Annotated in this window: 51 protein-coding genes (2 of these 51 cut by a window edge); 15 read left to right on the top strand and 36 right to left on the bottom strand. The window is 66.3% G+C overall.

Annotated features, from left to right (window positions below):
- Positions 1–23 carry the final stretch of a sulfurtransferase TusA gene (gene tusA, locus RS899_RS15005; protein WP_015477744.1) on the top strand. It extends 217 nt beyond the left edge of the window, so only the last 23 of its 240 coding nucleotides appear in the window; its start codon lies off the left edge, out of view; its stop codon occupies positions 21–23.
- Positions 24–249: 226 nt separating this feature from the next.
- On the opposite strand, the gene RS899_RS15000 is transcribed toward tusA, so the two are convergent.
- The 8 genes from RS899_RS15000 to RS899_RS14965 all read right to left on the bottom strand — a co-directional run bounded on the left by RS899_RS15000 (position 250) and on the right by RS899_RS14965 (position 9147).
- Positions 250–1065, bottom strand: a complete 816-nt coding sequence (locus RS899_RS15000; RefSeq protein ID WP_024763543.1) for an ABC transporter permease — start codon at positions 1063–1065, stop codon at positions 250–252.
- A gap of 18 nt (positions 1066–1083) precedes the next feature.
- Positions 1084–1920: an ABC transporter permease gene (locus RS899_RS14995; protein ID WP_045209150.1), complete on the bottom strand. Its 837-nt coding sequence runs from the start codon at positions 1918–1920 to the stop codon at positions 1084–1086.
- Positions 1921–1935: 15 nt separating this feature from the next.
- Positions 1936–3066, bottom strand: a complete 1131-nt coding sequence (locus RS899_RS14990; RefSeq protein WP_065348205.1) for an ABC transporter substrate-binding protein — start codon at positions 3064–3066, stop codon at positions 1936–1938.
- A 56-nt stretch (positions 3067–3122) separates the two neighbouring features.
- A complete protein-coding gene (locus RS899_RS14985; RefSeq protein ID WP_054909910.1) occupies positions 3123–4208 on the bottom strand; it encodes an ABC transporter ATP-binding protein in 1086 nt (361 codons plus the stop codon).
- Positions 4209–4347: 139 nt separating this feature from the next.
- A complete protein-coding gene (locus RS899_RS14980; RefSeq protein ID WP_037018793.1) occupies positions 4348–5271 on the bottom strand; it encodes a LysR substrate-binding domain-containing protein in 924 nt (307 codons plus the stop codon).
- Positions 5272–5880: 609 nt separating this feature from the next.
- Complete coding sequence (locus RS899_RS14975; protein ID WP_315807428.1) at positions 5881–7194, bottom strand: FAD-binding oxidoreductase; 1314 nt, start codon at positions 7192–7194, stop codon at positions 5881–5883.
- Positions 7195–7403: 209 nt separating this feature from the next.
- A complete protein-coding gene (locus RS899_RS14970; RefSeq protein ID WP_315807427.1) occupies positions 7404–8783 on the bottom strand; it encodes a glutamine synthetase family protein in 1380 nt (459 codons plus the stop codon).
- Positions 8784–8958: 175 nt separating this feature from the next.
- Positions 8959–9147, bottom strand: coding sequence for a hypothetical protein (locus tag RS899_RS14965; RefSeq protein WP_024763537.1), 189 nt, complete (start codon positions 9145–9147; stop codon positions 8959–8961).
- Positions 9148–9379: 232 nt separating this feature from the next.
- Between RS899_RS14965 and RS899_RS14960 the strand changes: the two genes are divergently transcribed.
- The gene (locus RS899_RS14960) at positions 9380–9649 is read left to right on the top strand and encodes a MoaD/ThiS family protein (RefSeq protein WP_054909907.1); all 270 of its coding nucleotides are present in this window, start codon (positions 9380–9382) and stop codon (positions 9647–9649) included.
- Between the two features lie 27 nt (positions 9650–9676).
- Positions 9677–10780, top strand: coding sequence for an exo-alpha-sialidase (locus tag RS899_RS14955; RefSeq protein ID WP_315807426.1), 1104 nt, complete (start codon positions 9677–9679; stop codon positions 10778–10780).
- Here the strand turns inward: RS899_RS14955 and RS899_RS14950 are convergent.
- Together RS899_RS14950 and RS899_RS14945 are read right to left on the bottom strand one after the other, a co-directional pair.
- Entirely contained in the window at positions 10759–10902 is a 144-nt protein-coding gene (locus RS899_RS14950) for a hypothetical protein (protein ID WP_156160346.1), read from the bottom strand. The genes RS899_RS14955 and RS899_RS14950 overlap by 22 nt on opposite strands.
- Positions 10903–10925: 23 nt before the next feature.
- Positions 10926–12458: a RimK family protein gene (locus RS899_RS14945; protein WP_409978084.1), complete on the bottom strand. Its 1533-nt coding sequence runs from the start codon at positions 12456–12458 to the stop codon at positions 10926–10928.
- A 141-nt stretch (positions 12459–12599) separates the two neighbouring features.
- On the opposite strand from RS899_RS14945, the gene RS899_RS14940 reads away from it, so the two are divergent.
- The gene (locus tag RS899_RS14940) at positions 12600–13079 is read left to right on the top strand and encodes a GNAT family N-acetyltransferase (protein WP_233297864.1); all 480 of its coding nucleotides are present in this window, start codon (positions 12600–12602) and stop codon (positions 13077–13079) included.
- Positions 13076–13939 carry an MBL fold metallo-hydrolase gene (locus RS899_RS14935; protein ID WP_315807424.1) on the top strand — a complete coding sequence of 288 codons (864 nt, stop codon included), beginning with the start codon at positions 13076–13078 and terminating at the stop codon, positions 13937–13939. The genes RS899_RS14940 and RS899_RS14935 overlap by 4 nt, the downstream gene beginning before the upstream one ends.
- A 140-nt stretch (positions 13940–14079) precedes the next feature.
- Here the strand turns inward: RS899_RS14935 and aceF are convergent, their stop codons facing one another.
- From aceF to RS899_RS14920, 3 genes are all read right to left on the bottom strand, one after another.
- On the bottom strand, positions 14080–15981 hold the full coding sequence (gene aceF / locus RS899_RS14930; protein WP_315807423.1) for a dihydrolipoyllysine-residue acetyltransferase: 1902 nt from the start codon (positions 15979–15981) through the stop codon (positions 14080–14082).
- A gap of 154 nt (positions 15982–16135) precedes the next feature.
- Complete coding sequence (gene aceE, locus RS899_RS14925) at positions 16136–18784, bottom strand: pyruvate dehydrogenase (acetyl-transferring), homodimeric type (RefSeq protein ID WP_315807422.1); 2649 nt, start codon at positions 18782–18784, stop codon at positions 16136–16138.
- Between the two features lie 195 nt (positions 18785–18979).
- On the bottom strand, positions 18980–19951 hold the full coding sequence (locus RS899_RS14920) for a sensor domain-containing diguanylate cyclase (protein WP_315807421.1): 972 nt from the start codon (positions 19949–19951) through the stop codon (positions 18980–18982).
- Positions 19952–20269: 318 nt separating this feature from the next.
- On the opposite strand from RS899_RS14920, the gene RS899_RS14915 reads away from it, so the two are divergent.
- Positions 20270–20887 carry a histidine phosphatase family protein gene (locus RS899_RS14915; protein ID WP_063831012.1) on the top strand — a complete coding sequence of 206 codons (618 nt, stop codon included), beginning with the start codon at positions 20270–20272 and terminating at the stop codon, positions 20885–20887.
- Here RS899_RS14915 and RS899_RS14910 read toward each other — a convergent pair.
- From RS899_RS14910 to RS899_RS14900, 3 genes are all read right to left on the bottom strand, one after another.
- Positions 20874–21446 (bottom strand): hypothetical protein, encoded by a 573-nt coding sequence (locus RS899_RS14910; RefSeq protein WP_054909898.1) that lies wholly within the window; start codon positions 21444–21446, stop codon positions 20874–20876. The genes RS899_RS14915 and RS899_RS14910 overlap by 14 nt on opposite strands.
- An 82-nt stretch (positions 21447–21528) precedes the next feature.
- The gene (locus tag RS899_RS14905; protein WP_315807420.1) at positions 21529–22125 is read right to left on the bottom strand and encodes an NAD(P)H-dependent oxidoreductase; all 597 of its coding nucleotides are present in this window, start codon (positions 22123–22125) and stop codon (positions 21529–21531) included.
- Positions 22122–22979 (bottom strand): sterol desaturase family protein, encoded by an 858-nt coding sequence (locus RS899_RS14900; protein ID WP_233331061.1) that lies wholly within the window; start codon positions 22977–22979, stop codon positions 22122–22124. The genes RS899_RS14905 and RS899_RS14900 overlap by 4 nt, the downstream gene beginning before the upstream one ends.
- 67 nt (positions 22980–23046) lie before the next feature.
- On the opposite strand from RS899_RS14900, the gene RS899_RS14895 reads away from it, so the two are divergent.
- Positions 23047–24000: an AraC family transcriptional regulator ligand-binding domain-containing protein gene (locus RS899_RS14895; RefSeq protein WP_315807419.1), complete on the top strand. Its 954-nt coding sequence runs from the start codon at positions 23047–23049 to the stop codon at positions 23998–24000.
- 214 nt (positions 24001–24214) lie between these two features.
- On the opposite strand, the gene RS899_RS14890 is transcribed toward RS899_RS14895, so the two are convergent.
- Positions 24215–24595, bottom strand: a complete 381-nt coding sequence (locus RS899_RS14890; RefSeq protein WP_054909894.1) for an NUDIX hydrolase — start codon at positions 24593–24595, stop codon at positions 24215–24217.
- 361 nt (positions 24596–24956) lie between these two features.
- On the opposite strand from RS899_RS14890, the gene ycaC reads away from it, so the two are divergent.
- Positions 24957–25583 (top strand): isochorismate family cysteine hydrolase YcaC, encoded by a 627-nt coding sequence (ycaC, locus tag RS899_RS14885; protein ID WP_054909893.1) that lies wholly within the window; start codon positions 24957–24959, stop codon positions 25581–25583.
- 44 nt (positions 25584–25627) lie between these two features.
- Here ycaC and RS899_RS14880 read toward each other — a convergent pair whose 3' ends face one another.
- The 3 genes from RS899_RS14880 to RS899_RS14870 form a co-directional block, all read right to left on the bottom strand.
- Positions 25628–26119 carry a hypothetical protein gene (locus tag RS899_RS14880; RefSeq protein ID WP_233297858.1) on the bottom strand — a complete coding sequence of 164 codons (492 nt, stop codon included), beginning with the start codon at positions 26117–26119 and terminating at the stop codon, positions 25628–25630.
- Positions 26116–26397 carry a hypothetical protein gene (locus RS899_RS14875; protein ID WP_054909891.1) on the bottom strand — a complete coding sequence of 94 codons (282 nt, stop codon included), beginning with the start codon at positions 26395–26397 and terminating at the stop codon, positions 26116–26118. Before RS899_RS14875 ends, RS899_RS14880 begins: the two co-directional genes overlap by 4 nt.
- A 523-nt stretch (positions 26398–26920) precedes the next feature.
- Complete coding sequence (locus RS899_RS14870) at positions 26921–27514, bottom strand: hypothetical protein (protein ID WP_315807418.1); 594 nt, start codon at positions 27512–27514, stop codon at positions 26921–26923.
- A gap of 163 nt (positions 27515–27677) precedes the next feature.
- On the opposite strand from RS899_RS14870, the gene RS899_RS14865 reads away from it, so the two are divergent.
- Positions 27678–28715 carry a hypothetical protein gene (locus tag RS899_RS14865; protein ID WP_233297855.1) on the top strand — a complete coding sequence of 346 codons (1038 nt, stop codon included), beginning with the start codon at positions 27678–27680 and terminating at the stop codon, positions 28713–28715.
- A gap of 19 nt (positions 28716–28734) precedes the next feature.
- Here RS899_RS14865 and RS899_RS14860 read toward each other — a convergent pair whose 3' ends face one another.
- On the bottom strand, positions 28735–30021 hold the full coding sequence (locus tag RS899_RS14860) for an OprD family porin (protein ID WP_315807417.1): 1287 nt from the start codon (positions 30019–30021) through the stop codon (positions 28735–28737).
- Positions 30022–30215: 194 nt separating this feature from the next.
- On the opposite strand from RS899_RS14860, the gene RS899_RS14855 reads away from it, so the two are divergent.
- On the top strand, positions 30216–30467 hold the full coding sequence (locus tag RS899_RS14855; RefSeq protein ID WP_024763517.1) for a DUF6021 family protein: 252 nt from the start codon (positions 30216–30218) through the stop codon (positions 30465–30467).
- A gap of 9 nt (positions 30468–30476) precedes the next feature.
- Here the strand turns inward: RS899_RS14855 and RS899_RS14850 are convergent, their stop codons facing one another.
- The 12 genes from RS899_RS14850 to phnD form a co-directional block, all read right to left on the bottom strand.
- Entirely contained in the window at positions 30477–31043 is a 567-nt protein-coding gene (locus RS899_RS14850; protein ID WP_233297854.1) for a hypothetical protein, read from the bottom strand.
- A gap of 14 nt (positions 31044–31057) precedes the next feature.
- Positions 31058–31684 carry a hypothetical protein gene (locus RS899_RS14845; protein WP_315810387.1) on the bottom strand — a complete coding sequence of 209 codons (627 nt, stop codon included), beginning with the start codon at positions 31682–31684 and terminating at the stop codon, positions 31058–31060.
- A 10-nt stretch (positions 31685–31694) separates the two neighbouring features.
- Entirely contained in the window at positions 31695–39944 is an 8250-nt protein-coding gene (locus tag RS899_RS14840; RefSeq protein WP_315810386.1) for a hemagglutinin repeat-containing protein, read from the bottom strand.
- Between the two features lie 43 nt (positions 39945–39987).
- Entirely contained in the window at positions 39988–40506 is a 519-nt protein-coding gene (locus RS899_RS14835; protein ID WP_315810385.1) for a toxin-activating lysine-acyltransferase, read from the bottom strand.
- Between the two features lie 10 nt (positions 40507–40516).
- Positions 40517–42238 carry a ShlB/FhaC/HecB family hemolysin secretion/activation protein gene (locus tag RS899_RS14830; RefSeq protein WP_315810384.1) on the bottom strand — a complete coding sequence of 574 codons (1722 nt, stop codon included), beginning with the start codon at positions 42236–42238 and terminating at the stop codon, positions 40517–40519.
- Between the two features lie 429 nt (positions 42239–42667).
- Complete coding sequence (gene phnX / locus RS899_RS14825) at positions 42668–43495, bottom strand: phosphonoacetaldehyde hydrolase (protein WP_315810383.1); 828 nt, start codon at positions 43493–43495, stop codon at positions 42668–42670.
- 102 nt (positions 43496–43597) lie between these two features.
- Positions 43598–44458, bottom strand: a complete 861-nt coding sequence (locus RS899_RS14820; protein WP_315810382.1) for a LysR substrate-binding domain-containing protein — start codon at positions 44456–44458, stop codon at positions 43598–43600.
- 41 nt (positions 44459–44499) lie between these two features.
- Entirely contained in the window at positions 44500–45795 is a 1296-nt protein-coding gene (locus RS899_RS14815; protein ID WP_315810381.1) for an MFS transporter, read from the bottom strand.
- A 127-nt stretch (positions 45796–45922) separates the two neighbouring features.
- A complete protein-coding gene (gene psrA, locus RS899_RS14810; RefSeq protein WP_233297849.1) occupies positions 45923–47011 on the bottom strand; it encodes an iron-containing alcohol dehydrogenase PsrA in 1089 nt (362 codons plus the stop codon).
- Between the two features lie 195 nt (positions 47012–47206).
- Complete coding sequence (gene phnE, locus RS899_RS14805; RefSeq protein WP_233297848.1) at positions 47207–48025, bottom strand: phosphonate ABC transporter, permease protein PhnE; 819 nt, start codon at positions 48023–48025, stop codon at positions 47207–47209.
- A complete protein-coding gene (gene phnC / locus RS899_RS14800) occupies positions 48022–48822 on the bottom strand; it encodes a phosphonate ABC transporter ATP-binding protein (RefSeq protein WP_315810380.1) in 801 nt (266 codons plus the stop codon). The genes phnE and phnC overlap by 4 nt, the downstream gene beginning before the upstream one ends.
- Positions 48819–49691, bottom strand: a complete 873-nt coding sequence (gene phnD / locus RS899_RS14795) for a phosphonate ABC transporter substrate-binding protein (protein WP_315810379.1) — start codon at positions 49689–49691, stop codon at positions 48819–48821. The genes phnC and phnD overlap by 4 nt, the downstream gene beginning before the upstream one ends.
- Before the next feature lie 111 nt (positions 49692–49802).
- Between phnD and RS899_RS14790 the strand changes: the two genes are divergently transcribed.
- The 4 genes from RS899_RS14790 to RS899_RS14775 all read left to right on the top strand — a co-directional run bounded on the left by RS899_RS14790 (position 49803) and on the right by RS899_RS14775 (position 53313).
- Entirely contained in the window at positions 49803–50660 is an 858-nt protein-coding gene (locus RS899_RS14790) for a LysR substrate-binding domain-containing protein (RefSeq protein ID WP_037015629.1), read from the top strand.
- Between the two features lie 86 nt (positions 50661–50746).
- Complete coding sequence (locus RS899_RS14785) at positions 50747–51877, top strand: MFS transporter (RefSeq protein ID WP_054909879.1); 1131 nt, start codon at positions 50747–50749, stop codon at positions 51875–51877.
- 98 nt (positions 51878–51975) lie between these two features.
- Complete coding sequence (locus RS899_RS14780; protein WP_409978083.1) at positions 51976–52305, top strand: c-type cytochrome; 330 nt, start codon at positions 51976–51978, stop codon at positions 52303–52305.
- 120 nt (positions 52306–52425) lie between these two features.
- A complete protein-coding gene (locus RS899_RS14775) occupies positions 52426–53313 on the top strand; it encodes a sterol desaturase family protein (protein ID WP_315810377.1) in 888 nt (295 codons plus the stop codon).
- Here RS899_RS14775 and RS899_RS14770 read toward each other — a convergent pair.
- Together RS899_RS14770 and RS899_RS14765 are read right to left on the bottom strand one after the other, a co-directional pair.
- Entirely contained in the window at positions 53302–53985 is a 684-nt protein-coding gene (locus RS899_RS14770) for a helix-turn-helix domain-containing protein (protein ID WP_037015627.1), read from the bottom strand. The genes RS899_RS14775 and RS899_RS14770 overlap by 12 nt on opposite strands.
- Complete coding sequence (locus tag RS899_RS14765) at positions 53972–54526, bottom strand: GNAT family N-acetyltransferase (protein WP_233297844.1); 555 nt, start codon at positions 54524–54526, stop codon at positions 53972–53974. Before RS899_RS14765 ends, RS899_RS14770 begins: the two co-directional genes overlap by 14 nt.
- A 160-nt stretch (positions 54527–54686) precedes the next feature.
- Here RS899_RS14765 and RS899_RS14760 point away from each other — a divergent pair, with 160 nt between their 5' ends.
- Positions 54687–55676, top strand: coding sequence for a zinc-dependent alcohol dehydrogenase family protein (locus RS899_RS14760; RefSeq protein ID WP_315810376.1), 990 nt, complete (start codon positions 54687–54689; stop codon positions 55674–55676).
- A 53-nt stretch (positions 55677–55729) separates the two neighbouring features.
- Here RS899_RS14760 and RS899_RS14755 read toward each other — a convergent pair whose 3' ends face one another.
- Positions 55730–56097: the final stretch of an SDR family NAD(P)-dependent oxidoreductase gene (locus tag RS899_RS14755; RefSeq protein ID WP_233297842.1), read on the bottom strand. 406 nt of this gene lie beyond the right edge of the window; 368 of the gene's 774 nt are visible here — the last part of the coding sequence; the start codon falls outside the window, past its right edge; it ends in the stop codon at positions 55730–55732.

Genomic DNA, 56097 nt, shown 5'->3' with positions numbered 1-56097 from the left:
GGATTCGCAAGAAGGCGGAGTGATCGCGCTGCCGATAGCCTGTCGCGCGTGGGAGCGGACTTCGTCCGCGATATCTTTACGCCGCTCGGTCGTAGCAGGGAGTGGCCGCTGCGCCCCACGTTGAATTTCAGCCGCAGAGTCACCGGCGATAGCGCTTTTCTGTAGGAGCGAGCTTGCTCGCGAACCGCCCAGCGCCGGAGCTGCCGGGGGATTTGTTCGCGAGCAAGCTCGCTCCTACAGGGAAAGGCTTCAGCTTCCTACCGGGCGTGCGGCAATCTTCTGGGCGATCATCCGCCCGATCAGCGCGACGAAGGTCAGTGCGATCAGCACCACCGAAATCGCCGCCACCGCCGGGTCGATGTTGTCGCGCAGGCCGGACCAGATCTGCCGCGGCAACGTGTTCACCTCGGTACTGGTGACGAACAGCGTCACCGCGATCTCCTCCCAGCTCAGCGCAAAGCACAGCAGCGCCGTGCTTGCCACGCCCAGCTTGAGGTTCGGCAGCACCACCATGAAGGTGGTCTGGCCCAGGCTTGCGCCGAGGTTGCGCGCTGCCAGTTCGATGCGCCGGTCCAGTTGGCTGAGCGCCACCAGCATGGTCACCACGCCGTAGGGCACCACCATCACGATGTGCGCGATGGTCAGCCCGAACAGGGTGTCGTAGCCCAGGCCGGGGGCGAACTGGCTGACCTTGGTTTCCATGAAGTACAGCACCATCGCCGAGATCATCGGCGGGATCGCCATCGGCAACAGCACCAGGCCGATCAGCAGGGTCGCCAGGCGCGAGCGCAGGTACCAGATGCCGAGGCTGAAGCTCACCGCCAGTGCGGTCGCAATGATGCAGGTGGCGGTGGCGACGATCAGGCTCTGGCTGATCGCCGAGAGCCATTCCGGGCTGTCCAGCAGCGCGTGGTAATGCCGCAGCGACCAGTTGCCGTTGGGCATCGACAGGAAGCGCTTGCTGGTGAAGGACACCGGGATCACCGCCAGCAGCGGGAAGATCATGAAGATCATCGCCATGGTTGCCAGCAGGCGGCTGGGGGCTTTGGTTTCGTGTGCGTTCATCAATGAGTACCTCGCTCCTCAGCCGACCAGCTTGTCGACGCGGGTCATGCGCAGCAGCGCCCAGATCATCCCGCTCACCAGCGCCAGCAGCACCACCGAAAGCGCCGCGCCCAGGCCCCAGTTGCTGGTCTGGAACATCTGCAGGTAGACGTACTCGGCCACCATTACCGTCTGCCCACCGCCGAGGATCGCCGGGGTGATGAAGAAGCCCAGGCAGAACACGAAGACGATGATGAACGCGCCGAGGATGCCGGGAATGGTCTGCGGCACGAAGATGCTCCAGAAGGTGCGCATCTGCCCGGCGCCCAGGCCGCGCGCGGCGAGCAGCACGCGCGGGTCGAGGCGGCGCATGGTCGAGACCAGCGGGAACAGCGCGAAGGGCACCATGAAGTGGACCATGCCGATCACCACGCCCAGTTCGTTGCGCGTGAGCTGCAAGGGCTCGTTGGTGATGCCCAGATACTGCAGCCAGTCGTTGAGCAGACCGTTGCTGCGCAGGGCGATCAGCCAGCCGAAGGCACGCACCAGCACCGACAGCCAGAACGGGATGAACACACAGATTTCCACCACGCGCTGCCAGAACGGCGGGCTGTAGACCCAGCAGTAGGCCATCAGGTAGGCGATCACCAGGGAGATCACGCTGACCGTGGTGCACAGGCGGAAGGTCCGCCAGAGCACGTCGTGGATCGCCGGGTCCGTCATGATCCGCTGGTACTGCTCGATCCCGGGCTCCGGCAGGGTCACGCTCCAGCCGAGCACGCCGAGGAAGGGCAGTACGTAGAACACGAACAGGACAATCGGCAGCGGCAGCAGCAGGGCGCCCAGCTTTAGCCGCGAGGGGGCGTTATCGGCCATGACCTGCGCTCCGCGTCACTTGGAAATGTGGGTCAGGTACTGCTCCAGGGTCGCCGCGTAGTGGTCGGTGTACCACTCGTGGCTGAGCATGATCTGCTTGGGCAGGTTTGCCGGATCGGTGCAGTTGAGGTGCTTGCGGTCCTCGGGGATCAGCGCGGCGGCGGCGGGGTTGGCCGGGCCGTTGCCGAACATCTTGAACAGCTCGACCTGGGACTGCGGGTCCTGGGCGTAGGCGATGAACTTCATCGCGGCCTCGGTGCCGGCCGGGTTGCCCTTGAGCACGCCCCAGTTGCTGCAGCCCAGCAGGGCATTGTCGAAAGTCCACTTGATGCGGTCTTCGCTGTCCTCGGTGATCACCTGGGCGCGGGTGTTCCAGATCGCGCCCATGGAGACTTCGCCCTCGATCAGCAATTGCTGGGTTTCCGCGCCCGAGCCCCAGAAGGCCAGTACGTGGGGCTTCAGCTCCTCGATCTTCTTCATGGCGCGCGGCACGTCCAGCGGGTAGAGCTTGTCCGGTGCCACGCCGTCGGCCAGCAACGCGGCTTCGAGCATGCCGTTCATCCACTTGTAGAGCGTGCGCTTGCCGGGGAAGGTCTTCACGTCCCAGAAGTCCGCCCAGGTCTTCGGCGCCTTGTCGCCGAAACGCTCGCTGTCATAGGCGATCACGTAGCTGAGCATGTAATCGGCGATGCCGTATTCGTAGGCGAAGCCCGGCAGCACCTTGTCCTTGGACACGACGTTGTAGTCGATCGGCTGCACCAGGCCTTCCTTGCCGAGGTTCTGCAGGATCGAGCTTTCCGCGTCGACCACGTCCCAGCTCACCCGGCCGCTGGACAGCTGGGTGCGGATGGCGCCCTCGGTGGGGCCGCTGCCGTCGATCTTGGTCGGGATGCCTGTGGCCTTGGAGAAGCCCTCGGTCCAGGCCTTGCCGAACGCCTTGATGGCGTCGCCGCCCCAGTTCACTACCACCAGCGGCTTGTCGCCGGCGGCGAAGCTCACGCCGTTGCGCAGGGCCAGCGGCAGGGCGGCCATCAGGCCCATGCCCTTGAGGAAGGTACGGCGGTCGATCTGGCCGCGACGGGTCTTTTCGATGAGGACTTCGATGCAGTCTTGCTGGTGCGGATTGAACTCTTTGGGATTGAACATGGGGGCAGCTCCCGATCAGGTGGGATGGCGAAAAGGGGACTAACGCGTTCGGCGGCTCAGGCCAGCAGCAGGCTTTTCTCGATGGGCCAGCTCAGCCAGACCTTCGAGCCATGCTCCAGGCGCGAGGCCTGGTGGTCGGCGTGTACGGCCAGGCTCATCGGCAACTTGCCTTCGGCGCCGGCACCCAGGCACAGCTCGGTGCTGGCGCCCTGGTAGGTCTTGGCGGTCAGCACGGCCTGCACCACGTTGTGGCCGTTCACCTGTGGCGGTGCGCTGTGCAGCTGCATGTGCTCCGGGCGTACCGCCAGCAGCGGCGCGTCGGCCTGCAGGGCGGGGGAGTAGCTGGCGCGCAGCTCGGCCTCGCCGAAGCGTCCGCAGGCCAGCTCGCCGGCGCGGCCCACCTGGCTCAGCGGGAAGAGGTTCATCTTGCCGAGGAATTCGGCGACGAAGCGGTTGTTCGGCTGGTTGTAGATGATCTCAGGCGCGTCGACCTGGGCCAGTTGGCCACGGTTGAAGATGGCGATGCGGGTGGACAGGGCGAGGGCTTCGTTCTGGTCGTGGGTGACGAAGACGAAGGTGGTGCCGACCTGGCGGTGGATGCGCTGCAGTTCGGCCTGCAGTTGCTCGCGCAAGTTCTTGTCGAGGGCGGAGAGCGGTTCGTCGAGCAGCAGCATGTCTGGTTCGAAGACCAGGGCGCGGGCGATGGCCACGCGTTGCTGCTGGCCGCCGGAAAGCTCGCCGGGACGCTTGCCCAGGTGCTCGCCGAGGCCGACCACTTCGAGCATGTGGCGCACGCGGCGGTTGCGTTCCTCGGCCTTCACCCCGCGGATCTTCAGCGGGAAGGCGACGTTGTCCTCGATGCTCATGTGCGGGAACAGGGCGTAGCCCTGGAACACCATGCCGAAGTTGCGCTTCTCGGCGGGGCGCTTGGTGATGTCTGCGCCGCCTTCCTCCAGACGACCACGGGACGGGTCCTGGAAGCCGGCGAGGATCATCAGGAAGGTGGTCTTGCCGGAGCCCGACGGGCCGAGGAGAGTGAGGAACTCACCCTGCTGGACGTCGATGTTCACGCCATCCAGCGCGTTGAAACTTCCGTAGCTCTTGCCGATGCCGATGGCACGGAGTTGGGGCTGTCGCTCCACTGCACTTACCTCGATTTCTTGTTCTTGTTCGAGCAGCCGCCGGGTGAGGATCAGGTAAAAATCAGCGGCCTTTTTTTAACGCAGTATTGTCAAATCTCTCTTCGCTTCAATCGCGTTTTTTTGCCCTCATTGTTCGAAATCACTCACCAATCAACGCATGACGCGCATTCTGGCGGAACTGCTCGGACATCCGCAGCTCGGCCTTCATCCACGCCTTGAAGGCCCGTACGTCGGGGCGTTCGGACTTGGCCGGGTCGGTGACGAAGTAGTAGCGGTTGGGCGGCTCGATCGCGACGTTGAACAGGCGCACCAGCTGCCCCTTGGCCATGGCGTCGCCGCTGACCAGCGCATCACCCATGGCCACGCCCTGGCCTGCGATGGCCGCCGACTGCACCAGGTGCGCGTCGGAGAAGACGATGCCGTTGCGCACATTGAGGTTCTTCACCCCGGCGGCGGCGGTCCACAGCAGCCAGTCGGAGTGATCGACCATGTGCAGGAACGGCAGGCTGGCCAGGTCTTCCGGCGAGTCGAGGCCGCCGACGGAGTTGATCAGCGACGGGCTGCACACCGGGAAGGTGTCCAGGGTGGCGATCAGGTCCACGTGCAGGTCCTGCCAGTCGCCCACGCCGTAGGCGATGAACAGGTCGACGTCACGGTCGCTGACGTCGTCGGGGACGCGGGGGGAAACCAGGTTCAGCTCCACCTGCGGGTGGGCGCGCTGGAACTTGCCGATCTGGTGGCATAGCCAGTAGGTGGCAAAGCCCGGCGTGCAGCTCACGCACAGGCGGCCGGAGACCTCCTCGGCATTGGCGAAGCGCCGCGCCTCATTGAGGATCGCCAGGGCGCGCTGGGTTTCGCGGGCGAAGCATTCGCCGTGGTAGGTCAGCGCAATGCCGCGGCCAACCCGTTCGGTGAGCGGGATGCCCAGGCAGTCTTCCAGGCTGTGCAACTGGTGGCTGACAGCGCTGCGGGTCAGGCTCAGCTCGCTGGCCGCGCCGGACAGGCTGCCCAGGCGGGCGACGGCGTCCAGCACGCGCAGGGCGGTCATCGAGGGGAAACGCATGGCTCACTCCAAGTGCGCGAAGTGGAGCCTTTATCCCTGAGCGGGGCGGTGGTGTCGAGTGGCTGCGGGTACGGGCGGAGAGGGTGGGTGTTGCGGGGCACAGTCTACAGATCAACTCGGGCGCTTGTGCCTGCGTGGGAGCGGACTCTGTCCGCGATATGTTTGCCTCGCCCCTGGGTTGCCCGCGTCGCTTTGGCGTGCGGGCGGACTTCTTGTTTCGCCCCCTCGGGCGAGTCCCTTTTGGCAAACGCCCCAAAAGGAACCAAAAAGTCTTGCCCCGGACATCCGGTTTTTCGCTTGGGGCGAAAAATACCCTCGTTGAAGCGCAGTTTCCGAGGCACGCGCTGACGGGCCATCCTTGGCCCGACAGCGCTCTCGCGGCATCCATGCCGCTCAACCCCGAAAACTGCACTTCAACGAGGCCTTCTGAACGGGGCGTTCGGAGTGCGCGGACGTTTCTCTGGAAGACTTCAAGAGCCAGAGCCGTGCCGATGCTGGTCCGAATGACCGTAGGGCGAATAACCTGGAACAGGTTATCCGCCGCTGCTCATGCGGCGGATAACGCTGGCGCGTTATGAGCCCTACGCCAAGCTTCGCGTCGGATGCGTATCAGCGCAGCTTCTCCATCATCTGGTAGTACCACATGCCCGCCGCCAGCATCGGGTTGCCGAACACGTCGCCCATGGGCACGCGGATGTGCTTGCACTGGGCGAAGGTGTCGAACTTCTCCAGGTCGCCGGTCATCGCCGTGGCCATGATCTCGCCCATGATGTGGGTGGTCGCCACGCCGTGGCCGGAGTAGCCCTGGCAGTACCAGACGTTCTCCGACAGCTTGCCCAGCTGCGGGATGCGGTTCATCACGATGCCCATGGCGCAGCTCCACTGGAACTCGATGTCCACGCCCTTGAGCGCCGGGAAGGTGCGTTCGATGCAGGGGCGCAGTTCGCCGGCGATGTCGCGGGAGTCGCGGCCCGAGTAGTTGGCGCCGCCGCCGAACAGCAGGCGACCGTCGCCGGTCATGCGGTAGTAGTCGAGCACGAAGCGGCAGTCGTAGACGGCCAGGTCCTGCGGGTTGATGCGCTTGGCCAGTTCGCCCAGCGGCTTGGTGGTAACGATGCCGCCCATGGCCGGGAAGATCATGCCCTTGAGCTGCTTGCGCTCCAGCTTGTGGTAGACGTCGCCGGCGAGCATCACCTGCGCGGCGTTGATCCGGCCGCCGGAGGTGACCACCGCCGGGCGCGGGCCGTGGACGATGTCCAGCACTTCGGAGTGCTCGAAGATCAGCGCGCCCAGGCTGGCGGCGGCCTTGGCCTCGCCGATGCACAGGTTGAGCGGGTGCAGGTGCATGTTGCGGGTGTTCTTGATGGCGCCGCAGTAGAGGTCGCTTTCCAGGTGCGCGCGCACGCCGGCACCGTCCAGCAGGCTGATCTCGTCGCCCATGCCACGGCGCTTGGCGTCATCGAAGGTGGCCTTCAGTTCGTCCATGTGCGACTGCTTCATCGCCGCGTGCAGGTGGCCGAACTTCAGGTCGCACTGGATGCCGTATTTCTCCACGCGGCTCTTGATGATCTCGTGGCCGCGCCAGCGCAGGTGCCAGATGAAGTCGTCGACGTCGTCGCCGAGCCACTGGCGCATCTGCTTCTCCATCGCGGAGTCGCCGGAGAGGCTGCCGGTGACCTGCCCACCGTTGCGCCCGCTGGCGCCCCAGCCGACCTTGTTGGTCTCGACGATGGCAACCTTGTAGCCACGCTCGGCCAGTTCCACGGCAGTGGCGACGCCGGTGAAGCCGCCGCCAATGATGGCGATGTCGACGTTCACCTCGCCCTGCAGCGTGGGGTAGCTGGTCTCTTCGTTGAGGCTCGCGGAGTAATAGGACTTCGCGCGCTCAGGGGCGGGAGTGGCGGGGTTAACAGCGGCGTTCATTGCGGTGTTCCTTTCTTGTTCGTTCGTTTGGCCCTTCTCCCTCACCCTAACCCTCTCCCAGAGGGAGAGGGGACTGATCGGAGCGGGCTTTGAAGTTGGGTTCTCGCCGGGTGCATCAGTGAGCGAAAAGCTCGTCTCGGCACGGACGGCCCCCTCTCCCTGTGGGAGAGGGCTGGGGTGAGGAGCGCTGCAGTTCTATCAGCACAGCCTCAAGCCTGCGTCAGATACCAGCGCCAGTCCTGCTCGCCGACCTCGCCCATGAACTGGCGGTACTCGGCCTGCTTGACCTTCAGGTAGACGCCGAGGAATTCGTGGCCCAGCGCATCGCGCGCCCAGCTGGAACGCTCCAGTGCGCGCAGCGAGGTGAGCCAGTCGGTGGGCAGCAGTTCCTTGGCCTGGGCGTAGCCGTTGCCTTCTACCGGCGCACCCGGATCGATGGCCTCGCGGATGCCGCGATGGATACCGGCGAGGATCGCGGCGGCGGCCAGGTAGGGGTTGGCGTCGGCGCCGCAGATGCGGTGCTCGACGTGCCGGGTATTGGCCGGACCGCCGGGCACGCGCAGGCTCACGGTGCGGTTATCGCAACCCCAGGTCGGCGCCAGCGGCGCGTAGCTGTTGGCCTGGAAGCGGCGGTAGGAGTTGGCGTTGGGGCAGAACAGCAGCAGCGAGTCGAGCAGGCTTTTCAGCATGCCGCCCACGGACTGGCGCAGCAGCGAAGTGCCGGCCCCGCTTTCAATATCAGCCATTTCGCTGGCGAACAGGTTGTTGCCTTCGGCGTCGGCCAGGGACACGTGCATGTGCATGCCGGTGCCGGCCAGATCGTCGAACGGCTTGGCCATGAAGCACGCCTGCATGCCGTGCTTGTGCGCCACGCCCTTCACCAGGCGCTTGTAGCGCACGGCCTGGTCCATGGCGACCAGCGCATCGCCGTGTTCCAGGGTGATCTCCACCTGGCCCGGCGCGTATTCGGAAATCGCCGTGCGCGCCGGAATGCCCTGGGCCTTGCAGGCGGCATAGAGGTCGGCGAGGAAGGGTTCGATCTGCTCCAGCTCGCGCAGGCCATAAACCTGCGTGGCGCGCGGGCGGCCACCGTCGGCGTCCAGCGCCGGTTGCGGGCGGCCATTGGCATCGCGCTTGGCGTCCAGCAGGTAGAACTCCAGCTCGCAGGCCATCACCGGGTGGTAGCCATCGGCCTTGAGCCCGTCGATCACGTGCAGCAGCACGTGGCGCGGGTCGGCGATGTCCGCCGGCTTGCCTTCTTCCGGGTGCATGCTGACCTGCACCGCCGCCGTGGGAATCTGCCGCCAGGGCAGGCGCACCAGGCTGCCTTGCAGGGGATAGGCGCGGCAGTCGATATCGCCCACGTCCCAGACCAGCCCGGAATCCTCCACATCCTCCCCGTGCAGGGTGAGGCCGAGAATGGTGCTGGGCAGCGGCCGGCCGGACTGGTACACGGCGAGCAGTTCCTCGCGGTGCAGCAGCTTGCCGCGCGGCACGCCGTTGGCGTCGAGGATGAACAGCTCGACCATCTCGATATCGGGGTTCTGGGCCAGGAAATACTGGGCTTCTTGCACGGAGGCGAAATTCATGGGGCTCTCGTTAGCATCCACGCGGATGCGCTGACGACCTGCAGGCCAGGGCCGCGCCGACGGGCGCAGGATTGAAGGCAGGCAAGCGATACAACGGGCTACGTCTTGTTCGAGAACGGCGTTTGGCCAGTCCTGAGCGTAGTTCCGTCGAGTGAATCCGGGCGATGACGCCCGGTCAGCGAGAGGTGCTGTCCGGTGGACGGGCGTGGCGGCAGTGCCAGAGCGCCCAGAAGGCCAGTTCAAGAGGCAGGGTCAGCGGTTGCAGTTCGAGCCAGCGGGCATGTTTGCGCGGCAGGCGGACAGCGCTGCCGGCCTTGCGGGCGGCGACGGGTTCCAGCGATGCGGGCGAAACGAGCAGATGCATGTCGAAGGTTATGGCTGACGATTCCCGGAGACTCGCACGGCGGATGGGTTTGTTAAATGTGATTTTCACGACGTTTGGTTTCGTTTTATCGAAACTGAATGCCGGGGAAAGACTGCCGCGAAGGCCGTTCCAGAGCCGCTCCGGTGGCCATCACGCATCCCGTCGAAGCGCTCGGAACACCCGCTGCGCCTGCCCTAGACTGGTGCAGTCAGCACCCGTTGCGAGTTCGCCCATGTGCCGTATCGCCTTCGCCCCGTCGATCCAGCGTCATGTTCCCATCGAGGAGCGCGAGCTGACGGCGGATACCTTGTCCGGCGCATTGGAAATGGTCTTCGCCGAGGCGCCGAAGTTGCGCGGCTACCTGCTGGACGACCAGGGCGGATTGCGCCGGCACCTGACAATCTTCATCGATGGGCTGCGCCTGCGGGATCGCGCCCGCCTCAGCGATGCGCTGGCGGCGGACAGCGAGGTCTACGTGGTGCAGGCCTTGAGCGGTGGTTGAGAACCGGCGGCAATTCAGGAGAGCACAATGGATGATCGACTGCTGGTGGCGACCCGCAAGGGGTTGTTCACCTTCCAGCGTGGCGCGGACGGTTGGCAGGAAAGCCGCCGCGACTTCATCGGCGAACCCTTGAGCACGGTGCTGGCCGACCCGCGCGATGACAGCCTCTATGCCGCCCTCAACCTCGGCCATTTCGGCTGCAAGCTCTGGCGCCAGCGCGCCGGTGAAGATTGGCAGGAAGTTGCCGTGCCGATCTATCCGCCGCAACCCGACCCACTGCCCGAACCCGCGGAAGGGGAAGCGCCGCCCGCGCCCTGGACCCTGCAACAGATCTGGTGCCTGGAAACCGGCGGTGCCGCCGAAGCCGGCGTGCTCTGGGCCGGCACCATTCCCGGCGGCCTGTTCCGCAGCAACGACGGCGGCGACAGCTGGGAGTTGAACCGCCCGCTCTGGGATGTGCCCGAGCGCTCGCGCTGGATGGGTGGCGGCTATGACTGGCCGGGGATTCACTCGGTCAGCGTCGACCCGCGCGACAGCCGGCACCTGACCGTCGCCGTGTCCTGCGGCGGGGTCTGGCAGAGCGATGACGGCGGCGCCAGTTGGCGCCTGAGCACCGCAGGCATGTACGCCGACTACATGCCGCCGGAGCTGCGCGAAGAGGGCGCCATCCAGGACCCGCACCGCCTGGTGCATTGCCCGGCACAGCCGGATCGCCTGTGGGTGCAGCACCACAACGGCATCTTCACCTCCAGCGATGGCGGTTCGCGCTGGAACGACGTACCGGTCGAACCCTCGAGCTTCGGTTTTGCCGTCGCCGTCCACCCGACACGGCCGGGCACGGCGTGGTTCGTTCCGGCGGTGAAGGATGTCTGCCGGATTCCGGTGGACGCCCGCTTCGTCGTCACCCGTACCCGCGATGGCGGCGCCAGCTTCGAGGTACTCGATGGCGGGTTGCCCCAGGGCGCCGCCTTCGACCTCGTCTATCGCCACGGCCTGGCCATCGACGATGACGGCGCCTGCCTGGCGATGGGCTCCACCACCGGTGGCCTGTGGCTGTCGGAGAACGGCGGGGACCACTGGCAATGCCTGTCCGCCAACCTGCCGCCGATCTACTGCGTGCGCTTTGGCTGAGCCTTGCGCCTGGCCTGTTCGCGCACCTCGCGTGGCTTCATGCGGTGGTCGAAGTAATTGATCGCGGTGCCGAACACGACGATGGCGATCAGGATGGTCAGGCCGATATGCGTGGCTTCCATGGGATTCTCCTTGGGCGGTGCGCTCAGAGCGCCTGGCCGCGGCGCTTGAGTTCCAGGCGGCGGATGAACTCCTCCAGCACCCGGCGGTAGAGGTCGTCCTTGAGGCAGGCATCCTCGATGCCGGCGTCGAGGTTGGGGTTGTCGTTCACTTCGATGACCACCACTTCGCCGTCCACCTCCTTCAGGTCGACGCCGTAAAGGCCGTCGCCGATCAGGTTGGCGGTCTTCAGTGCCAGTTCCACGACGGCAGGCGGCGCGCTTTCCACCGGCAGCGTGCGGCACTCGCCGATCACCTCGCCGTCGGCCTTGTGCTGGACGATCTGCCAGTGCCCACGCGACATGAAGTACTGGCAGGCGAACACCGGTTGGCGGTTGAGGATGCCGATGCGCCAGTCGAACTCGGTGTAGAGGTACTCCTGGGCGAGCAGCAGCACCGAGTGCTCGAACAGCTCGGCGCTGACGCTGTGCAGTTGCTGGGCGTCCTCGACCTTGTAGACGCCACGGGAGAAGCAGCCATCGGGGATCTTCAGCACCAGCGGGAAGCCCAGCCGCGCGCCGACGCGCTCCAGTTCCTGCGGGTTGTCCTTGTAGAGGATTTCCGTGGCCGGCATGCCCAGGCCGTGGCTGCGCAGCAGGTCGGTGAGGTAGACCTTGTTGGTGCAGCGCAGGATCGACGCCGGGTCGTCCATCACGATCAGCCCCTCGCTCTCGGCTTTCTTGGCGAAGCGATAGGTGTGGTCGTCAACGCTGGTGGTCTCGCGGATCAGCAGCGCGTCGTACTCGGCCAGCCGCGCGTAGTCCTTCTTCTCGATCAGCTCGACGTCGATGCCCAGTTGCCGGCCGACCCGGACGAAGCCTTCCAGGGCGCCGGCATTGGAGGGCGGCAGGCTTTCCGCCGGGTTGTGCAGGATGGCCAGGTCGTAGCGCGCCAGGCGCCGCGAGTTGGGCTGGCGCCAGACGCGCCGGCTGAAACGGTCGAGGGCATCGGCGAACTGGTCCTCCTGGTTATCGCGCAGCTTGTGTAGCGCGCCGGGGCGGATTCCCGCGATGTGCCAGGTGTCGGTGCGGCGGAAGTCCACCAGCAGAATGGGGCAGGGGAAGGCCTCGAACAGTTGGCGGGCGATGGGTTGCAGTGGCTCAAGGTCCGTATGGCCGAAATACAGGCGCAGGGTGAAGCCGTCGGTGCTGGCGTAGGGATGCTGGGCGAGGGCTTTTTCCAGGGATCTTTCCAGGCCGTCCAGAGCCAGGCCGTAGAGGGATTTCTTCGCCAGTTCGCTGATGGTGCGTACCGACGGAATGACCTTGTGTCCTCGCGCTTCGGCCAATAGTGAACAGTAATAACCGTGGCCGAGATATTTATAGTGGCGGCACAGGTTGATGACCTGAAAGCGCTTTCCCGATTCGAACTGATGCGAATCTTCCAGATACTCGCGGGCGCTCAGAATATCTTCGCTGGGAATATAGGATGCCCAGTCTTCCTTGCGCTCGACGATGATCAGAACCTGGCTGGACCTGGCTGAAGGAGGCTCCGCAGAGGCGTTGGTAACGACATTCAGGGAACTTGCGCTGAACTTTTCATGGAAGTTAGTGTGTAACGAAGACATTGTTCACGGACCTGTCTGAAAGTTGCCGTGTGTCTATTAAGCAGTAACTTCAGGAAATGTCCCGGTTCATTACGAAAGTTTTACGGAGTGCCCATGTCGCTGTTATATCGCCTTGCCGCGCCGGCCGATTTGGCGAACTTGCTGGAGCTGGAAGAAGAGTGTTTCGAGCAGGACCGCATCAGTGGCCGCAGCTTTCGCAGACTGATCGGAGCACCCAGTGCCATCCTGCTGGTTGCCGACCGTGATGGCGAGTTGCTGGGCTACGCGTTGCTCCTGCTGAGACGGGGCTCGGATATTGCCCGCCTATACTCCCTGGCGATTTCCCGGCAAGCGCGAGGGCAGGGCCTTGGCGGTGCGCTGCTGGAATGGTGTGAAGAGCAGGCCCAGGCGCGCGGTTGCCGGCGCCTGCGCCTGGAGGTGCGCACCGACAACGCCGGCGCCATTGGCCTTTACCAGCGCAGCGGCTACGTCCGCTTTGCCCGCAGTGCCGGCTTCTATGAAGACGGCAGCGATGCCTGGCGCTACGAGAAACCGCTCGGCGCTCCGACCCCGACAGCAAGGAACCCGGCATGACCGCCCGCATCCAGCACTTCTTCGACACCGCCACGTCCACCTACAGCTACGTGGTTGCCGATCCCGCGACGCAGCGCTGCGCCATCGTCGATCCGGTGCTGGACTATGACGCCGCAGCGGGCCGGGTCAGCCATGACAGCGCCCGGCGCATCGCGGCCTATGTGCGCGAACAGGGCCTGACGGTGGAGTGGCTGCTGGAAACGCACCTGCATGCGGGCCATCTGTCCGCATCGGCCTGGCTCAAGGGTGAATTGGGCGGACGCCTGGCCATCGGTTCCAGCATTGCCCAGGTGCAGCGCACCTTTGCCGGGCTGTTCAACCTGGGCGAAGACTTCCCTTGCGACGGCAGCCAGTTCGACCACCTGTTCGCGGACGGGGAGGCGTTCCGCATCGGCAACCTGCACGCCGAGGCCCTGCACACTCCCGGCCACACGCCGGCCTGCATGACCTACCGCATTGGCGATGCGGCCTTCGTCGGCGACACGCTGTTCATGCCTGACTACGGCACCGCCCGCTGCGATTTCCCCGGTGGCGATGCGCGGCAGTTGTACCGTTCGATCCAGCGGCTGTTCGCGCTGCCCGAGGCGACCCGGTTGTTTCTCTGCCACGACTATCTGACGGAGGGACGCGAGGAGCACCAGCACCAGACCACGGTCGAACGCGAGCGCAGGGAAAACGTGCATGTCCACGAAGGCATCAGCGAGGATGCCTTCGTCGCCATGCGCGTGGCCCGCGATGCGACACTGAACGCCCCGGCGCTGATCTGGCCGTCGATCCAGGTGAATATGCGCGGCGGCGTGCTGCCCGACGCCGAGGCCAATGGCGTGCGCTACCTGCGGATTCCGCTGGATCGGATGTAGTCACCCGCGATGGCGATGGTGATCCTGTAGAGCGCCCTATGGGCCCGCTCCTACGAGATGCCTCTGCGCTTGGGGAGAGGGGAAATCCTGTACACGGTTTCCCCGACGAAGGCAGTTGCTCCCGTAGGCAGGCTTCGGCATCACAGCAACAAACTGCGAATATCCCCCAGCACCTCCCCGAGCCGCCGAGTGAACCGCGCCGCTGCCGCACCGTTGATCACCCGGTGGTCATAGGACAGCGACAACGGCAGCATCAGCCGCGGTTGGAAGGCCTTGCCGTCCCACACCGGCTGCATCGTTGCCTTGCTCACGCCGAGGATCGCCACTTCCGGCGCATTGACGATGGGCGTGAAGCCGGTGCCGCCAATATGCCCCAGGCTGGAGATGGTGAAGCAGGCGCCTTGCATCGCGTCGGCGGAGAGCTTCTTGGTCCGTGCCTTCTCTGCCAGTTCGGCGGCCTCCAGGGCAAGCTGCAGCAGCCCTTTCCTGTCCACGTCGCGGATCACCGGCACCAGCAGGCCATCCGGCGTGTCCACGGCGAAGCCGATGTGCACGTAATGCTTGTGGATCAGCGCCTTGCCGCTGGGCGCCAGCGAGCTGTTGAAGTCCGGCAGCTCGCGCAGCAGGTGAGCGCAGGCCTTGAGCAGGATCGGCAGGATGGTCAGCTTGGTCCCGGCCTTTTCCGCCGCCGCCTTCTGCGCGATGCGGAAGGCTTCCGCCTCGGTGATGTCGGCGGACTCGAACTGGGTCACGTGGGGCACGTTCAGCCAGCTGCGGTGCAGGTTGCTGGCGCCGACCTGCATCAGGCGGGTCATGGCCACTTCTTCGATTTCGCCGAACTTGCTGAAGTCGATTTCCGGAATCGGCGGAATCCCTGCGCCGCCAGTGGCTCCTGCCGCCGCGCCGGACTTGCTCCGTTGCAGTTGCTCCTTCACGAACAACTGCACGTCCTCCTTGAGGATGCGGCCCTTGGGCCCGGTGCCGGTAACCTGCGCCAGGTCGACGCCGAACTCGCGGGCGAGCATGCGTACCGCCGGCCCGGCGTGGACCTTGGTGCCGTCGCGGCTGGGCGCGCCGACGGGCGCGGCTTCCGGTGCCTTGGGCTGCTCGGTTCTTGCGCTGGGCGCCGGAGCGGGTTGCGCGGTGCCCTGCGCAGCAGTCGGCGCGGCACTACCGGCGACTTCCAGTTCGAGGATCTCATCGCCTTCCTTGAGCGTGTCGCCGATCTTCACCTTGATCGCCTTCACCACGCCGGCTTTCGGCGCAGGAATCTCCATGCTGGCCTTGTCCGACTCCAGCGTCAGCAGGCTCTGGTCGGCCTCGATGGAGTCTCCCATCTTGACCATCAGTTCGATGACGTTGCCCTGACCATTGCCGATATCCGGCACGCGGATGGTCTCGATGCCGCCACCTCCGCTGACTCCGCCGGAGGCTGGCGCCGGCGCAGCGGCCGGCGCACTGGCCGCCTGCGCGCCGCCCTCGGTTTCCAGTTCGAGGATGTCGTCACCTTCCTTGAGGGTGTCGCCGATCTTCACCTTGATCGCCTTCACCACGCCGGCTTTCGGTGCAGGAATCTCCATGCTGGCCTTGTCCGATTCCAGGGTCAGCAGGCTCTGGTCGGCCTCGATGCGGTCGCCGACCTTGACCATCAATTCGATGATCTCGCCCTGGCCGTTGCCGATGTCCGGCACCTTGATGGTTTCCACGCCACCGCCTCCCGCAGGCGCGGGTTGCGGGGCCGGTGCCACGGGCGCGGGTTGTTCGGCTGCCGGTTTGGCGGGCTCTTCGGCCTTGGCCTCGGTGGCGCTGTTTTCGGCTTCCAGCTCGAGGATCTCGTCGCCTTCCTTGAGGGTGTCGCCGATCTTCACCTTGATCGCCTTCACCACGCCGGCTTTCGGCGCAGGAATTTCCATGCTGGCCTTGTCGGACTCCAGGGTCAGCAGGCTCTGGTCGGCCTCGATGCGGTCGCCGACCTTGACCAGCAGTTCGATGACTTCGCCTTCGCCGTTGCCGATGTCGGGTACGCGGATGGTCTCGCTCACTGTGCCTCTCCTCAGAACCTGCTCAATGTCTGCCTGCACTTGCTCATGCGGCGTTGAGAGCAGGCTCGAAATGCTCATTTACCGCTCGTAAACTGCGCTTTCTCGCCTGCTCTCGCCTTGCCTGAGCTGCGTTCGGCAAGACCTTGAACAGGTTCTAGCAGTCCAGCGGGTTGGGTTTTTCCGGGTCGAGGCCGAACTTGGCGATGGCTTCCGCCACCACTTTCGGCTCGATGTCGCCGCGATCGGCCAGCGCCTCCAGCGCGGCGAGCACCACCCAGTGGCGGTCCACCTCGAAGAAGTGGCGCAGCCTCGCGCGGGTGTCGCTGCGGCCGAAGCCGTCGGTGCCCAGTACCTTGAATTCCTTGGTCGGCACCCACTGGCGAATCTGTTCGGCGTAGACCTTCATGTAGTCGGTGGAAGCGATCACCGGCCCGCGCCGGCCGCCGAGGCAGTGCTCGACATAGCTCGCACGTGGTTTCTGCCCCGGATGCAGGCGATTCCAGCGCTCCACCGCCAGGCCGTCGCGGCGCAGCTCGTTGAAGCTGGGGACGGACCAGATGTCTGCGCCGATGCCGAAGTCTTCGCGGAGGATTTTCGCGGCCGCTTCCACCTCGCGCAGGATGGTGCCCGAGCCGAGCAGTTGGACGTGGTGCGCGGCGCCGCGCTTGTCCTCGTCGAACAGGTACATGCCCTTGATGATCCCTTCCTCGGTGCCCTTGGGCAGGGGCGGGTGCGGGTAGTTCTCGTTCATCACGGTGATGTAGTAGAAGACGTCCTGCTGCTCCTCCATCATCTGCCGCACGCCTTCCCTGATGATCACCGCCAGCTCGTAGGAGTAGGTCGGGTCGTAGGTGCGGCAGTTGGGGATGACCGAGGCAAGCACGTGGCTGTGGCCGTCCTCGTGCTGCAGGCCTTCGCCGTTGAGCGTGGTGCGCCCGGCGGTGCCTCCGAGGAGGAAGCCGCGGGTCAGGCTGTCGCCGGCCGCCCAGGCAAGGTCGCCGATACGCTGGAAGCCGAACATCGAATAGAAGATGTAGAACGGCAGCATCGGCTGGCGGTAGTTGCTGTAGGCGGTGCCGGCGGCGATGAACGACGACATGGCGCCGGCCTCGGTGATGCCTTCCTCGAGGATCTGGCCCTTCTTGTCCTCGCGATAGAACATCAACTGCTCCTTGTCGACCGGCTCGTAGAGCTGGCCCACCGAGGAGTAGATGCCGAGCTGGCGGAACATGCCCTCCATGCCGAAGGTGCGGGCTTCGTCCGGGATGATCGGCACGATGCGCTGGCCCAGCTCCTTGTCCTTCACCAGTTGCGAGATGATCCGCACGAAGGCCATGGTGGTGGAGATTTCACGGTCGCCCGAACCGTCCAGCAGCGCCTTGAGCGTTTCCAGCGGCGGTGCCGGGATGGCCTGGCTGTTGCCATGGCGATGGGGCATGAAGCCGCCCAGGGCCGCCCGGCGTTCCTTCAGGTAGCGCGCCTCGGCGCTGCCCTCGTCGGGGCGATAGAAGGGCAGCTTGGGCAGGTCGGCATCCTTGATCGGGATGTCGAAACGGTCGCGGAAGGCGCGCAGGCTGTCCACGTCGATCTCGTGGATGTTGTGGGCGATGTTCTTCGCCTCGCCGGTGCCGGTGCCGTAGCCCTTGATGGTCTTGGCCAGGACCACGCTGGGCTGGCCCTTGTGGTTCACCGCCTGGTGGTAGGCCGCATAGACCTTGTACGGGTCGTGGCCGCCACGGTTGAGCTTCCAGACCTCCTCGTCGGAGAGGTCCTTGACCATCTCCAGCAACTCGGGCCGCTTGCCGAAGAAGTGCTCGCGGACGTAGGCGCCGTCCTTGGCCTTGTAGTTCTGGTAGTCGCCGTCCACCGCTTCGTCCATCCGCGCCTGCAGCAGGCCGGCAGTGTCCTTGGCGAACAGCGGGTCCCACAGGCGCCCCCAGATCACCTTGATCACGTTCCAGTTGGCGCCCCGGAATACCCCTTCCAGCTCCTGGATGATCTTGCCGTTGCCGCGCACCGGGCCGTCCAGGCGCTGCAGGTTGCAGTTCACCACGAAGATCAGGTTGTCGAGCTTCTCGCGCCCGGCCAGGGAAATCGCACCGAGGGATTCGGGTTCGTCGGTCTCGCCGTCGCCGAGGAAGCACCAGACCTTCTGCTTGCCGGCGGGAATGAAGCCGCGGCTCTCCAGGTACTTCATGAAGCGCGCCTGGTAGATCGCCTGGATCGGCCCCAGGCCCATGGACACCGTGGGGAACTGCCAGAAGTGCGGCATCAGCCGGGGGTGCGGGTAGGAGGAGACTCCCTTGCCATCCACCTCCTGGCGGAAGTTCTCCAGCTGTTCGTCGCTGAGCAGCCCCTCGATGTAGGCGCGGGCGTAGACGCCCGGCGAGGCGTGGCCCTGGAAGTAGATCAGGTCGCCGGCGTGTTCCTCGGTGGGGCCATTGAAGAAGTAGTTGAAGCCGATGTCGTAGAGGGTCGCCGAGGACGCGAAGGTGGAGATGTGCCCGCCCAGTGACGGGTCCTTGTGGTTGGCGCGCATGACCATTGCCAGTGCGTTCCAGCGCACCAGCGAGCGGATGCGCCGCTCCATGAACAGGTCGCCGGGCATGCGCGCTTCATGGCCGACGGGAATGGTGTTGCGATAGGGCGTGGTGATGGCGTAGGGCAGTTGCGTGCCGGTGCGGCTGGCCAGCTCGCCGAGGCGAGTCATCAGGTAGTGGGCGCGCTCTTCGCCTTCTTTTTCCAGTACGGATTCCAGCGCGTCCAGCCATTCCTGGGTTTCGACGGGGTCGATATCGTGCATGGTCAGGGGTCCTGGTTACGGGGTCGGCTCTACGCAATGCCGGCTCCGGGCCAGGTGTTCCAAGGGGTGGCGCAACGGTCGGCGGCCCTTGTGAGGCCACCGCGCTGCCGCCGGCACGCGCGTGTGGCTATAGAGCTTAGACAGCTCTGGCGCCAGTGCCCGCCCTGATTGTCGAGTCAGGACGTCGCAGTGGCCTCAGAGCACCGCATCGCGCCGCAAATCATCGCCGCGCTTCCACTGCGCCGCCACCAGCCGGTCGCGTCCGGCCTGCTTGGCCTGGTAGAGCAACCGGTCCACCGCCGCGACGAAGTCCAGCGGGCGGTCGCTGGAGGCGGGCACCGCGGTGCCGACACCCAGGCTGATGGTCAGCAGCGAGGACACATTCGACTTCTCGTGGCTGATCTGTTGTTCGCGCAGCACGCTGCGGCAGCGCTCGGCGACCTGCCGCGCGGCCTCGCTGTCGGTCTCCGGCAGCACCAGCACGAACTCCTCGCCGCCGAAGCGCGCGATGAAGTCCCGCGGGCGATGCAGCGCGCCGGCCAGTGCCTTGCCCACCGTGCGCAGGCAGTCGTCACCGCGGATATGCCCGTAGTGATCGTTGAACTGCTTGAAGTAGTCGATATCCAGCAGCACCAGGGAGATCGGCTGGCCGCTGCGCTGGGCGCTGCCCCACTCGGTGTCCAGCACCGAATCGAACATGCGCCGGTTGGCCACGCCGGTCAGGCCGTCCTTGTACGAATACTCCTCGAGCTGGCGCTGCAACATGATCAGCTGTTCTTCGGCGCGCTTGCGCTCGCTGATGTCGAACATGAAGCCGACCAGCGAATCCACCTCGCCGTCGTCGTCGCGCACCACGTGCACCACATCGCGGATCCACACGTAGTCACCCTGGATGGTCAGCGCGCGGTAATCCGCCTCGTGGTCGGTGCCTTCGCGGGACTGCGAGATGCAGAAGTTCACCACCCGCTCGCGGTCTTCGGGGTGCATGCGCTCGGCCCAGTCGTTGGCGCTGACCCAGCTGGCCTGGCTCCAGCCCAGCAATGCTTCGATCTGCGGGCCGATGTAGGCAAACGTCATGGATTTCCAGTCGATCTTCCACGGGATCGCGCGGGTGGATTCGAGGAGGGTCTGGTAGACGGGATTTTCCGGGGAGGCGTCGTACGGCATGGCGGCGGCTCTCTGATGGCACTGTGCCTTGTTCTACCACATCGCGATGACCGAAAAGCGGCCGATTGCGCTGGTTGGCGCCGCGACGGCGGCGGAGCGACAGACGGTCGTTTCCGACAGAGACGGTTTCTTCAGCAATTCATAACGGGTTCTTCACGATTCCGGGGATAGGGTTTGTTCGCCCGCCATCTGACAACCCGCAGTGCGATGGACACCCCAGGGATGGGTCGGGCCTCCCTCATCGAAGAGGGAAACGGATGCGGACCTCTTTCCAGCAGCGCGGCCTCAATCATGCCCATCCCGAAAGTCTTCAGATCAATGTCCCGCGGTTGGCTGGCATTACTGGCAATGCTCCCGGTGATCGCCCTGCTCAGTGGCTTCCTGCCGCTGGACTTCTCGCGTCCTACGCCGCTGGTGGGTGACGCCCAGCGCCAGGCCGAATTGCGCGAGCATTGGCAGAACGGCGACCTGATCGTGCTGGTGCGCCATGCCGAGCGCTGCGACCGCTCCAGCGCGCCTTGCATGGCCGACGTCAGCGGCATCACCGTCAGGGGCGGGCAGAGTGCCCACGAGATCGGGCAGGATTTCGCCGCGCTCGGCCTGGCCAATGCCGACATTCTCAGCAGCGACCAGTTGCGCGCCATCCAGACCGCCTCCTCGATGTTCGGCCGGCAGCCGGTGGAGCAGAACTGGTTGTACAAGTGCGAAGGAACGATGCTGGACCAGGCGCTGCAGCACAAGGTGGCGCACCGCAACCTGATCCTGGTGACCCACAGCGAATGCATCGAAGACCTGGAACACTCGGTCAGCGTGGACGACCCGGCGACCCCGGACTATGCCTCGACGCTCTTCGTGCTCAGCGAGAAGGACCAGACGCCGCGCCTGCTGGGTTACCTCGACGCGGACCAGTGGCCGTTGAACGTCAGCGGGCGCTGATCTGGCTGGGCGTGGCGCCCAGGCGGTAGCGCTGCAATTCCTGCGCGGTCAGCACGCGCATGCGTTGCGGGTCGATGCTCTGCATGGCGTCGGCCAGTTCCAGCGGAATATCCATGTCGCGGAAATAGGTGCGGGCGTTGTAGCTGCCCGCGGCCTGGGAGGAATCGCCGGCCGGGTAGTAGGGGCGATGCAGGCCCACGTAGCCGCGCACGGTACGGTGCTTGCCGGCGGCCAGCAGGTAAACGCAGGAACCCTGGCAGACGCTGTTGGTCGGCACCAGGGTCTCGAAGCCGGATTCACGCAGCAGGCGGCCCATCTTGATCGACTCGGCGGCGCTGCCACCGATGCTGTCCAGCAGGGCCACCTTGCGGGCGAACTTGCCGGGGTTGGCCAGCAGCCCCTTGAACAGACGCTCGTAGTCGCCCGGAGCGATATCCTCGCTGATCCGCACCGCCAGCACCTCGCCGACCTTGGAATGCTGCACCTGCTTCACCTCGACCTTGGCGAAGGTCAGGCTGGAGCACAGCGCGGTGGCACAGAGCAGGGCGGCGCGAAGCATCGGGAGACGAATCCTGTCGAAGTTTTTGTAGGAAGGCGCAGAAGATACCTTGAAGCGCCTTCCTGCGCATCCTCCGGGCTCGTCACATACCGTTGGCGTAGGCGGGATTGTGCAGGTCGATACGCTCGCGGACCTCGCGCAGCGCGACTGCGTACTGGCAAAGCATGTGCAGCGCCCAGTCGGCGCGTTCGCGCAGGCGCTGGTCGTTCTCATCGCCTGGCGGGCCTTCGTTGAACACGCCTTCCACCTGTCGGACCAACAGCTGTTCCGGCAGGTAGGCGATGCGGCTGTTCTTGTAGCTGGAGGCGCGCAGCTCGGCCAGCGGGTAGGCGCCGCCCTGGCCAGCGGAAACCCCAACCGGCAGTGCCGGCTTGTGCCCCAGTTCGCGCAGTCCGGCATAGAGGAAGAAGTTCTTCAGCGCCGGGCAAGCCATGCCTTGCCATTCCGGAACGATCACCACCAGCGCATCCGCCTCGCGCAGCAGCTCGCGGTGCTGCGGCCAAAGCTCCTGCGAATCCGCTGCCGGCCAAAGCGGCAGCGGCGTGGCACCCAGGTCGATGACCCTGGCCCAGCCGCACAGCGCCTGGCTTTCCAGGCGGCCGGCAAGGTAACGGGCAACTTTCGCAGACTGGCTGCCCAACTGGCTGGAGCCTGCGATCAGGACGACATTCGGGTTCATTGCGCCACCTCTGCGGCCACGTCCTTGGCGGTGTCCGGCGTACGGCTGCGCACCAGCGGCCAGAAGACTTCCTCCTGCCAGCTCACCGGCGCCAGGTCCTCGATGCCATAGGCCAGCGGGCGGCGCCGGGTGATCTTCGCCGTGCCGAACAGCACGTCCCAAAAGAACAGCAGGTTGCCGAAGTTGCCCTTGTAGTTGGTCACGCCGTCGTCAGCGTTGAGGCCATGGTGTGCCGAATGGGTGGCGGGCGTGGAGATGGTCCGCTCCAGCAGCCACATCAGCGGGCGCAGGGCGCGGATTCGGTAGAGCCTGTCGTCCCAGGCGAGGTTGCTGTGGGCGCCGAAGATCACGCACATCTTCAGGATCAGGTACACGTAGTAGACGTTCGCCAGCCCCATGTGGATCAGCGCCCCGGAGAACCAGATGCCCGGCATCAGCAGGTAGTAGAAGCTGTTGTTGCGGTAGACGATGCGGATGCTCATGTACGGCGCCGAATGGTGGGCCCGGTGCAGGGCGTAGAGGAACGGCACGCGGTGGGCCAGGCGGTGCCACCAGTACTGGGTCATGTCGTCGAACAGCAGGAACAGCGCGAAGCCGGCCAGCCACGGGATGCCCGCCAGGGAACCGGCGGCGGTGGGGAAGGCGAGGTCGACGAGGGCGCCGCTGGCCCACATCACCAGCGGGAATGTCACCGCCAGCAGCAGGCTGGAGCCGAATACCTCGATCAGCACGTCGCGGCGTTGGCCACGGGGCTGGCGGAAGGTGGCGCAAGCCAGTTCGAGAAGGATGAAGGCAAGGAAGATTCCCGCCACGATCACGGTCGGGTTATCGAGGAGCATTGTTGTTGTAGTCATGGCACTCTCGGTTCGGGTCCAATGGGACAAGGCGTGCCCATCAGAACCCAGGACCGAGCAGCGACCCATGCGCGAAAAGGACAGAAACACCCGAGAAGTGGCCAAGCCTGTCGCGCAGCGCTACCACCGCGGGCTGCTCGGCCAGGTGCTGGAGCGCTATCTGAGCAGCCATCGTGCACGTCGTCATTGCGACTACAGCCTGGTCGAGCTGGAGCACCTGTGGCTTGAGGCGGCGAGCCTGGAGCCCGCCATCGGCCTGCAGCTATTTGGCCAGTTCAGCCCCCAGGACTGGCATGTGATCGCCCACCTCGCGCAGTTCTGCGCCGATGTGCGCCAGGCCGTCCTCTGCTGGGTGCGCTATGCGCCGCTGGCCGCGGACACCGATACCTTCCGGCTGCTCGAAGAGGGCGACAGCGTCGCCGTCGAGCTGGTCATCGATGCTCCCGAACCGCTCAGCCGCTACCTGCTGGAGCACTATTGCGTGATGGCCGTGACCCAGCTGCGGCGCGGCACCGGTTGCGCGATCGAGCCCGTGCGTGCCTGCTTCACCCACGCGCAGTACAGCCAATGGTTCGGCGAGCGAATCGAGTTCGGCAGTTCGCACAATCGCCTCTACTTTGCCGCGGAAACCCTTGCGCTGCCGCTGCTGGGGCGCCATGCCGGCCTGGTTGAGCTGCTCAGCCTCGAACTCGATCGCCGCCTCGCCCGACTGCGCCAACTCAGCGGCTGGGCGGCCAGGGCGGCTGGCATCGTCCGGCGAATGCTCGAACGCGGCGAGGTTCCGGCGCTGGAAAGCGTCGCCGACCAGTTGCACCAGAGCCCGCGCACCCTGCGCAGGCGGTTGGCGGAGCAGGATCTGGGATTTCGCGAGTTGCTCGACCAGGTGCGCAAGGAGTTGGAGCAGCACCTGGAACTGCAGGGAGAAAGCCGCACGCGCATCGCCGAGCGCCTGGGCTACGGCGACCTTGCCGCCTACCTGAACGCGCGCAAGCGCTGGAATGCGTCAGGGGGCGAACAATAAGGCAGGCCACCTGAGCCGATGCGTTCGACGGCGAGGCCACGTTGCCCTTGTAGGAGTGAGCTTGCCCGCGAACAACCAGACACCGGCGTCGAGAGGGTTAGCGAGCAAGCTCGCTCCTGCAGCAATTTACGCAGCCATGGTCACTTGGTAAGAGCCGAACGCGCCTGCGTTGTCCGCCGTGGGCGTGCAGATGGGGCAATGAAAAAGGCCGGCTTCAGCCGGCCTCTTTGCTCAGGCACGAACGCAGCAGGCGCCGCACCGATTTGTTGATGTTGCGCTTGCTCGCTTCTTCGGGCGTGAACCAGCGGCAGTCGGCGATTTCGTTCAGCGGCGTGGGCTGCTGCGCCGGGTCGACGGGGGTTTCGAACACGTAGTGCAGGGTCTGGTACAGCTCCAGCGGCGCGATGTAGTTCAACTGTTCGAGAGCCAGCCCGGTTTCCTCGATCAGCTCGCGCACGGCGGCCTGGCCTGGGCGTTCGTCGGCCTCGATGCGGCCGCCGGGAAGGTTCCATTTCGACTTGGCCTTGCGGACGAACAGAATCTTGTCGTCGAGCCGGCAAATCACGGTTGCGCGCTCTTTTACGTTCCTGGCCATGGCGCTAGTTCCCCCACACGCTTCCTACAGTTTTCAGCTTAGACATTTCGCGAATATTTCCATTGGGAAGAACTGCTTACAACAACAATGTCGACGGATGGTAAGGAATTGTCGCGGGTGAAATCTGTAAGGGAAGTCTGAAGCCCCGGTGGTCATCATCCGTTCTCTAAATTCCTTCACCGTGGACCAGCGGCTGGAATCGAAGTGCAAATTTTTTGCACCGGCGTACCAGGTTTCATGGCCTACGCTTGATTCCTGCCACTGCGCCTGGCGGCGCACGAACTGAGCGAGCACGCAGTACCGCTGACTCATCACCAGCCCGGCGCCCAGCGCCGGGCGACCTTCATCCAGAGGAAACCCCATGAGCAAGCCCTACGTCCGTCTCGACAAGTCCCAGGCCGCGGTATTGCTGGTCGATCACCAGGCCGGCCTGCTTTCGCTGGTGCGTGACATCGAACCGGACAAGTTCAAGAACAACGTCCTGGCTCTGGCCGACCTGGCCAAGTACTTCAAGCTGCCGACCATTCTCACCACCAGCTTCGAGAACGGCCCCAACGGCCCGCTGATGCCCGAGCTGAAGGACCTGTTCCCCGACGCGCCCTACATCGCCCGTCCCGGCAATATCAACGCCTGGGACAACGAGGACTTCGTCAAGGCGGTCAAGGCCACCGGCAAGAAGCAGCTGATCCTCGCTGGCGTGGTCACCGAGGTGTGCGTGGCGTTCCCCGCGCTGTCGGCGCTGGAAGAGGGCTTCGATGTCTTTGTCGTCGCCGATGCCTCGGGCACTTTCAACGAAGTTACCCGTGATGCCGCCTGGCGCCGCATGGAGGCCGCCGGCGCGCAGATGATGACCTGGTTCGGCGTGGCCTGTGAGCTGCACCGCGACTGGCGCAACGACATCGAAGGCCTCGCCGCGCTGTTCTCCAACCACATCCCCGATTACCGCAACCTGATCACCAGCTACAGCACGCTCACCGCCAAGAAGTGAGGCGGCGCTTGCCGGGCCGGTGCCAGGTGGGCCGGCCCGGCCGGTCAGGGGCGATAGCGGTAGATGCGCTCTCCCGGTGTGATGCTGTGAGCGCGCAGCGTCCATTGCGGCACGCCGTGTCGCGCCTCCTGCAGCAACTGGAAGAATCGGATCAGGTAGCCGGCCTCGAAACAGGTGCGCTTCTTCCCCGCCGAGACGTGCTGGCGCGCGTTGAACAACGAAGTCCACGGCGTGGCCAGGGTGTCTGGCGCGAGGCTGTTCTGTGCCTCCAGCATGCCGGCGCGCAGCTCGTCGAGATGGCGCGACTGCACCGAGGTCAGTGGGATGCGCCGGGAGTAGGGCGTGGCGGATACCTCCCGCACATTGCTCAACACGTTCAGGTGGGCCAGCCAGAAACCGTTCTTGAAATGTTCGCGGGCGCTGGCGAGCAGCTCCAGGAGTCGAGGGTCGGGGTGGTGCTGCACGAGCGCGCCCATCGCATCGATGGCCTGCAGGGCGGCACTGTAGTGGGCCATCGCAGCGCTGGTGTTGTTCATCGCTGGGTCGGCCCCGCCTTGTAGTCGGGGCGCTCCAGGGCCAGTTCGTAGAGCTGGCGGGCTTCGCTGACCAGCGGGGCCAGGGCGGAAGCGAGGCGGGCGGTGGCGTGAATGAGGCCGCTGTCGCTGTCGTCTTCCATCAGTTGCAGCAGGTTTTCGACCGCCGTGATGCGGCGCAGGGCGACCTCGCGCAGGTGCTCGGCCGGGGCGAGGGCGTTGATGAAGAGGACTTCCTCGCCGAACTGGCCGGTCAAGGGAACTGGGAGGAATTCACGCATGGTGATCCTCCGCGAGGTAGGCATGGTTCGGTGGAGAAGGGCGGCGCGCGGGAGAGAAAGGGGGATAGTTCATGTCAGCCACTACTTGGTCAGAGGATCAAGAAGCCGCCAATCAACCTTCCTACGGGTAAAGAGAGGCGGACCGTGCAAGGGTAGGAATGCCGGGACCAAGGGACCGGTAGGCCGAAGCCTCCCTGCACGGCCGCCATGGAAGCACGGATTTGCAGCGGGATTTCGCCTGCAACCGTGACTACGGAGCTACCGTACCTTGATCCTTTTCCCGGGTTCCTACGCCCGGCCGCGATGACGCTGCGGCGGTTCAGAGGCTAGGGACGGCGCTTGTAGGCCCGCAAGGCTAATGGCCCGTGGGACATTTCGGTTGGTTGCTGCGATGCAGTGGCAGGACATTGCCGACAGAATGAAACGGGTCTCATCCATTTCCCCAACACGTAGGAGCGAACGGGGTGGGACAGGTGGATGCGGACCAGACTTCGCCAGGCCGCATGCCGCAACAGCGAAGAGGTCACCCCTTCGCGGCGCCAGGAGCTGGAGCCGGGGCTGGAGCAGCAGGCGCAGCAGCAGGAGCAGCAGCCGGCGCCACATTGGGAACCTGGAACCGGCACTTGCGGGCGGCCCTTGCGGCAGCGGCTGTGCGTTCGTTGTAGGGTTTGCCGATGTCTTCGGCGATATCGACGTCTGGCCCGATATCCTGGGCCAATTGGGTCAGGCCGCGTAATGCGGCGACGCCGCTTATGCCCATCGAATCGGCGCTGTCGAGCACGGCGATCACCGCGCCGCCGGTCCCGCTGGCGCCGGCTATCCAGGCTGCATTGGCGGAGGCGTTCGCCGCCGTCAGGGCCGGGGCGACGATGGACGCCGACGTCACGCCGATGACCTTCAGCCACCAGGCTGTTCGAGCCTTCTGCTCGGCTTTCTCGGTCTTCACGCCGAACAGGGTGTCGCAGGGGGCCAGGGTCTGGCGGATTGCTGTGTTCTGCGCTTCGAGTTGATCGAGCGTTAGTCCCTGCGGGTCGCTTTCTGTGCCGACGAGGAACTGCGCGTTGCTGGAGCAGCCCGCGATCAGCAGGCAGACGGTTACCAGAAATTCCCTTTTCATATTGCCTCCCAGGCCCGGCGCAGAGGTTTTTCGGTGGCGGTGCGCGCCTGACCCAGAGTGCCGTTGGCGGGTTGTCCGGTCATCATTCATTTCGATGATGACCGGCGCTTTGGGGTGGTTCAGGCTCTGCCAGCAGCCCCCGTCTCACTTCAAGGAAGAAAACATGCGCATTCCATTGGGCTTTCTGGGCGTCCTCCTGGTCAGCCAGGCCATGGCGTTCGAAATCCATCCAGTCAGTTGGAAAGGTGGCGCGAATGACTACGGCTCCAGCGCGGTGCAGTTGGAAATCCGCGACGATGCGAGCGCCGCGCAGTGCCATCTGCGTTCCTACATCCTCGACAGCCGTAATCAGGCCATCCACGAGATCATCACCCGGCAGGCCTATCAGCCGGCATACGCGAAAGTCCTGCGGGGCAGGACCTGGCTCCTGCCGTTACTGGGGGGCGTGGAGTGGAACGATGACCCGGAAGAGCTGACGCGCAAGGCCTGGCACTACAACGGCACGGCGCATATCTGGCTGTTCAAGGCCCATGAGGAAGACGCCAGTCGACCCAATACGCTGACCCGTCGCGTACACCATGGTGATCTGCAGTTCCTTCATGCGATGCGGGCTGCGGATGAGTCCGACGCGCAGGCCAGAGCGAAGATGTATCGGTGGCTGGAATACACCTACCGGGTCGCGATCGGGGAGGTGCCGGCCAACACCATTCGCAAGACAACGCCCTACCACGAGTTCTTCGGCAAGGTCGGTTGCTCGCGCAATCCGCAACTGGCCAACCCCAGTGACTGCACGGTGCTCGATGTTTTCGACATGAAGCACATGTATCGCCAGGGCGATCAGGAGGAAAACCTCAGATCACTGGCCGCAGGGGCGATCGCCCACCTGATCCAGGACAGTTACAGCGCCAGTCACACGCAACGCGAGAACGGCACCGGCAGGCTGCTGCATCTGTATACGTACGATGCCGAGAACCGGAAGACACACTGTGAAAAGGACGGGGCGTACAAGAGCAACAGCGCTGCCATCGACAAGGCTCGGGATATGACTGCCGAGTTGCTGGGCTACGTTCACCGTCGGGAAGGCTGGGACAAGGCTTCGGCATTCTTCGTCCGAACCCTGGGGGCCCCAGACCCTGGCCCGGCCACGACGGAACGTCGGGCCGGCGCTGTCACCGAAGCGTGGGCAGGCGTCGCCCGGTGAGAGGGGGCGTGCGGCTGGCTCAGAGAATCGAGAAGTTGTAGCTCGCGATCAGCCGGACCTCATCCACGTCCCGCGCCGACTGTTCATAGTTGGTGCGGTAGGTGGCGTTGCGCAGGCGCAGGCTGAGGTCCTTGAAGGTGCCGGCCTGGATCACGTACTTGAACTCCACGTCGCGCTCCCATTCCTTGCCTTCGTCGCCATTGGCCAGGGCGATGTGGTCGCCGTTGACGTAGCGGGTCATGAAGCTCAGGCCGGGCACGCCGACGCTGCGCAGGTCGAAGTCGTAGCGCAGTTGCCAGGAGCGCTCCCGGGCATTGGCGAAGTCGTTCACCTGCACGTAGTTGGCGAGGTAGGGGTTGCTGCCGTCGAGGTAGGGCATGGAGCTGTCGCCGTTCATGCGCTGCCAGCCGGCGCTGAGGATGTGGCCGTCCTGGGCGTAGGACAGCAGCAGGCTCAGCGCGCGGTTGTCGATCTCGCCGGCGCGGGCCGAGCCGTCGTCGTCGCTGTCGAACCAGCGCAGGTCGGCGGTGACCTTGCCGGCGCCCACCGCCTGCTTGCCGACGATGCCGACGTAGCGCTGACGGTAGACGTTCTCCAGCCCGCCCTGGGCGTATTGCAGCAGCAGTTGGTCATTGACCTGGTAGTCGGCCTGGTAGGCGTCGAAGCGGTTGCCGGTGGTGTCGCAGGCGTAGCGCTTGTTCTTGCAGTTCAGGCGCACGTCCTGGGCGTCGCTGGAGTCGCGCGCGGTGTAGCGCTCCAGCCGCGTGGCGGTGAGCTTGAGGTGGGCGATTTCCTCGCTGGTCAGCTGCGCGCCGTGGAACATGTTGGGCAGCAGGCGGCCGTCGTTGTACTTGAGCAGCGGCATGTCCGGCAGCATCGCGCCGTACTTCAACTGGGTGCGGGACACGCGCAGCTTGCCGGTGACGCCAGCCTTGGCGTACTGGTCCGCGGAGTGGCGCGGGTCGTGGCCGCTGGAAGGCAGCAGGCCGCTGTTGCTGTCGGCGGGGCTGGAGTCGAGCTTGACGCCGAGCATGGCCAGGGCGTCGACGCCAAAGCCGACGGTGCCTTCGGTGTAGCCCGACTGCAGGTTGAGGATGAAGCCCTGGGCGGTCTCCTCGCGCTTGGAGGCGCCCTGCGGGTTGGACGAGCTGCCGTCGCGGAAGTCGCGGTTGAAGTAGAAGGTACGCGATTCCAGGCGCGCGCTGCTGTCCTCCAGGAAGTCGGCACTGGCCGGGGCGGCAATGCCTCCGAGCAGGGCGAGGGCGCTCAGGCGGGTGAGCTGGCTGGAGGAGAGGGGCGAGGGCATGCGGTGACTCCGGGGGCACTGAAAAAGCGCGCGAAGGTGTCACAGATGGGCGGTCGGGTCTTTGCGACCATGGTCTAGATCGCGGGTTTCCCTTCGGCGGCGAGCGAAACCGGCCGGCTGTCGGTGCAGGGGAAACCCAGGGGAATGGCTGCGCGTAAACTGCCTTGTCACTGCCAGAGACGCAGGAGGTGATCATGAAACGCCATGTCCCCCTCAGCGAGCATCCCGTGGCTGCCAGCGAGCGCTGGCTGTTCGCGTCGGGCCAGGCGCCCGCCGATGGCTCGCACCACGTGGACCCCGACCTGGGGTTCGATCCGGATTCGCCGGACCTGGCCGACCCGCAGGTCGACCCGCCACACCCGGCCCATGCTCCCGAAGACGGGCCGGACCCCGGCAGCCAGCGGCGTGTGCCGGATGACCGCTATCCACCGTATTCGCAACCCTGAAAGCGGCGCTCAGAGCGCGTCGGAAGCCTTGCACAAACGGGTGTCCTGCAGGCTGCCGCTGAGGTTGCGGCCATCGCCCAGGCGCACCAGCCGCGCCAGGCACTGGCCGCTTTCCATCAGCAGCAGTTCGTAGTCCTGCCCGGCTTCGGGGGTGAAGGTCATGGATTGCTGGCAGCTGTACGAATAGCCGCTGCTGACCATGCCCCGGCTCTGGAAGTTGAAGGCGAAGGGTTGGCCGGCCGGTATGCGGACCTCGCTGCTGGCGAAGCCGCCCTGGCCCAGTTGCTCGGCCTGGCGGCTGGGCGGCATGCCCAGGCTCTGGCCGTTGCGGTTGGCGAAGCCGGATTGCGCCACGGCGATCACGCCGGCGCCTTCGCGGCGCCAGTCGATGCAGGCACTGGCGGGGACGCCGCGAGCCATGCCGTTGGTGATCACGCGCAAGCGCGCCGTTTCTCCGCCAGACGGGGCGGAGTAGGGCGTGGAGTAGGACTGCACGTTGGCGAGGTTGCCGCAGCCGGCGAGCAGCAGGGCGGCCAGCGCCAGGGCGCCCGTGCGGGGGAACAGCGTGGCGTACATGGTGATTCCTGGTATCAGCGTTGCCCGGCGGCCTTGGGCGGCGCGCAGCAGTTGCGCGTGTCGATGACCTTGCCGCGACACGCGGGCAGCATGGGCGGGTTCTTGCACAGCAGGTTGCTGGCCGGGCGGGTGAAGTGGAAGCCGCGATCGAGCATGCACAGCTGCGCGGCGGCGATGTCGTTGAGGAGCATCTGGTCGACGGGCTCGATCACCGTGGTGTAGCCGCAGGCTTTCATGGCCTGCTGCACGCCCTGGCTGTCGGCGCTGGCCTGAGTCCATTGCGTGTAGGCGGGCGGGCGCTGCGTCGGGCTGGCCTTCGGCGCGGCACCGGCGGCCTTGCAGGCGGGCAGCTGCGGGCTGGTATCGCAGAGGGTGTAGCGATCCTGGTAGGCGAACCCCTGGGCGAGCATGCACTGCTCGCCGCGCGCGTAGTCGTTGGTGGTGATGGTCGTGTTGTCGACGTAGGCCGAGTCGGGGAAGCCGCAGCCGAGCAGGGCGTTGCGTACGCCCTGCTGGTCCACGCCGGACTTGGCCCACAGCTCGTACAGCGGCGGTGGCGGCTGCAACGGCCGCGCCTGGCTGCAGGCTGCCAGGAGCAGGCAGGGCAGGAGGGCGGCCAGGCCGCCGTTGCGCTTCAGCATGTCTGCGGGCTCATGGGGTCGGCGGATAGGTCTTCACCGGGGTGAGTACCGGTTTCTTGTCCGGCATGTCCTGCCAGAACTTCTGGCAGGCAGGGTCGCCGTTGCCGTAGCAGTTGTGCACCGTGTACTTGCCGCCTGCCACGTTCTTGATCTCCTTGAGCGCATTGCTGTCGTCGGGGATGGTGCCGCCGGTACCGGGGTTCCAGCCGATCCAGCCGCCCACCGGGTCGGTCTTGTGGTTCTGCAGCTGGACGACCATCTCGTTCTTCTTCTCGTCGCTCATCGCGTCGCGATTCTGCAGCATGGCCAGCAGGTCGTCCGCCTTGGCGGCATTGTAGGCCGGGCCGTAGAAGTTGAGGGTGGTGTTGCTCAGGCTGCCGCTGGGATCGGGCAGCCGTGCGATGGACTCCATGGCGTTGCCGGTGGTCATCGAGCCGCGGCTGTGGCCGTCGATGTGCAGGCCGGTCTCGCCATAGCGCAGCAGCGCGTCGCGGGTCTCGACGGTGGCGTTGGCCAGGCCCCAGAAGTCGTTCTCCAGGTACTTCTGGTAGCCGGCGATGAGCAGCTCGGAGACGGAGTTGCTGGCGTCGGGGAACCAGATGAAGTACTGCGGGCCGTCGGCGGTGCTGTGCTGCGCCGCGTAGCGGGCCGCGCCGTTCTCGTCGTTGAAGATGCCGTTGTTGGCGATGTGTACGCGGCCGTCGCCACCGGCCTGCAGGTTGGCCTTCTCGCTGTCGTCGAGTTCGCGGCGCAGCGGCACGCCGTCCTTGTCGCGCAGTACGTTGCCCTGGTCGTCGGTGAGGATGACGAACATCCGCGCCTTTTCCAGGAACATCTTGCGGTAGGCGTCGTCGGTGAACTGCACGGCCTGGCGGTAGGTTTCGTTCTTGATCGCCTGTTCCGCCTCGGCGGTGCGGCGCATCTCGTCGACGTCCTGGCGCTCGGCGGCGGTGTGCGCGTTGGCGGTGTCGCGGTTGAGGCCGGCGACCGTGTCCGCGCCGTTCTGCCCGGTGAGTTGCTGTTGCAGGGCACCGTCGGTGATGACCACGGTGCCGGCGCTGATGGCGCTGCGGGTATCGCCGGACGACGAGCCGGAGTCCTTGCCCGAGTTCAGCGCGTTGCCGACGATGGCCTTGCCGACGCCGTACTTGCCCTGGGTGACCATGTCGGAACTGAGGTTGACGCCGCTGCTGGTGGCCTTGGCATCCGCGGCGTTGTGGATGTCCGCCTGGGTCAGGGTGCCGGTGCTGAGCCGGTTGCGGCCGGCCTCGATGGCGGCGTCGCTGCTGGCGATCAGGCCGCCCTTGAGGTCGGTGTTGCCGTTCACGCGGATGTCGAAGCCGCCGTCGCCTGCCTTGATCCCCGACTGTTCGGTGACGCTGGCGTAGTTGGAGTTCTGCTTGGCCGTGTTGCTGCTGACGCTGCCGCTGGAAGCGCCGTAGCAGAACGGCGGGATGCACAGGCTGACGCCCACGCCCTTGCTCGACTGCTTGGCGTCGTAGGTGCTGGTGTCCTGCAGGCTCTCGATGCTCAGGTTGCCGCCAACGTCGGCAGTGACCTGCGGTGCGCTGACCACCGCGCCATGCAGCTGGGTGTCGCCGCCGGACTGCAGGTTGACCTGGCGCCCGCCGTCGACGTGGGTGTTGCTCCACACCAGGTCGTTGCCATCGGCGTTGCCGCGGCTCTGCGAGGCACCGGCGTTGATGGTGAAGCCGTTCTGCGTGCCGCCCACGGCGAAGCCGATGCCGATGCTGGCGCTGCTGCCCTTGCTGGTGCTGTGCTGCTCGACGGTGTTCTTCGCGGCCAGCAGGGCGATGTCGCCGTCGGCCTTGAGATTGGCGTCGCGCCCGGCACTGATCTGGCTGCCCTGCACGGTGAGGTCGCTGTCCTTGCCGGCGCCGCTGGCGGTGATGTTCACGTCACGCCCGGCGCTCACGCTGGAGCCGGCGGCGGTGCTGCCGCGCTGCTCGCTGCGGCTCTCGTTCTTGCTCGCGCCGATGGAGATGCTGATGTTGATGCCGCCAGCCTGGGCCGGATTGGCCATGACGGCGGAGGCGGCGCCGGCACCTTCCATGGCGACGTTGGCGGCGGCCAGGGCCTTCATGCGGTTGTCGTCGGTGCGCTCGGCGGACTTCTTCATCTGCTGCGCGGTCTGCACGGCGGTGATGATCGGGTTGGTCAGGGTGACGGAAAGGCCGCTCTGCTTGAACTTGCTTTCCTGGGTGCTGAGGTGGGCGTTCTGCGCCTCGACGATGTCGACGGTGCGACCTTCGATGTTGACGTCACCGCTGGGCGCGCTGACCTTGCTGCCGACCTGGCGGTAGGCCTCGCCGGCCTTGATGTTGACGTTGCCGTTGATCGAGCCGACGGTGCTGGCGGCGGCGCTGTCGCCATCGTCGGTGTTCTTCACCGACTGCTGCTGGCTGCCGATGGTGAAGCCGATGCCGCCGCCGCTGAACAGGCCGCTCTTCTTCTCGTCGCGGCTGTGCTGTTCGTTCAGGTGGTCGGTGGCGGAGGCGATGGTGACGTTGCGGCCGGCCACCAGGGTGGTGTCGCCGTTGGACACCACGTTGCTGCCTTCCACCTTGAGGTCGTTGCCGGCGCTGACGTAGGTGGTCTCGCCGCTGAAGGTCGAGCCCTGGGACAGGCTCTCGTCGACCGTGTCGCGGGTGACGATGGTCTTGGAGGAGAACCAGCCGGTCTTGCTCTTGACCTTGTGCGCCTCGTCGGCCATGGCGTTGTTCTGGCTGGCGGTGAGGTTGACGTCGTGGTCGGCGGAGGCCTGCACTGCGCCCTGTTCGCTGGTCACGCTGGCGCCACGGGAGTTGAGGTCGTGGCCGGCGATCAGGCGCACGTCGCCCTGGCCCTGCACGCTGCTGGCCACTTCGCCTGCGCTGGACTCCTTGCGCCAGTTGCTGCTGTTCCAGGTCATGCTCTGCTGTTCCTGGACGGCCACGGTGCCGAGGTTGATGTCGTTGCCGGCGCCCAGGGTGGTCTTGCCGCCTGCGCCGCTGTTGACCACCTGGGCGGCGTTCAGGTTGAGGTCACGCCCGGCCGTGGCGATCAGCTCGCCAGCCGGGTCGGAGACGAACAGCCCGGCGACCCGCGAGACGCGCGTGGCGCTGCCCTGGGCGCTCTGGGAGTCCTGGGTGCTGGAGGTCAGGTTGATGTCGCGGCCGGCCACGGCGGTCAGGCTGTGGCTGGCGTCGATCAGGCCGCCGAGGTTGTTCAGGTCGCCGGCGGCCTTCACTCCCACGTCGGTGCCGGTCAGGCGGCCACCGAGGTTCTGGATGTTCTGCGCGGTGATCGACAGCACGTTGCGCCCGGCGAGGGTGCCGCTGTTGACCAGGTCGTTCTGGATGTTCAGGTCGACGTTCTGCCCGGCCATCAGCGCGCCGGAACCGTCGATGTCGCCCTGGCGTACGCGCACATAGACCTGCGGCACCAAGGCACGGGTCACGCTGCCGTCGGGCAGGGTGACGTCCTTGGCCACCAGCCAGACGATGTCGCTGGTCAGCTGCGCCATCTGCTCGGGAGTCAGGGCGACGCCAGGCACCAGGTTCCAGGCCTGGGCATAGGTCAGGCCGTTGTCGAGCAGCGCGCGGTACTGGGTTTCGTCATTGCCGTAGCCGTCGAGGAAGCGCCGCCCGGTGAGTTGGGCGATCTGTTCGCGGATCAGCTTCTGCTCATAGAAGCCATCGCCCAGGCGCGTCAGGGTCAGGCCGGGGTCCAGCTTCAGGCGGTCGAGCATGTAGTCCGAGGACAGCCAGGTACGGTAGTTGGTAAAGCGCGGGTCGCTCTCGATCAGGTAGCCGCTGGTGGCCTGCGGGTTGACCTGGAACAGGCTGTTGTCCGGCACGCGGGTGTCGATGCCGCCGGTGCGGATGCTCTCGGCGACGCCGGCATCGTTCTTGGTCTGCACGGCAGTCACTTCCAGTACCGGGCTGATCACCCGGCCGTTGCCGACGTTGACCTGGGCGGCGCCGGCCCCGCTTGCCGGCTGGTCGACACGGCCCAGGTTGAGATCGCCGACCTGGGTGCCGCTGCCGACGTGGGCGGTGTTCTGCAGGTAGGCGCCGGGCTTGAGGAAGATGTCGACGATGCTGGCCGCCGGGTTGTAGGCGGCGTTGTCGGCGCCCTGCTTGTCCCGGCCTTTCTTCTGGATGCGGTAGAAGTGGGTGACGATGCCGCTTTCGGTGGTGACACGCTCGCCGGGGGCCTCGGTGTTTTCCAGGCGGCCCAGGTTACCGCCGATGGTGCCGCCGGCGATGATCCGGCTCTTGTCGTTGAGCGCGTCGGCGACGTCCAGGCGCAGGTTGCCGCCGGCAAGGATCTGCGCCGGATCGGAGCTGAGAATCTGTGTTTCGTGGGTCACGCGGGTGTAGTTGTAGAGGTTCCAGTCCTCGCGTTCGCCTTCCGGGGTGACCAGGTAATCCACCTCGGAGTTGTAGATGGAAATCTGCTCCGGCCGGTAGCGGTTGGTGGAGCCGGTGAGCTGGTACTCGAGGACGCTTTCGCGGCTGACTTCCACTTCCTGGGTGCTGAAGTGTTCGTTGGTGTTGCGCAGCACGGCGCTGGCCAGGCCCATGTCGCCCAGGGCTTCGATGGTGGCGCTGGCGTTGCGGATTTCACCGGCGCTGCCGGTGGCGTGGCCGTTGGCATCAAGGGCGCCGCCGATGTAGAGGTCGCCGGCGCTGAAGAGCAGGGCATGCTCGCGGTTGAGCAGGCTGCCCACGCCAATGTCCAGGCGATTGCGTGCGGCGATCACGGCGGCCTTGCCGTCTTCGACATCATTGCGCAGCGTGCCGGCGGATACCGACAGCTGGTCGCCGTAGATGCGCCCGCTGCCGAGGTTGTTCAGGGTGCCTGCGTTGACACGGGTGGTCTGGCCATCGAGCAGGCCGCGGTTGGTCAGGGTGCCGCTGGTGTCGAGGGTCAGGTTGGTGGCGCTCAGCTCGCCGGTGGCGGTGTTGTTCACGTTGCCGGCTGTCACCTTCAGCACCTGGCCCGCGACGAGGCGTGCCTGGTTGTCGAGGTTGCCGGCGGTCTGCAGGTCGATGCTGCCGTTGGCCTGCAACTGGCCGCTGTGCACGTAGCTGTCGCTCAGCTTCAGGCTGATGTCGCCCAGGCTCAGGGTCTGGCCGTCGCCGCCCAGGCTCCTGCTGTCGATGCTCAGCTTCTGCCCGGCGATCAGCTTGCCGTTGTGGTTGAGGATGGCCAGGGACTTGCTGGCCGCGCCGTCGAGGATGTTCAGGTTCTTGCTGGAGCTGACCAGGCCGCCGCTGTTGTCCAGCTGGCCGCTGCTGTTCAGGGTAAGGGTTTCGTCGGCGCGCACCGCGCCGGACTGGTTGTCGATCTGGCTGGCGCTGAGCGTCAGCGAATGGCCTTCGAGGCCCTGGTCGGTACCCAGGGTGTTGCGGTTGTCGACGCTGCCCGCCGTGACCACCAGTTTGCCGCCAGCGCGCAGCAGGCTGCCGGCGTTGTCCAGGCGGCCGCTGGCGAGGTCGAGCACGGCGTCGCCCAGGGTCTGCAGCTGCCCGCCACGGTTGTCCAGGCCGCTGGCCTTGATGCGCACGTTGCCTTCGCTGGTCAGCAGGCCGCCACGGGCGTTGTTGATTTGCGCAGTGGTGAGGTCGAGGTCGCCCTTGCCGCCGATGAAGCCGGCGCTGTTGTCCAGGTTGCCGCTGGCGAGGATCACTCCGCCCTTGCCGAGCAGGCCGCCGCTGGCGCCGGAGTCGGTGTTGACGATGGCCTGGCCATGGGCGTCGATGCGCAGCAGGCCGGCGGCCTGGACCAGGCCGCCCTGGTTGTTCAGCGCGCCGGTCTGCAGTTCAACGCCATCGCTGGCGATCAGCACGCCATTCTGGTTGTCGAGCGTGGCGCGGTTGCTGTCCAGCTTGAGGTTGCCGGCACTGATCAGGCCGTTGCCGTTGAGCACGCCCTGGCCCGACAGGGTGATCTGGTGCTGGCCCTCGATGCGGCCGTTGCGGTTGTCCAGGCTGCCCTGGGTGGCGTCGACGGCCACGCTGCCGTCCACCGAACCGAGCGTGCCAGCCTGGTTGCTGATGCTGCCGCCACGGGCCGTCAGTGCGCCTTTGGCGGCGAGGGTGCCGGTGTCGTTGTTGAGCTTGCCGGCGCTGACGTCGAGCGTGCCGCTGGCGGTGACCTTGCCCTTGGCATTGACCAGCTCGCCGGCTTCCACGCGCGAGTTGCCAGTCGCCGCGAGGGTGCCGGAGGCATTGTCCAGCGTGTCCTTCACCTTGGCCTGGAGGTCGCCCCCGGCGGCCTGGACGGTGCCGGACTGGTTCAGCAGGGTGCCTGCGTCCAGCTGCACGCCGCCATTGCCGGCGAGGGTGCCGCCGCTGTTGTCCAGCAGGCCGCTGGTGCTGACGCGCAGGGTACCGGCGCCCGTCTGGAGGATTTCGCCCTGGCGGTTGGAGAGCGATGCGGCATCAATGCTGATCTGCCGCGCGACTGTGCTGGCGCCGTCGAGCAGGGCGTCGTTCAGGCTGGCCTGCAACTGGCCGTTACTGGCGATGGAGCCGTTGCGGCCATCGACGGAGTTCGCGGTGACCTTCAAGGTGCCGCTGCCGGCGTGTTCGATCCTGCCCTGGCGGTTGTTCAGGTTCAGTGCGCCCAGGGTCAGGTTGGCAGCGTTGCTGGCGATGCGGCCGTCGCTGTTGTCCAGGGTGCCGGGGAGGGCAAGGGTCATGTCGCCGCTGCCGGTCTGGATGATCTCGCCCTTGCGGTTGGACAGGTCGTGGGCCTGCAGCTGCACGCTGGTGCCGGCCAGCCTGGCCGAATCGGAGGTCAGCTTCTGCGCGATGTTCGCTGCAAGGAGGTTGCCAGCGTCCAGCGTTGCTCCGCTCAGGTCGGCATTGGCGGTGGCACTCAGGCGAATGTTCTGGGCGCTGGCCTGGCCCTGTTTGAGGTCAAGGTCGGCACCGGCGATCCCGAGGTCGCCACCGGCGAGTGTGGCGCCCTGGCTTTTCACCTGCCGGGCGGCGGTGATGTCGAGCCGCCCGCTGGTGCCGATGCTGCCGTCCGCCTGCACGCCGGCGGCCAGGGTGGCCTGGCTGTCGTTGACGATGCCGTTGGCGTTCAGGCTGACGTTCTGCTGCGCCGCGGCGATGCCGCTGTTGTGGATGTCGCCGCGGCTGCTCAGGGCGGTATCGCCCTTGGCGTAGACCGAGCCGCTGTTGTCGATGCCGCCGTTGCTGTCCAGGCGGACGTTGGCGGTGGCGTTGATCTGGCCGCTGTTGCCAATGCGCCCGTCGGCGCTGATCACCACGTCGCCGGCGCTGGCGCCGATCTGCCCGGCGTTGCGCACGCCGACGCCGGATTCGGTGCCGACCAGCATGATCTTGCCGGCATACATGCCGCCGAGCTGGGCGACGTCGATGGCCACCGAGGGCTTCTCGCCGTTGCCTTCGATGGGCCGTGCGCTGCTGTTGTCGGCGTTGACCTGGTTGGCCCCGGCGGTGACGCGCAGGTCGTTCGCCCAGACGCCGGCGTTGACCTCCACGGAGCGCGCGATCACGTCGGTGAAGTCGGTCTGGCTGGCGTCCAGGCCCTTGCCGGTGATGGCGATGTGGCCGCCGCGCACTTCATAGCCCTGCAACTGGCCGTCGACGATCTGCGCGGTACCGGTGGTAAGGGTGGCGCGGTTGGCGTTGATGAAGCCGCAGCCGTCACAGGCGATGCCTGCCGGGTTGGCGATCACCACCTGGGCGCGGTCGCCGGCCACTTCCACGTAGCCGCGCAGCTGGCTGGGGTTGCTGCCGTTGACCTCGTTGAGAATCACCCGCGCGGTGCCGTTGGCCAGGTTCTGGTTGCCATCGATCCAGCCGCCGAGCTGGGTCTGCACGCTATTGCGCGAGTTGTTGAGGATCGCGCCCTGCTGGTTCACGTCGAACTGGCTGTAGGTATTGCGCGAGACGCCCGCTGCGCTGGGCGTCTGGATGTTCACCTGGGGCACGCCGTTGGCGGAGTTGATCACGCCCGGCTGCTGGCCGGGTGGGGCGCCATGGTCGGCGACGATGTCGGCGTGGGCCAGCGGGACGGCCAGGCTGATCAGCCCGAGCGTCGCCATCAGGGCGAAACGCAGTGGGCGCAGGCTGACCAGCAGCGCGGCGCCAACGGTGCCCAGCGGGCCTTCCGTGGTGCCCGGTGCCTTGCCGTTGCTGGTGACGTTCTCGGCAACGACCATGAGTTGGCCGCGAGCCTTGTTGAAGACGATGCGGTAGAGGTGCTTGTTCATACAAATCCCTTTGTCGGTTCAGGGCGCAGGCCGCGGGGCGCGCTCAGAGCTGGATGGCCAGCGGGTGGTCGGAGAACCATGCGCGCGCTTCGGCGGGCATGACCGCGACACCCTGGAACTTCTTGATCCTCAGGCCGCGTTGTTCGCCACGGTGGTACAGCGCCCGGCCGCAGCGGTTGGCGAAGAAGTGCCGCTGCAGGACGCGCGACACCGGAACGGAGTGGCCGAACGGCGCCACCCAGTCGTTGAACCAGATGCGCTCGCCGCTGTTCCAGTCGACGGCCGGCATGCAGATGGCCGGCTGGCTCAGGTAGCGCGCCTCGGCCGCAAGGCTGAGGTTGCTGAAGGCGACGTAGAACACCGGGCGGCCGTTCTGCCGGCCGAGGATGAACTGGCGATGGCTGATCGCCGGCAGCAGCAGGGCGTTGAGCGCGTGCAGCGGGATGTCGCGGTGGGACGCCGAGTGCAGCCACAGCCAGACCGCCGAGCCCAGCGCCTCGGCTTCGCTCCAGGGCTCGTCGAAGAAGCCCGGCGCGGTGATGTCGAATCCGTCGATATGCATGGGCGCCTCCTCAGAAGGACCAGGTCAGGTTGAAGCCGCCGGTGGTGGTGGCGGTGTCGAAGCCCTTGGGCTTGCTGATCGGCTGGCCGACGAAAACGTCGTAGGACACGCCGCGATAACCGCCGCGCAGGCCCAGCACGTAACCGGCCAGGTGGGTGCCGATCAGGTACTTGCTCGACTGCCCGCCGACTTCGCCGTAGTCCACGCCCACGTAGGCTTCCTGGCCGGTCTGGCCGAGCGCCAGGCCGAGGTCGTTGCGGGTCAGCCAGCCACGGTCGGCGGAGAGGATCTGCTCGCCGTCGAAGCCGCGCACGCTGTAGCGCCCGCCGATGGTGAAGCGGTCCTGGGGTACCAGCGGTGTGCGGTTCCATTGCGCGCGCCAGGTGTTGCTGTAGCGCAGGCGCTGGTCGCCCAGGGCGAAGGGCACGCTGAGCTGGGCTTCGGCGGTGATGATCTTGGAGCGCGAGGTGCCTTCGTCGAAGGGCTCCTCCGGCGCCGCCATGGCATTGCGCGCTCCGGTGCCGCGGCGGTAGCCGGTGCTCAGGTAGAGGGTGGAGGCGCCGATGTATTCGGTATGGGTCAGGCCGAACGACCAGCCGGCCATGCGCCGGCGCTGGATCTCGATCTCGGTGTCGTCGATCCAGTTCTTCGAGCGCCGGCTCCAGCCGCCGATGCTGGCGGTGGTCTTGCGCACGGCGTCGCGGTAGAGCATGCGGGTGAGGCTGATCTCGTCGTTCTTGCTCTCGCCGCTATAGCTGTAGTCCTGGTTCGCCCCGGAGATGGTCTGGTGGTAGTCGTACTCGCTGGAGGTCACCCCCAGCAGCCAGTAACCGAAGGGCACCGAGTAGTGCAGGGTGTGGCCGCGCGAGCCGCGATCGCCGGAGTCGCCGCCGCCCAGGTCGTGGTTGTAGCTGAAGTAGAAGAGGTCGCTGAGGGTCAGGAAGTTGTCGAAGGACACCGAGGTGGTGCCCAGGTACTTGCCAGTCTCGTCGGTGCCCGAGTCGTCCACCGAGAGACTGAAGCGGATCGGGAATTTCTGCCGCCAGGCGATCACCAGGTCACTCTCGCCGGGCTGCGCGCCGGCGCCTTCGGCCGCGGTGATCTGGATGTCGGCGTCGGCGGTGGGCACCCGCTTGAAGTTCTCCAGCGCCTGTTCGATGTCGCGCAGGTTGAGCAGGTCGCCGGGCTTGGCGGGCACGGTGTTCCAGGCATTGGCGCGGTGCGAGGTGTCCTCGGCGAAGCGGATCGAGCGGATGCGCCCCGGCACCAGGGTCAGTTCCAGGGTGCCGCTTTTCAGGTCCTGTGGCTGCGCCAGCACGCGGGAGGTGACGTAGCCGCGTTCGATGATCGCGTTCTGGATGCGCTTCATCGTCAGGTTGATGCCGTTGGCGCCCAGGCACTGGCCGGTGGCTGGGTCGTCCTTCGGGTCGGCGGCGCGCAGGGCCCACTGGAATTGCTCGGCGGCATCACCGGTCAGGGTGATCTGGCGGATCGCAAAGCAGGGTGCCTCGTTGCGCGGCAGGCGGTTGCCTTCCAGGCCGCTGGGCGGCAGCTTCAGGCGCACATCCGGCGAGGGTTCCATCTGCTCGCGCAGCGCGCGATCACGTTCCTGCTGTTGCAGAAGTTGCTGGGCGGGGAGCGGGTCGGCGGCCAGGGCGGCAGCGCCACTGCACGCGCCCATGGTCAGGGCGGCCAGTTGCAGGGCAGTTCGAAGGGGAAGATCGATACCCATCCATGGGGCTCGTGGAGCAAGGCAGGAATCTGCCGAAAGCTCTCTACGGCAAGAGAGAAGAGCCATTTCGCATCCTTGTGAAATATCTTGCAATAACTCGTCGAATTATGACGAAAGGTCCTGAATCCGACCGTGAATCCGTTCTAATCGCTGTAAATCCGTTGATACACCGCTGTCGGATGTGTAACGCGGATATGACAGTTCCTACGGTTCGAGATGAAGGACGGAAATTTTGTTCCGAATGTTTACAGAGGCCTGACGAACGGTCTGAAGTGCTATTGCGGTGATATCACGGGATGCATGGCCGATCTTTTGTAGGAGCGAGCTTGCTGGCGAACCGATTCCCCGCGGCGATGTTCGCGAGCAAGCTCGCTCCTACAGAAAGCAGAAGGCCCGCATCAAGCGGGCCTTCTTTGTTATCACTCGGGATCAGCTGCCCTGCGGCATCTCGCCCCGCGCCAACCGCGCATTGATATCGGCGATCACCGCCGGCAATTCGGCGATGGTGTCGATCAGGTAATGCGGCCGCGAGCCCTCGAACATCTGGCCGATGCGACGGCGTTCCTGCTCCAGCTTTTCCGCCGGCAGCGCCTTGTACTGCTCATAGGTCAGACCCAGGGCGTTGCCCGAGCAGGTCAGCGCCACGGTCCACATGCCGGCGCTGCGGCCTTCGAGGATGCCCGGCCAGGTGTCGTCGACCTTCACGCAGGCCGCGACATCGTTGATGCCCAGGGCGATCACGTTGGCCAGCGCCTGGGCCGGATGCGGGCGGCCGTTGGGCACTTCGTCGGTGGCGACCACGTGGTCGGCGACGTAGCCGTTGGTCTTGGCCAGCGCCACGACCTTCTCCATCACCACCGCCGGGTAGCCGGAGCAGGAACCGATCTTCAGCCCGCCCTTGCGCAGGGTGGCGATGGCCTCCAGCGCGCCGGGAATCAGCGCCGAGTGCTCGGCGATCTTCTCGATCTGCAGCGGCATGAAGCGCTCATAGATGGCAGTGACGTCATCGTCAGTGGGCAGATGACCGAAGGCCGCGCGGTAGCGCTCGCCGATGGCGGGGATGTCGCACAGGGTGCGGATGTGGTCCCACTTGCCCATGCCCATCGGGCCGCGGGCTTCAGCGAGGCTGACCTGCACGCCGAACTCGGCGAAGGCTTCGACGAAGATCTGGGTCGGTGCGAAGGAGCCGAAATCGACCACGGTGCCAGCCCAGTCGAGGATGGCGGCTTGCAGTTGCTGGGGTTGCTGGTAATGCATGGCGGTGCTCCTGTGAGGGGATTATTTGTGAAAGGCAGGATGAGCGCGGCCCGCCCGGCGTCATGGCAGGCTCGCGGTGTCACGGGGTGTTCGGGTTGAGAGTCAGGCCGTGGAGTCGAACAGCTCGGCGATGATCGGCCGCTTGCGGCGGATGCCCAGGCAGCACAGGTAGTAGTCGATGTGGAACGGGTCCTCGGCGAAGGCGATGGAGCGCGTGCCAGGCCGGTCGGCGTATTCCACCGCCGAGACGAAGCCCACGCCGATGCCGTGTACCACCGCATGGACGATGGCCTCGCGGCTGTTCAGCTGCATCGCGCAGTCCAGTTCCACGCCGTGTCGGCGGCAGCCTTCTTCGACCAGTTGGCGGGTACGCGAGGCCGGCTCGCGCAACACCACGCGCTGGCTGGCGATCTCCTGCACGCTGACCGATTTCTGCTGCGCCCAGGGGTGGTCGTCGCGCACCACCGCGAGGATCGGGCAGGTGCGGTAGAGCTGCGTGCTCAGGCGCTGGTCGAACTCCGAGAGGGCGAGGATCGCCACGTCGATGTCGAAGTTGTACAGCCGCTCCAGGGTGCCGGCCTCGCTGGTGAAGGAGGTCTCCAGCTCGATGTGCGGGTAACGCTGCATCAGTGCGTAGGTCAGGCTCATGGCGATCGGCGGCGACACCGCGCCGATGCGCAACATGCCCTGCTTGCGCTGCTGGAAGCTCTGCAGCAGTTGCAAGGCTTCGTCCTCCTGGCCGAACAGGCCCTGGGTGATCGCGTAGAGCTGCTCGCCGGCGGGGCTCAATTCGATGAAGCGCCCGCGGCGGTGGAACAGCTCCACCGAAAAGCGCTTCTCCAGGCCGCTGACCTGCTCGCTGATGGTCGGCTGGCCGACGCTGAGCAGCGCCGCGGCCTGGGTGAAGCTGCCGGTGCGGGCCACGGCGTGAAAGGAGCGCAACCACTTGTGGTACTGGTACATGAGGTCTCTCTGTGAGGAAGGCCTGGCGCATGGCCGTGCCCTCAGCGCCGGACGAACAGGGCGACCACCGCGCTGCACACGCAGGCCGTGGTGACCACGATGAAGATCAGTGAAGTATTGCCCGTCGTGTCCAGCATGCGACCGATCAGGGGTTCGGCCAGACCCGCGAAGAGGTAGGAAGAGAAGTTCATGATCCCGGTGGCGGTACCGGCGCGGCGCGCGCCGACCAGGTCCGGGCAGAGCGCCCAGAAGCTCGATGCCGGGCCGTAGACGAAGAAGCCGCAGAGGAACAGCGCGAGCAGGCCGATGCTGCTGTGCGCCGGCAGGCTCCACATCCACAGGCTGGTGAGCGCGCCGAGCACCATGTAGAGCATGATCGCGCGGTAGCGCTTGCTGCCGAACAGGCGGTCGGACACCCAGCCATTGCTCAGTGCGCCGACGGCCATGCCGACCGGCAGGGCGATGGTGATCCACTTCGGGTCGAAGAAGCTCTGGCCCTTCTGCCAGTCGGCGCCGAGGAAGTGCACCGGCACCCAGACGATTAGCCCGTAGCGCGCAGCGTTCTGGAAGCCCAGGGACAGCGCAGCGACCAGCAGGCGCGGGTTCTTCAGCACCGCCAGGTAGCGCTGCGTCGAGCTTTCCTCTTCACCGTGGGCCGCTTCGCTGGAGCGGTCTTCGGCATTCGCCACGCCGGTGTCGGCCAGCGGCTCGAAGCCCATGTCCTGCGGGCGTTCCCGCGCCACCAGGTAGAACACGATGCCGCCGGCGAGCATCAGCAGCACCGGCAGGCGGAAGATCCAGCGCCACTCCAGGTGCAACACGTCGATCACCACCACCGAGGTGACATACGACAGCACCGAGGCGCAGCCGGCGGCGAACACGTAGAAGCCGTAGACCTTGCCGCGCTCGGCGGCGCTCCACCAGTTCGACAGCAGACGGCTGCCCGGCGCCCAGCCCAGCGCCTGGAAGTAGCCGTTGATGCCCCACGGCAGGATCAGGCTGCCGAAGCCGCCGGCGAAACTGGTGACCCAGTTGGCGCCGCAGGACAGCACCGCGCCCAGGCTCATGATGCGCCGGCCGCCGAACTTGTCGGCGAGGTTGCCGTTGATGGCCTGGCCGATGGCGTACATCCAGAGCATGGCGCTGGAGGCCCAGCCGAGGGTTTCCTTGCTCAGGCCGAACTCGGCCTGGATACCGGGGATGGCAAAGCCGAACGTCTGGCGGCCGGTATAGAAGAACAGGTAGCAGAACATCGCGGCGAGCAGCATGCGCCACTGCGCCACGCGGAAGGGCGACACGGATGACTCAAGGCCAGGCAGGGTTTGTGCACGGTTCATGGCGGTTTTCCTTCTTGTTCGCTCGCGCCGGCGCAAGGCTCGGCGTGTCGGCACTCTTCTTCGGTGCAATAGGTTTTCGGTGCAACAGGAAAAGGCGGCAGCCAGGGCCGCCCGGTAAAGGACGACCTCAGGCGGCTTGCGAGCCGATGAAGTTGCGGCCGCGGGCGCCCTGCATGGCGAAGTCGATCATCGCTTCGGCCTCGGCGGACGTCACGCCGTAATCGCCGAACTCGGTCTTGACTCCGAGGCGATGGAGGAATTCACGCAGGCGCTGCTGTGCGCCCTTCAGGTCGCTGCCGAAGACGCGTTGCAGCACGCGGTCGCGGTCGGCGTCGCGACCCCAGGCCAGGCCCAGCACCAGCGGCAGGGTGAACGAGCAGGCGATGCCATGGGGCAGGCCGTGACGCAGGGTCATCTCGTAGGAGATGGAGTGGGCCAGCGCGGTCTTGGTGTTGGAGAAGGCCATGCCGGCCTTCAGCGCGGCCAGCGCCATGCGCGAGCGCAGTTCACGGTTGCCGAGGTCCTGCTGCAGGCGCGGCAGACAGTCGAGGATGTCTTCGATGGCAGAGATGGCGAAGGTGTCGGAGATCGGGTTGGCGTTGTGGTTCCAGATCGATTCCAGGGCGTGGGACAACGCATCCAGCCCGGTGGACACGGTGACTCCGGCGGGCACGCTGAGCATCAGGTCCGGGTCGATCAGCGCCACCTGCGGCCAGGTGCAATCCAGGTGCAGGGAGTACTTCTTCTGTTGCTGCGCGTCCCAGATGGTCGCCCAGGGCGTCACTTCGCTGCCGGTGCCGGCGGTGGTCGGCGCGGCGACCAGTGTCTTGTGCCGCGCCGGGACGAAGGGCTTGCCGGCGGCCAGCAGGTCGAGCAGTTCGTCGAAGCGCCCGGACCCGGTGCCGACGACCAGTGCCTTGGCGGTGTCGATTGCGCTGCCGCCGCCGAGGGCGAATACCGTGGTGCAGTCGCCCGCTTCACGCCAGAAGCGCTCGTGCACGTTGCGCAGCCAGGCTACGTCGGGGTTGGGTTGCACGTCGTCGATGACGTAGGCGAGGCGTTCGCCCAGCAGGTGGCGGACGCGTTCGATCAGCCCCAGTTGCGCGGCTTCGGGGAAGGTCACCAGGGCGACCTTGCCTTGGCAGAGGTCGGCGATGCGGTCCAGGCTGCCACCGCCGAAAACGGTGGCGACCGGATTGTGGAATCGGGCAGGCATGGGCAGTTCCTTGTTGTTGTTTGAACGTGCGGCCATGCTCGGGGCCTCGTCGGTTTCGTTCCAATCGATTGATCGCAGGTGGGCATCGGCCTGACCGATAACGGCGGGTGCGGACATCTGGCAAAACTCCAGGCATGAGCCTGCCCGGCGCGCGCCCGGAAGGCGCACGCGGCAGGGTGGAAGAGGGAGGGTGGATCAGTGCCGGCCGTTGCCCTGGATGGCGTGGCGCAGGCGGTTGGAGAGCAGGTCGGCGAGCACCACCATGACGGTGATGACGAGAATGCAGGTGGCGGTCTCCGGGTACTTGAACAGCTTCAGGCTGCTGACCAGTTCGAAGCCCAGGCCGCCGGCGCCGACCATGCCGAGCACGGTGGCCGAGCGCAGGTTGACCTCGAAGCGGTAGAGCACCACGGCGATCCAGGCGGTGATCACTTGCGGCAGCACGCCGAAGGCGATCACCTGCAACGGCCGTGCGCCGGTGGCCTGCAAGGCTTCGATGGGGCCCTGGTCGATCTCCTCGATGCTTTCGGCGAAGAACTTGCCGAGCATGCCCACGCCGTGCAGCGCCAGGGCCAGTACGCCGGGGAAGGGGCCGAGGCCGACCGCCGAGACGAACACCAGGGCGAGGATCAGTTCGTTGATGCTGCGGATGACGTTGAGCAATTGCCGCGTGCCCAGGTACAGCCAGCGGTTGCCGTGCAGGTTGCGCGCGGCGAGGAAGCCCAGCGGCACCGCCAGGACGATGCCCAGCAGCGTGCCCCAGAGGGCGATCTGCAGGGTTTCCAGCGCCGGGCGCCAGAGGCTGGGGAGGATGCTCAGGTCCGGCGGCAGCGAGCGGCTGAGGAAGTCGCCGATCTGCGGCAGGCCGCTGGCCAGTTCGCTCCAGCTCAGTTGCGCGCCCTCGGCGCTCCAGTGCAGCAGGTAGAGCACCGCCAGCACGGCAGCGCCGGTGGTCAGCCAACCGCGCTTGGTCTGCGGCGTCTCGACCATCCACTGATGGCTTCGCAGGTTCATGCGCCGACTCCTGTGCCGCTGGTGTACACCGCGCGCGCCGCCGCCTGGTAGGCGGTCGCCTCGCCGCTCGGGCGTTGCTGGTAGATCCGCTGCAGGGCCGATTCATCCAGTTCCCCGGCGCTGCCGTCGAAGACCACGCGGCCGTTGGCCAGGCCGACGATGCGGTCGCCGAACTCGCGTGCCAGGTCCACCTGGTGCAGGTTGCACACCACGGTGATGCCCAGGGTGCGGGTGGCTTCGCGCAGGTAGTGCATGACCAGCTGCGCGGTCTTCGGGTCGAGGCTCGCCACCGGTTCGTCGGCGAGGATCACCTGCGGCCGCTGGGCCAGCGCGCGGGCGATGCCCACGCGCTGCATCTGCCCGCCGGACAGCGAATCGGTGCGCGCATCGGCCTTGTGTTCCAGCTCCACCCGGCGCAGGCATTCGCGGGCCAGGGCGATGTCTTCGCGGCTGAACAGTTGCAGCACCGAGGCGAGGGTGCCGACGCAGCCCAGGCGCCCGGTGAGCACGTTCTTCAGCACTGACAGGCGCGGCACCACGTTGTGGTGCTGGAAGATCATCGCCACCCGCCGGCGCAGTTCGCGCTGGTCGCGGGGCAGCAGCGCATCGACTCCGGCGACCTGCAGCGTACCGCTGTCGGCCTGCGCCAGGCGGTTCATGCAGCGCAGCAGGGTGGACTTGCCGGCGCCGGACTGGCCGAGGATCACCACGAACTCGCCGGCCTCGATGCGCAGGTCGATCCCGCGCAGAACCGGGTTGTCGCCGTAGCCCTTGGTCAGTTGGGCAACGCGGATCATTTCAGGCTCCGCAGGTCGAGATCGAGCACCTTGGCGGTGTCGCGCACGACGTTGTAGGCGGCGTCGTTGGTGGGCTGGAAGCCATTGAGCATGCCCTGGTCACCCCACGGCACGTCCTTGATCGAGGCGAACGCGGCGACCAGTTTCTTCTGCAGTTCCGGGTCGAGGTTCTTGCGCCAGACCATCGGCGACTCGGGGATGTCGTCGGATTTCCAGACGACCTGGAAGTCATCCTGCTGCACCTGGCCGGCGCTGATCGCGCCGGCGAGGATGCGGTCGGCCACGGCGGCGGCATCCACCTTGCGGTTCTCCACGGCGAGGATGCTGGCGTCGTGGGAGCCGGAGAAGATCACCCGCGAGAACAGCGCCTTCGGGTCATGCCCGGATTGCTCCAGGCCGGCCTTGGGGAACAGGTGGCCGGAGGCCGAGCTGGGGTCGACGAAGGCGAAGGTGTGGCCCTTGAGGTCGTCCAGGCTGCGGATGCCGCTGTCCTTACGGGCGATGATCAGGCTGTGGTAGGCGCTGCTGCCGGTCTTCTTGGTCACCGCCACGGCGAACGCGTCGGCGCCGGCCACCTTGTTCGCCAGCACGTAGGAGAACGGGCCGAGGTAGGCGACATCCAGCTTGCCGGAGCGCAGGGCTTCGATCACGCCGTTGTAGTCGGTGGCCACGAAAGGCTTCACCGGCATGCCCAGGCGTTCCTGCAGCTGGTCGAGCACCAGCTGGCTGCTCTTGATCATGGCCTGGGAATCCTCGGAGGGGATCAGGCCGACGGTGAGGGCATCCTGCGCCTGGGCAGTCGAGAGCAGGGCGGAGGCGAAGGCGAGCGGCAGCACGGCGAAGCGGAACAGTCTGGTCAGCGAAGTCATGGCGTTACCCGGAGGTTGTGTTCGGTAGCGCCAAAGCTAGGGCTGTCATGTGACAGTCACGCCATCAAATCAATATGGGTTTGCACGCAAATCCATTGATAGGAGCTATGGATGTCCACCGCCCGCCTGCGTACCTTCCTCGCCGTCGCCCGCCACGCCAGCTTCAGCGCCGGCGCACGGGCCATCGGTCTCAGCCAGCCGACGGCGACCACGCAGATCCAGGGCCTGGAGCGTGAGTTCAACGTCGAGCTGTTCCACCGCCGTGGCCGTCGCATCGAGCTGACCGCCGTGGGCCGCGCCTTGCTGCCCATTGCCCAGCAGATGTCGATGCTCGAGTCCGAAGCGACCAACCTGCTGCGCGATTCCGGCCAGCTCAATCGCGGCCAGCTGAAGGTCGGCGCGGTCGGGCCGTTCCATGTGATCGAGATGGTCGACCGCTATCGCCGTGACTATCCGCAGATCGACGTATCGATCCGTATCGGCAACTCGGCGTCGGTGCTCGCCGACCTGGAGAACTACGTGACCGATGTCGGCGTGCTGGCCGGGCTGCATGACGATCCGGCCTTCGTCGCCGAGTTGTATGCGCGGCACCCGGTGATCCTCTTCGCCCACGCCGAACACCCCTTTGCCCGCCACGACGCGGTGCCGGTGCAGGCGCTCCAGGGCCAGCCGCTGCTGCGTCGCGAGCAGGGCTCGACCACCCGCGTCGCCCTGGAGCGGGTGCTCGAAGCGGCGGATGTCACACCGCGCATCGCCATGGAGATCGGCAGCCGCGAGGCGCTGCGCGAGGCGGTGATCCGTGGCATCGGCATCGGCGTGGTGTCCGAAGCGGAGTACATCGCCGATCCGCGCCTGAAGGCCATCCGCATCATCGGCGACCCGGTGTTCACCGAGACCTACCTGTACTACCTGGCCGAGCGCCGCAGCAGCCAGGTGATCGCCTCCTTCCTGCGCACACTCGCGCGATAGCACAGCCGCCGGGGCGGGCGTAAGGCTTGTCTTGCGGGCCGGGGGCCGGGTTATCCTGCGGGCCCCGTCGCCGTCACGAGACTGTCATGTCGTCCGCTGCCGAGCAGGCGCTGCTGCGCCGCGCCGATCGAGATTCGCGCAACTCCGCCCAGGTGCTCGGCCTGTGCCTGCCCGCCGACGTGCTGCTCTACCTGTTGCTGCCGATGTACGCGGCGGACTTCGGCGTCACCCTGGTGGAAGCGGGCATCCTGTTGGCGGCCAACCGCCTGGTGCGCATCGTCGGCTACGGCTGGGTGGTGCGTTTCTACGCTCGCCATGGCGACCGTGCCGCCTGCAGCCTGGCGGCGCTGGCGACGGCAGCCTGCGCGCTGGCCTCGGCGACGCTCTCCGGGTTTGCCACGTTGCTGGTGTTTCGCCTGGTCTGGGGCCTGTGCTTCGCCACCTTCAACCTCAGCACCCAGACCCTCGCCACCGCTGAAGCTCAAGGCGCCGCGCGGCGCGCCGGACGCTCGCGGGCAACCTTGTCCATCGGGCCGATGCTGGCCCTGCCGCTGGGGGCGGTGATGGCCCAGGCCTTCGGGCCGCGCAGCGTGTTCTTCGTGCTCTGCGTGGCCGCCCTCTGCGGCCTCTGGCGCGCCCGCGCGCTGCCGGCCACGGGGCACGAGATTCCCGTCAGCAACGGTCGCCGTCTGCGCCTGCCGGACAGCATTGCCACCTGGTCCTTCATCGAAGGCGTGACGCTGGACGGCCTGTTCATCTTCGGCCTGTCGCTCTACGCACAGACCCACCTGGGCGGCACCGGCGTGCTGGTGGCGGGCATCCTGATGGCAGTGCGTTATCTCAGCGAGATGCTCTTCAGCCCCTTCGGCGGGCGACTGGCGGACCGCTTCGGCGCGCTACGCATGCTGGTGATCCTGTCGCTGGCCACCTCGCTGGCGCTGCTGATGTTCGGCAGCTACTGGCTGTTCGTCGGCGCCTTCTTCGTGCTGGTGTTGCGCGCGCTGCAACTGCCGCTGGTGGTGACGCTGGTCGCCAGCCGCAATCCTCAGGCACGCATCCAGGCGCTGGCGGGCAACGCAGTGTGGCGCGATATCGGCGCCGGGCTCGGGCCGATCCTCGCCGGCGTGCTGCTGCCGCAGGTGCCGGCGATCTGGGCCTACGCCGGAGCGGCGCTGATACTGGCGCTCAGTGCGCTGGGGTGTGCCTGGCGGCGCTGAGCGATGTGCTCTGGATTCAGGTTTTATTGGCTCTGCAAGGACGCGTGAAAGTGAAGGTGTTGTTCATAGGTTTGTCAGGAATTCTGACGCTGGCTCAGATGTCGTCATCCTTTGCGGAGAACCTCAACGGAAAGAATCTCTACTCGCAGCGGTGCGCCGTTTGCCACGGAGCGGATATCAAGGCAACGGGGCCGCTGGCCAAAAAGAGCAACCCCCCTACGCCGGATCTCAAAACGCCCGCTTTCAGGAAGCGCCTGAGTGACTATCCGGGTGTCATCGTGTCTTCGGTGGTGCTTCGTCCCAATGGAAGCCTGATCCCCCGGACATTGCGCGAGAACGGCGTGAAGGTGCCGCCGCACGCCTGGACCATCGATGATCTGCGCGATCTGAACCAGTACATGACGGCCGTGATTGCCAGGAGTCGATAATGTCGGTTTGGGCGCGTAGTAATCTGGCAGCCAGTTCGAGACCGAATGCGCGGATTGTTCAAGCGCCGCCGAAGGTGCAACGGGAACACTGGCGACTCCCATTTGCACCGGAGTTGCCCCATGCGACACCTCTACGCCCCCGCGTTCTTCTTCGGCTTCATCGGCCTGGCCCTGTACCTGGTCGGTGAAGGCGTTTCGCTGCTCTGCCTGCCGGCGCTGTTGCCGCTGGCGATCCTGCTGGCCTTTCTTGCCGAGCGGTTCTGGCCGTATCGAGCGGGCTGGAACGAGAGTCACGGCGATGGCGCCCGCGACCTGGCCCACGCGCTGGTCAACGAGACGCTGAATGCCTTGGGTATCGCCGCCATTCCGTTGATGGCTTTGTGGTTGCCACATTTCGCCCTGTGGCCGGTGGACTGGCCGCTGGCGCTGCAATTGCTGGCGGCGCTGCTGATCGCTGACTTCGGCATCACCCTGGTGCACTACGCCAGCCACCGTTCCGCGCTGCTCTGGCGTCTGCACGCGGTGCACCACAGCGTGACGCGCATGTACGGCTTCAACGGCCTGATGAAGCACCCGCTGCACCAGATGCTCGAAGCCCTGGGCGGCACGCTGCCGCTGCTGTTGCTCGGTGTTCCCGTTGAGGTTGCGGCGTTGCTGGCCTTTGCCATCGCCATCCAGCTGCTGCTGCAGCACAGCAACGTCGACATGCGCATCGGTGTGCTGCGCCATGTGTTCGCCTGGGCGCCGCTGCACCGCCTGCATCACCTGAAGTACGGCACTGCGGGCGACGTCAACTTCGCGCTGTTCTTCAGCTTCTGGGACCGCCTGCTGGGTACCGCGCTGTACCTGCCCGGCTATGAGTTGGCAGAGGACGACCTGGGCATCGGCGACCGGCCGGACTACCCGCTGGCGTACTTCGCGCAGCTTGGCGAGCCATTCCGCCGTGGTGGTGCGCTGCACCCGCCGGCGCCATTGCCGGCAGGGCTGCGCCGCGTACTAGTCGAGTAGCCGCAGCTTCAGTTGGCGCAGCGTCAGGTCGGCGCGGATGCCGAACTGGCTGCGCACGCTGCGGGAGAAGTGCGCGGAGTCGGCGAAGCCCGCCGCGATGGCGGCGCTGGTCAGGCTGTCGCCGGCCATGGCCAGACGCAGCGCCTGGCGTAGCCGCTGCCAGAGCACCAGGCGGCGCACCGACAGGCCCAGCGTGCCGCTGAACAGCCGCTCCAGTTGGCTCAACGATAGCGCGGCTTCTTCGGCCAGTTCCTGGGCGGGCAGGGCGCCATCGTCCAGGGCGCGGATGCGTTGCAGGGCCTTGCCCAGGCGCGGGTCGAGTGCACGGCGAGGCAGGGCTTGCAGTTGCGCGGCGAGCGCTGGCAGGTCCGGCCCGGTTGCTCGGCAGACGCGCTCCAGATCGGCCAGCTCGAAAGCCAGCGGTTCGGCGAAGAGGGTGATGACGGGCTGCTCGCTGGCCTGAATGGCATGGCGGCGGTTCGACGGAATCACCAGCAGCGACCCTCGCTGCGGTTGCTCGTCCACCAGCGCCTGCACCTCGTCTGCGCGAGCCATCAGCAGCTGATGCGCGTAGTGCGCGTGTGGGCGGGCATGGCCGGTGGTGCCGGCGACCAGGCAGAAGTCCGCGCCCAGCCACAGCTCGCCTTGCCAGGCCCGTTCAGTCGGCTGCATGGCGTGCCAGCCATTCTTCGCGGGTCAGCTCCCAGGTTTCCCGCGGCAGCACACCGCTGACGAAACGGCCTTCGCTGCTGTCGATGCAGCGCATGCCTTCGCGTTCGGAAATGCGCCGCGAGCCCTGGTTGACGATGGCCTTGGGCACCTGCATGAGCGGCCGCTCCAGGGTCAGGAACCAGTAGCGGGTGACCGCTTCGCAGGCCTCGGTCATGTAACCCCGGCCTTGCCACCTCGGCGCGAGCCAGAACCCCCGGTGATTGCCGGGTTGGTCGAAGAGGGAAATGCTGCCGATGGCGTCGCCGGGTTCGCTGGCCAGGCGGATCATCCAGTGCCACTCCTCGCCGCGCGCCATTGCCGGCAGCGCCAGGTCGCGCACGTAGGTCAAGGCACCGTCATCGGGATAGGGCCAGGGCACGCGGCTATCCAGATAACGCACCACTTCCCAGTGCGGGAACAGGCGCTGGATGGCGTCGGCATCCGCCAGTTGCAGGGGCGTGAGCAGCAGACGCTCGGTACGCAGGGTGGGCAGGCTATCCATGTCGAGGTCCTGTGTTCGGACGAGCAGTCTGCGGCTTTTCGCTCGCCCTTGGCCAGCGGGATGACGCGCCCGGTCCGAATGGTCGGGCGACCCCGAACGGATTTCCTACACTCCCATTCCGGCCGGCGCCTTCGCCCCGGCCCGCTGAAGAGAGGTTGTCATGGCCCGCATTGTCAGAATCCACCAATACGGTGACGCCAGCGTCCTGAAACTGGAAGCGGTGGACGTGCCCGCGCCAGCGGCGGACGAGGTGCAGATCGCGGTCAGGGCCTTCGGCCTGAACCGCGCCGAGGTGATGTTCCGCAACCACGCTTACCTGCAGGAAGCCGAGTTCCCCAGCCGCCTGGGCTACGAGGCAGCCGGCGTGGTGGGTGCGGTGGGGAGTGCCGTGAAGAATGTCCAGGTGGGCGATGCGGTGAGCCTGATCCCGCCGCTGGATATCGCCCGCTGGGGCACCTACGGCGAAGTGGCCAATGTGCCGGCGTACCTGGTGGTGAAGCACCCGCAGAACCTCAGCTTCGAACAGGCCGCCGCGTCCTGGATGCAGTACGTCACTGCCTGGGGTGCGCTGGTGGAGCAGGCGAAGCTGTCGAAGGGCGAGTTCGTGCTGGTCACCGCCGCGTCCAGCAGTGTCGGCCTCGCCGCTTTCCAGATCGCCCGCATGGTGGGCGCCACCTCCATCGCCGTCACCCGCACCCAGGCGAAAAAACAGGCGCTGCTGGAGGCGGGTGCCGATCACGTGATCGTCAGCGACGAAGAAAATATCGTCGAGAAGGTCATGGCGCTGACCGACGGGCAGGGCGCCCGCGTGGTGTTCGACCCCATCGGTGGTCCCGGTTTCGAGGTGCTCACCCAGGCCATGGCCCGCGGCGGCATCCTTCTCGAATACGGCGCGCTGAGCCCGGAACCGACGCCGTTCCCGCTGTTCACCGTGCTGGGCAGGAGCCTGACGCTGAAGGGTTACCTCTACGCCGAGATCGTTGCCGACCCGACGGCGCTGGAGCGCGCCAAGGCGTTTATCGTCAAGGGGCTGGAGTCCGGTGCGCTGCGCCCGGTGATCGCGCGGACCTTCCCGCTGGAGCAGATCCAGGACGCCCATCGCTTCCTGGAAGCCAACCAGCAGGTGGGCAAGATAGTCGTCACGGTCTGACGCGTGACGCAAGGCCACGGGCGCCCGGCAATTCGCTGCCGGGCGCCGGGGCTTCACTGACGGCCGGCGGTGACGCCACCGTCCACCGGCAGCACGGTGCCGGTGATCCACGAGGCCTGGTCAGAAGCGAGGAACAGGATCGCCGCCGCGACGTCGCCCGGCTGGCCGTTGCGGCCCAGTGGATGGAAGGCGTTGAAGGTGGGCAGCACCTGTTTCACCTGTTCGGCATCCATGAAGGTGCCGTAGACCGGCGTCTCCACGACGGCCGGGGCCACGGTGTTGATGCGGATGTTCGAGCCGGCCAGTTCGATGGCCAGGTTGCGGGTCAGCGCATGCACACCGGCGTTGGCGGCGGAGTAAGCCGCCGACGGCGTGGCGCCGATGGCCTGGATGGCCCACAGCGAACCGGTCTGCACGATGG

The sequence above is a fragment of the Pseudomonas sp. C9-3 genome (assembly GCF_032392015.1).
Classification (GTDB): Bacteria; Pseudomonadota; Gammaproteobacteria; order Pseudomonadales; family Pseudomonadaceae; genus Pseudomonas; species Pseudomonas nitroreducens.
Note: the sequence above shows the minus strand (reverse complement) of the source record. Positions and strands in the feature narration are given on the sequence as shown.

Coding starts and splice junctions, on each gene's coding strand:
- RS899_RS14870 (WP_315807418.1), bottom strand. CDS start 27,514: ATGAAAAGGGAATTTCTGGTAACCGTCTGCCTGCTGATCGCGGGCTGC.
- RS899_RS14890 (WP_054909894.1), bottom strand. CDS start 24,595: ATGGCCAGGAACGTAAAAGAGCGCGCAACCGTGATTTGCCGGCTCGAC.
- aceE (WP_315807422.1), bottom strand. CDS start 18,784: ATGCACGATATCGACCCCGTCGAAACCCAGGAATGGCTGGACGCGCTG.
- RS899_RS14965 (WP_024763537.1), bottom strand. CDS start 9,147: ATGCATCTGCTCGTTTCGCCCGCATCGCTGGAACCCGTCGCCGCCCGC.
- RS899_RS14875 (WP_054909891.1), bottom strand. CDS start 26,397: ATGCGTGAATTCCTCCCAGTTCCCTTGACCGGCCAGTTCGGCGAGGAA.
- RS899_RS14855 (WP_024763517.1), top strand. CDS start 30,216: ATGAAACGCCATGTCCCCCTCAGCGAGCATCCCGTGGCTGCCAGCGAG.
- RS899_RS14935 (WP_315807424.1), top strand. CDS start 13,076: ATGACCGCCCGCATCCAGCACTTCTTCGACACCGCCACGTCCACCTAC.
- RS899_RS14915 (WP_063831012.1), top strand. CDS start 20,270: ATGTCCCGCGGTTGGCTGGCATTACTGGCAATGCTCCCGGTGATCGCC.
- RS899_RS14960 (WP_054909907.1), top strand. CDS start 9,380: ATGTGCCGTATCGCCTTCGCCCCGTCGATCCAGCGTCATGTTCCCATC.
- RS899_RS14785 (WP_054909879.1), top strand. CDS start 50,747: ATGTCGTCCGCTGCCGAGCAGGCGCTGCTGCGCCGCGCCGATCGAGAT.
- RS899_RS14775 (WP_315810377.1), top strand. CDS start 52,426: ATGCGACACCTCTACGCCCCCGCGTTCTTCTTCGGCTTCATCGGCCTG.
- phnC (WP_315810380.1), bottom strand. CDS start 48,822: ATGATCCGCGTTGCCCAACTGACCAAGGGCTACGGCGACAACCCGGTT.
- RS899_RS14860 (WP_315807417.1), bottom strand. CDS start 30,021: ATGCCCTCGCCCCTCTCCTCCAGCCAGCTCACCCGCCTGAGCGCCCTC.
- RS899_RS14765 (WP_233297844.1), bottom strand. CDS start 54,526: ATGGATAGCCTGCCCACCCTGCGTACCGAGCGTCTGCTGCTCACGCCC.
- RS899_RS15000 (WP_024763543.1), bottom strand. CDS start 1,065: ATGAACGCACACGAAACCAAAGCCCCCAGCCGCCTGCTGGCAACCATG.
- RS899_RS14815 (WP_315810381.1), bottom strand. CDS start 45,795: ATGAACCGTGCACAAACCCTGCCTGGCCTTGAGTCATCCGTGTCGCCC.
- RS899_RS14760 (WP_315810376.1), top strand. CDS start 54,687: ATGGCCCGCATTGTCAGAATCCACCAATACGGTGACGCCAGCGTCCTG.
- RS899_RS14990 (WP_065348205.1), bottom strand. CDS start 3,066: ATGTTCAATCCCAAAGAGTTCAATCCGCACCAGCAAGACTGCATCGAA.
- phnD (WP_315810379.1), bottom strand. CDS start 49,691: ATGACTTCGCTGACCAGACTGTTCCGCTTCGCCGTGCTGCCGCTCGCC.
- RS899_RS14900 (WP_233331061.1), bottom strand. CDS start 22,979: ATGACTACAACAACAATGCTCCTCGATAACCCGACCGTGATCGTGGCG.
- RS899_RS14835 (WP_315810385.1), bottom strand. CDS start 40,506: ATGCATATCGACGGATTCGACATCACCGCGCCGGGCTTCTTCGACGAG.
- RS899_RS14975 (WP_315807428.1), bottom strand. CDS start 7,194: ATGAACGCCGCTGTTAACCCCGCCACTCCCGCCCCTGAGCGCGCGAAG.
- RS899_RS14980 (WP_037018793.1), bottom strand. CDS start 5,271: ATGCGTTTCCCCTCGATGACCGCCCTGCGCGTGCTGGACGCCGTCGCC.
- RS899_RS14905 (WP_315807420.1), bottom strand. CDS start 22,125: ATGAACCCGAATGTCGTCCTGATCGCAGGCTCCAGCCAGTTGGGCAGC.
- RS899_RS14845 (WP_315810387.1), bottom strand. CDS start 31,684: ATGCTGAAGCGCAACGGCGGCCTGGCCGCCCTCCTGCCCTGCCTGCTC.
- RS899_RS14910 (WP_054909898.1), bottom strand. CDS start 21,446: ATGCTTCGCGCCGCCCTGCTCTGTGCCACCGCGCTGTGCTCCAGCCTG.
- RS899_RS14895 (WP_315807419.1), top strand. CDS start 23,047: ATGCGCGAAAAGGACAGAAACACCCGAGAAGTGGCCAAGCCTGTCGCG.
- RS899_RS14950 (WP_156160346.1), bottom strand. CDS start 10,902: ATGGAAGCCACGCATATCGGCCTGACCATCCTGATCGCCATCGTCGTG.
- RS899_RS14790 (WP_037015629.1), top strand. CDS start 49,803: ATGTCCACCGCCCGCCTGCGTACCTTCCTCGCCGTCGCCCGCCACGCC.
- phnX (WP_315810383.1), bottom strand. CDS start 43,495: ATGCATTACCAGCAACCCCAGCAACTGCAAGCCGCCATCCTCGACTGG.
- RS899_RS14865 (WP_233297855.1), top strand. CDS start 27,678: ATGCGCATTCCATTGGGCTTTCTGGGCGTCCTCCTGGTCAGCCAGGCC.
- RS899_RS14850 (WP_233297854.1), bottom strand. CDS start 31,043: ATGTACGCCACGCTGTTCCCCCGCACGGGCGCCCTGGCGCTGGCCGCC.
- RS899_RS14880 (WP_233297858.1), bottom strand. CDS start 26,119: ATGAACAACACCAGCGCTGCGATGGCCCACTACAGTGCCGCCCTGCAG.
- RS899_RS14820 (WP_315810382.1), bottom strand. CDS start 44,458: ATGTACCAGTACCACAAGTGGTTGCGCTCCTTTCACGCCGTGGCCCGC.
- RS899_RS14830 (WP_315810384.1), bottom strand. CDS start 42,238: ATGGGTATCGATCTTCCCCTTCGAACTGCCCTGCAACTGGCCGCCCTG.
- RS899_RS14955 (WP_315807426.1), top strand. CDS start 9,677: ATGGATGATCGACTGCTGGTGGCGACCCGCAAGGGGTTGTTCACCTTC.
- RS899_RS14770 (WP_037015627.1), bottom strand. CDS start 53,985: ATGCAGCCGACTGAACGGGCCTGGCAAGGCGAGCTGTGGCTGGGCGCG.
- ycaC (WP_054909893.1), top strand. CDS start 24,957: ATGAGCAAGCCCTACGTCCGTCTCGACAAGTCCCAGGCCGCGGTATTG.
- RS899_RS14970 (WP_315807427.1), bottom strand. CDS start 8,783: ATGAATTTCGCCTCCGTGCAAGAAGCCCAGTATTTCCTGGCCCAGAAC.
- phnE (WP_233297848.1), bottom strand. CDS start 48,025: ATGAACCTGCGAAGCCATCAGTGGATGGTCGAGACGCCGCAGACCAAG.
- RS899_RS14940 (WP_233297864.1), top strand. CDS start 12,600: ATGTCGCTGTTATATCGCCTTGCCGCGCCGGCCGATTTGGCGAACTTG.
- RS899_RS14840 (WP_315810386.1), bottom strand. CDS start 39,944: ATGAACAAGCACCTCTACCGCATCGTCTTCAACAAGGCTCGCGGCCAA.
- psrA (WP_233297849.1), bottom strand. CDS start 47,011: ATGCCTGCCCGATTCCACAATCCGGTCGCCACCGTTTTCGGCGGTGGC.
- RS899_RS14920 (WP_315807421.1), bottom strand. CDS start 19,951: ATGCCGTACGACGCCTCCCCGGAAAATCCCGTCTACCAGACCCTCCTC.
- RS899_RS14780 (WP_409978083.1), top strand. CDS start 51,976: ATGTCGTCATCCTTTGCGGAGAACCTCAACGGAAAGAATCTCTACTCG.
- RS899_RS14995 (WP_045209150.1), bottom strand. CDS start 1,920: ATGGCCGATAACGCCCCCTCGCGGCTAAAGCTGGGCGCCCTGCTGCTG.